The organism is Polaromonas sp. DSP2-3-2b2, from assembly GCF_049895905.1.
Taxonomy (GTDB): domain Bacteria; phylum Pseudomonadota; class Gammaproteobacteria; order Burkholderiales; family Burkholderiaceae_C; genus Polaromonas.
This window is the reverse complement of record NZ_JAFCTH010000004.1, coordinates 115,344-169,697: the sequence shown is the minus strand read 5'-3', so window position 1 is coordinate 169,697 and position 54,354 is coordinate 115,344. Positions and strand designations below refer to the sequence as shown.

Annotated in this window: 58 protein-coding genes (2 of these 58 running past the window's edge); 35 read left to right on the top strand and 23 right to left on the bottom strand. The window is 64.5% G+C overall.

All coding sequences use genetic code 11. From position 1 onward, the window contains the following. Positions 1–1,896: the 5' portion of a DNA topoisomerase IV subunit B gene (locus tag ACP7AD_RS05910; RefSeq protein WP_426145492.1), read on the bottom strand. It extends 84 nt beyond the left edge of the window; only the first 1,896 of its 1,980 coding nucleotides appear in the window; it begins with the start codon at positions 1,894–1,896; its stop codon lies off the left edge, out of view. A gap of 158 nt (positions 1,897–2,054) precedes the next feature. Between ACP7AD_RS05910 and ACP7AD_RS05905 the strand changes: the two genes are divergently transcribed. The 5 genes from ACP7AD_RS05905 to ACP7AD_RS05885 all read left to right on the top strand — a co-directional run bounded on the left by ACP7AD_RS05905 (position 2,055) and on the right by ACP7AD_RS05885 (position 7,078). After that, positions 2,055–3,296, top strand: a complete 1,242-nt coding sequence (locus tag ACP7AD_RS05905; RefSeq protein ID WP_426145491.1) for an MFS transporter — start codon at positions 2,055–2,057, stop codon at positions 3,294–3,296. A 191-nt stretch (positions 3,297–3,487) separates the two neighbouring features. After that, entirely contained in the window at positions 3,488–4,117 is a 630-nt protein-coding gene (locus ACP7AD_RS05900; RefSeq protein WP_426145489.1) for a class I SAM-dependent methyltransferase, read from the top strand. Between the two features lie 92 nt (positions 4,118–4,209). After that, positions 4,210–5,094: a 4-hydroxy-tetrahydrodipicolinate synthase gene (gene dapA, locus ACP7AD_RS05895; protein WP_426145487.1), complete on the top strand. Its 885-nt coding sequence runs from the start codon at positions 4,210–4,212 to the stop codon at positions 5,092–5,094. Between the two features lie 18 nt (positions 5,095–5,112). Continuing rightward, positions 5,113–6,267, top strand: a complete 1,155-nt coding sequence (bamC, locus tag ACP7AD_RS05890) for an outer membrane protein assembly factor BamC (protein WP_426145485.1) — start codon at positions 5,113–5,115, stop codon at positions 6,265–6,267. Positions 6,268–6,304: 37 nt separating this feature from the next. Beyond that, positions 6,305–7,078: an MBL fold metallo-hydrolase gene (locus ACP7AD_RS05885; protein WP_426145483.1), complete on the top strand. Its 774-nt coding sequence runs from the start codon at positions 6,305–6,307 to the stop codon at positions 7,076–7,078. A 52-nt stretch (positions 7,079–7,130) separates the two neighbouring features. On the opposite strand, the gene ACP7AD_RS05880 is transcribed toward ACP7AD_RS05885, so the two are convergent. From ACP7AD_RS05880 to ACP7AD_RS05870, 3 genes are all read right to left on the bottom strand, one after another. Beyond that, complete coding sequence (locus ACP7AD_RS05880; RefSeq protein WP_426145482.1) at positions 7,131–7,400, bottom strand: hypothetical protein; 270 nt, start codon at positions 7,398–7,400, stop codon at positions 7,131–7,133. Between the two features lie 215 nt (positions 7,401–7,615). Then, positions 7,616–8,128, bottom strand: coding sequence for a hypothetical protein (locus tag ACP7AD_RS05875; protein ID WP_426145480.1), 513 nt, complete (start codon positions 8,126–8,128; stop codon positions 7,616–7,618). 37 nt (positions 8,129–8,165) lie between these two features. Then, positions 8,166–9,395, bottom strand: a complete 1,230-nt coding sequence (locus tag ACP7AD_RS05870) for a JmjC domain-containing protein (RefSeq protein ID WP_426145479.1) — start codon at positions 9,393–9,395, stop codon at positions 8,166–8,168. Between the two features lie 14 nt (positions 9,396–9,409). Between ACP7AD_RS05870 and ACP7AD_RS05865 the strand changes: the two genes are divergently transcribed. Continuing rightward, a complete protein-coding gene (locus tag ACP7AD_RS05865) occupies positions 9,410–9,934 on the top strand; it encodes an FKBP-type peptidyl-prolyl cis-trans isomerase (protein ID WP_426145477.1) in 525 nt (174 codons plus the stop codon). A gap of 84 nt (positions 9,935–10,018) precedes the next feature. Here ACP7AD_RS05865 and ACP7AD_RS05860 read toward each other — a convergent pair whose 3' ends face one another. The 4 genes from ACP7AD_RS05860 to coaBC form a co-directional block, all read right to left on the bottom strand. Then, positions 10,019–10,585: a glycine zipper 2TM domain-containing protein gene (locus tag ACP7AD_RS05860; RefSeq protein WP_426145475.1), complete on the bottom strand. Its 567-nt coding sequence runs from the start codon at positions 10,583–10,585 to the stop codon at positions 10,019–10,021. A 209-nt stretch (positions 10,586–10,794) separates the two neighbouring features. After that, positions 10,795–11,241 (bottom strand): dUTP diphosphatase, encoded by a 447-nt coding sequence (dut, locus tag ACP7AD_RS05855; RefSeq protein ID WP_426145473.1) that lies wholly within the window; start codon positions 11,239–11,241, stop codon positions 10,795–10,797. Then, positions 11,238–11,645: a hypothetical protein gene (locus ACP7AD_RS05850; RefSeq protein WP_426145471.1), complete on the bottom strand. Its 408-nt coding sequence runs from the start codon at positions 11,643–11,645 to the stop codon at positions 11,238–11,240. Before ACP7AD_RS05850 ends, dut begins: the two co-directional genes overlap by 4 nt. Next, complete coding sequence (gene coaBC, locus ACP7AD_RS05845; protein ID WP_426145469.1) at positions 11,642–12,922, bottom strand: bifunctional phosphopantothenoylcysteine decarboxylase/phosphopantothenate--cysteine ligase CoaBC; 1,281 nt, start codon at positions 12,920–12,922, stop codon at positions 11,642–11,644. The genes ACP7AD_RS05850 and coaBC overlap by 4 nt, the downstream gene beginning before the upstream one ends. Before the next feature lie 192 nt (positions 12,923–13,114). On the opposite strand from coaBC, the gene ACP7AD_RS05840 reads away from it, so the two are divergent. The 4 genes from ACP7AD_RS05840 (at position 13,115) to ACP7AD_RS05825 (ending at position 17,060) form a co-directional block, all read left to right on the top strand. Next, entirely contained in the window at positions 13,115–14,809 is a 1,695-nt protein-coding gene (locus ACP7AD_RS05840) for a CTP synthase (protein ID WP_426145467.1), read from the top strand. Between the two features lie 61 nt (positions 14,810–14,870). Then, positions 14,871–16,154 (top strand): phosphopyruvate hydratase, encoded by a 1,284-nt coding sequence (eno, locus tag ACP7AD_RS05835; RefSeq protein WP_426145465.1) that lies wholly within the window; start codon positions 14,871–14,873, stop codon positions 16,152–16,154. A gap of 15 nt (positions 16,155–16,169) precedes the next feature. Then, the gene (locus tag ACP7AD_RS05830) at positions 16,170–16,448 is read left to right on the top strand and encodes a septum formation initiator family protein (protein WP_426145464.1); all 279 of its coding nucleotides are present in this window, start codon (positions 16,170–16,172) and stop codon (positions 16,446–16,448) included. 66 nt (positions 16,449–16,514) lie between these two features. Next, positions 16,515–17,060, top strand: a complete 546-nt coding sequence (locus tag ACP7AD_RS05825) for a hypothetical protein (RefSeq protein WP_426145462.1) — start codon at positions 16,515–16,517, stop codon at positions 17,058–17,060. On the opposite strand, the gene ACP7AD_RS05820 is transcribed toward ACP7AD_RS05825, so the two are convergent. Continuing rightward, complete coding sequence (locus ACP7AD_RS05820) at positions 17,046–18,014, bottom strand: Hsp33 family molecular chaperone HslO (protein ID WP_426145460.1); 969 nt, start codon at positions 18,012–18,014, stop codon at positions 17,046–17,048. The two genes, ACP7AD_RS05825 and ACP7AD_RS05820, sit on opposite strands and share 15 nt — an antisense overlap. A 58-nt stretch (positions 18,015–18,072) precedes the next feature. Continuing rightward, positions 18,073–18,597: a gamma carbonic anhydrase family protein gene (locus ACP7AD_RS05815; protein WP_426145458.1), complete on the bottom strand. Its 525-nt coding sequence runs from the start codon at positions 18,595–18,597 to the stop codon at positions 18,073–18,075. A gap of 124 nt (positions 18,598–18,721) precedes the next feature. Here ACP7AD_RS05815 and ACP7AD_RS05810 point away from each other — a divergent pair, with 124 nt between their 5' ends. The 3 genes from ACP7AD_RS05810 (at position 18,722) to ACP7AD_RS05800 (ending at position 21,287) form a co-directional block, all read left to right on the top strand. After that, positions 18,722–19,543 carry a ferritin-like domain-containing protein gene (locus ACP7AD_RS05810; RefSeq protein ID WP_426145456.1) on the top strand — a complete coding sequence of 274 codons (822 nt, stop codon included), beginning with the start codon at positions 18,722–18,724 and terminating at the stop codon, positions 19,541–19,543. A 119-nt stretch (positions 19,544–19,662) separates the two neighbouring features. Further along, positions 19,663–19,908, top strand: coding sequence for a hypothetical protein (locus tag ACP7AD_RS05805; RefSeq protein WP_426145455.1), 246 nt, complete (start codon positions 19,663–19,665; stop codon positions 19,906–19,908). A gap of 113 nt (positions 19,909–20,021) precedes the next feature. Further along, positions 20,022–21,287, top strand: a complete 1,266-nt coding sequence (locus ACP7AD_RS05800; RefSeq protein ID WP_426145453.1) for a class I SAM-dependent methyltransferase — start codon at positions 20,022–20,024, stop codon at positions 21,285–21,287. A 39-nt stretch (positions 21,288–21,326) separates the two neighbouring features. Here the strand turns inward: ACP7AD_RS05800 and xerD are convergent, their stop codons facing one another. Together xerD and ACP7AD_RS05790 are read right to left on the bottom strand one after the other, a co-directional pair. Continuing rightward, the gene (gene xerD / locus ACP7AD_RS05795) at positions 21,327–22,229 is read right to left on the bottom strand and encodes a site-specific tyrosine recombinase XerD (RefSeq protein ID WP_426145522.1); all 903 of its coding nucleotides are present in this window, start codon (positions 22,227–22,229) and stop codon (positions 21,327–21,329) included. An 82-nt stretch (positions 22,230–22,311) separates the two neighbouring features. Continuing rightward, positions 22,312–23,283, bottom strand: a complete 972-nt coding sequence (locus ACP7AD_RS05790) for a tripartite tricarboxylate transporter substrate binding protein BugE (RefSeq protein ID WP_426145451.1) — start codon at positions 23,281–23,283, stop codon at positions 22,312–22,314. 102 nt (positions 23,284–23,385) lie between these two features. Between ACP7AD_RS05790 and ACP7AD_RS05785 the strand changes: the two genes are divergently transcribed. After that, complete coding sequence (locus tag ACP7AD_RS05785; RefSeq protein ID WP_426145521.1) at positions 23,386–24,303, top strand: AEC family transporter; 918 nt, start codon at positions 23,386–23,388, stop codon at positions 24,301–24,303. Positions 24,304–25,192: 889 nt separating this feature from the next. Here the strand turns inward: ACP7AD_RS05785 and queG are convergent. Further along, positions 25,193–26,296, bottom strand: coding sequence for a tRNA epoxyqueuosine(34) reductase QueG (queG, locus tag ACP7AD_RS05780; RefSeq protein ID WP_426145449.1), 1,104 nt, complete (start codon positions 26,294–26,296; stop codon positions 25,193–25,195). Between queG and tsaE the strand changes: the two genes are divergently transcribed. From tsaE to ACP7AD_RS05765, 3 genes are all read left to right on the top strand, one after another. Then, a complete protein-coding gene (tsaE, locus tag ACP7AD_RS05775; protein WP_426145446.1) occupies positions 26,267–26,785 on the top strand; it encodes a tRNA (adenosine(37)-N6)-threonylcarbamoyltransferase complex ATPase subunit type 1 TsaE in 519 nt (172 codons plus the stop codon). The two genes, queG and tsaE, sit on opposite strands and share 30 nt — an antisense overlap. Further along, entirely contained in the window at positions 26,782–28,278 is a 1,497-nt protein-coding gene (locus ACP7AD_RS05770) for an N-acetylmuramoyl-L-alanine amidase (protein ID WP_426145445.1), read from the top strand. Before tsaE ends, ACP7AD_RS05770 begins: the two co-directional genes overlap by 4 nt. Positions 28,279–28,445: 167 nt before the next feature. Further along, positions 28,446–28,658, top strand: coding sequence for a glycine zipper 2TM domain-containing protein (locus tag ACP7AD_RS05765; RefSeq protein WP_029523924.1), 213 nt, complete (start codon positions 28,446–28,448; stop codon positions 28,656–28,658). Positions 28,659–28,814: 156 nt separating this feature from the next. Here the strand turns inward: ACP7AD_RS05765 and ACP7AD_RS05760 are convergent, their stop codons facing one another. Both ACP7AD_RS05760 and ACP7AD_RS05755 read right to left on the bottom strand, forming a co-directional pair. Further along, entirely contained in the window at positions 28,815–30,680 is a 1,866-nt protein-coding gene (locus ACP7AD_RS05760) for an AMP-dependent synthetase/ligase (protein WP_426145443.1), read from the bottom strand. Between the two features lie 79 nt (positions 30,681–30,759). Beyond that, positions 30,760–31,419 (bottom strand): DedA family protein, encoded by a 660-nt coding sequence (locus ACP7AD_RS05755; protein WP_426145441.1) that lies wholly within the window; start codon positions 31,417–31,419, stop codon positions 30,760–30,762. 149 nt (positions 31,420–31,568) lie between these two features. Between ACP7AD_RS05755 and mutL the strand changes: the two genes are divergently transcribed. Further along, positions 31,569–33,482: a DNA mismatch repair endonuclease MutL gene (gene mutL, locus ACP7AD_RS05750; RefSeq protein ID WP_426145439.1), complete on the top strand. Its 1,914-nt coding sequence runs from the start codon at positions 31,569–31,571 to the stop codon at positions 33,480–33,482. Positions 33,483–33,505: 23 nt separating this feature from the next. Here the strand turns inward: mutL and ACP7AD_RS05745 are convergent, their stop codons facing one another. After that, positions 33,506–33,952 carry a DUF3429 domain-containing protein gene (locus ACP7AD_RS05745; RefSeq protein WP_426145437.1) on the bottom strand — a complete coding sequence of 149 codons (447 nt, stop codon included), beginning with the start codon at positions 33,950–33,952 and terminating at the stop codon, positions 33,506–33,508. Positions 33,953–34,144: 192 nt separating this feature from the next. On the opposite strand from ACP7AD_RS05745, the gene ACP7AD_RS05740 reads away from it, so the two are divergent. From ACP7AD_RS05740 to ACP7AD_RS05725, 4 genes are read left to right on the top strand one after another with little or no spacing between them, the layout of a single operon-like run. Beyond that, positions 34,145–35,032: an alpha/beta hydrolase gene (locus ACP7AD_RS05740; protein ID WP_426145435.1), complete on the top strand. Its 888-nt coding sequence runs from the start codon at positions 34,145–34,147 to the stop codon at positions 35,030–35,032. Between the two features lie 33 nt (positions 35,033–35,065). Beyond that, positions 35,066–36,106, top strand: coding sequence for a tRNA (adenosine(37)-N6)-dimethylallyltransferase MiaA (gene miaA / locus ACP7AD_RS05735; protein WP_426145434.1), 1,041 nt, complete (start codon positions 35,066–35,068; stop codon positions 36,104–36,106). Continuing rightward, positions 36,103–36,750 carry an ABC transporter ATP-binding protein gene (locus tag ACP7AD_RS05730; RefSeq protein WP_426145432.1) on the top strand — a complete coding sequence of 216 codons (648 nt, stop codon included), beginning with the start codon at positions 36,103–36,105 and terminating at the stop codon, positions 36,748–36,750. Before miaA ends, ACP7AD_RS05730 begins: the two co-directional genes overlap by 4 nt. A gap of 21 nt (positions 36,751–36,771) precedes the next feature. Then, positions 36,772–39,348, top strand: coding sequence for an FtsX-like permease family protein (locus tag ACP7AD_RS05725; RefSeq protein ID WP_426145519.1), 2,577 nt, complete (start codon positions 36,772–36,774; stop codon positions 39,346–39,348). A 91-nt stretch (positions 39,349–39,439) separates the two neighbouring features. Here ACP7AD_RS05725 and ACP7AD_RS05720 read toward each other — a convergent pair whose 3' ends face one another. The 4 genes from ACP7AD_RS05720 to ACP7AD_RS05705 all read right to left on the bottom strand — a co-directional run bounded on the left by ACP7AD_RS05720 (position 39,440) and on the right by ACP7AD_RS05705 (position 42,189). After that, positions 39,440–39,676 carry a hypothetical protein gene (locus ACP7AD_RS05720; protein WP_426145431.1) on the bottom strand — a complete coding sequence of 79 codons (237 nt, stop codon included), beginning with the start codon at positions 39,674–39,676 and terminating at the stop codon, positions 39,440–39,442. Positions 39,677–39,833: 157 nt separating this feature from the next. Then, on the bottom strand, positions 39,834–40,217 hold the full coding sequence (locus tag ACP7AD_RS05715; RefSeq protein ID WP_426145430.1) for a DUF2784 domain-containing protein: 384 nt from the start codon (positions 40,215–40,217) through the stop codon (positions 39,834–39,836). A 58-nt stretch (positions 40,218–40,275) separates the two neighbouring features. Then, positions 40,276–40,869 (bottom strand): CDP-diacylglycerol--serine O-phosphatidyltransferase, encoded by a 594-nt coding sequence (gene pssA, locus ACP7AD_RS05710; protein WP_426166035.1) that lies wholly within the window; start codon positions 40,867–40,869, stop codon positions 40,276–40,278. 822 nt (positions 40,870–41,691) lie between these two features. After that, positions 41,692–42,189 carry a Fur family transcriptional regulator gene (locus ACP7AD_RS05705; protein ID WP_426145426.1) on the bottom strand — a complete coding sequence of 166 codons (498 nt, stop codon included), beginning with the start codon at positions 42,187–42,189 and terminating at the stop codon, positions 41,692–41,694. Positions 42,190–42,311: 122 nt separating this feature from the next. Between ACP7AD_RS05705 and ACP7AD_RS05700 the strand changes: the two genes are divergently transcribed. The 6 genes from ACP7AD_RS05700 (at position 42,312) to ACP7AD_RS05675 (ending at position 46,171) form a co-directional block, all read left to right on the top strand. Then, positions 42,312–42,470 (top strand): hypothetical protein, encoded by a 159-nt coding sequence (locus ACP7AD_RS05700; RefSeq protein WP_198026736.1) that lies wholly within the window; start codon positions 42,312–42,314, stop codon positions 42,468–42,470. Further along, complete coding sequence (locus tag ACP7AD_RS05695) at positions 42,464–43,261, top strand: metal ABC transporter ATP-binding protein (RefSeq protein WP_426145424.1); 798 nt, start codon at positions 42,464–42,466, stop codon at positions 43,259–43,261. Before ACP7AD_RS05700 ends, ACP7AD_RS05695 begins: the two co-directional genes overlap by 7 nt. Then, complete coding sequence (locus tag ACP7AD_RS05690; protein ID WP_426145517.1) at positions 43,261–44,145, top strand: metal ABC transporter permease; 885 nt, start codon at positions 43,261–43,263, stop codon at positions 44,143–44,145. Before ACP7AD_RS05695 ends, ACP7AD_RS05690 begins: the two co-directional genes overlap by 1 nt. 68 nt (positions 44,146–44,213) lie before the next feature. Then, positions 44,214–45,137: a metal ABC transporter substrate-binding protein gene (locus ACP7AD_RS05685; RefSeq protein WP_426145422.1), complete on the top strand. Its 924-nt coding sequence runs from the start codon at positions 44,214–44,216 to the stop codon at positions 45,135–45,137. Between the two features lie 176 nt (positions 45,138–45,313). Then, the gene (locus tag ACP7AD_RS05680) at positions 45,314–45,766 is read left to right on the top strand and encodes a CBS domain-containing protein (protein WP_426145421.1); all 453 of its coding nucleotides are present in this window, start codon (positions 45,314–45,316) and stop codon (positions 45,764–45,766) included. Positions 45,767–45,829: 63 nt separating this feature from the next. Beyond that, entirely contained in the window at positions 45,830–46,171 is a 342-nt protein-coding gene (locus ACP7AD_RS05675) for a c-type cytochrome (RefSeq protein ID WP_426145419.1), read from the top strand. 169 nt (positions 46,172–46,340) lie between these two features. Here ACP7AD_RS05675 and msrA read toward each other — a convergent pair whose 3' ends face one another. Both msrA and ACP7AD_RS05665 read right to left on the bottom strand, forming a co-directional pair. Then, positions 46,341–46,880 (bottom strand): peptide-methionine (S)-S-oxide reductase MsrA, encoded by a 540-nt coding sequence (gene msrA / locus ACP7AD_RS05670; RefSeq protein WP_426145418.1) that lies wholly within the window; start codon positions 46,878–46,880, stop codon positions 46,341–46,343. Between the two features lie 32 nt (positions 46,881–46,912). After that, positions 46,913–47,806, bottom strand: a complete 894-nt coding sequence (locus ACP7AD_RS05665) for a LysR family transcriptional regulator (protein ID WP_426145417.1) — start codon at positions 47,804–47,806, stop codon at positions 46,913–46,915. Between the two features lie 157 nt (positions 47,807–47,963). Here ACP7AD_RS05665 and ACP7AD_RS05660 point away from each other — a divergent pair, with 157 nt between their 5' ends. The 7 genes from ACP7AD_RS05660 to ACP7AD_RS05630 all read left to right on the top strand — a co-directional run bounded on the left by ACP7AD_RS05660 (position 47,964) and on the right by ACP7AD_RS05630 (position 53,882). Next, positions 47,964–49,160, top strand: coding sequence for an acyl-CoA dehydrogenase (locus tag ACP7AD_RS05660; RefSeq protein WP_426145415.1), 1,197 nt, complete (start codon positions 47,964–47,966; stop codon positions 49,158–49,160). 61 nt (positions 49,161–49,221) lie between these two features. After that, positions 49,222–50,001 carry a YdcF family protein gene (locus tag ACP7AD_RS05655; protein ID WP_426145413.1) on the top strand — a complete coding sequence of 260 codons (780 nt, stop codon included), beginning with the start codon at positions 49,222–49,224 and terminating at the stop codon, positions 49,999–50,001. Positions 50,002–50,081: 80 nt separating this feature from the next. Beyond that, positions 50,082–50,762, top strand: a complete 681-nt coding sequence (locus ACP7AD_RS05650; protein ID WP_426145412.1) for a TetR/AcrR family transcriptional regulator — start codon at positions 50,082–50,084, stop codon at positions 50,760–50,762. Between the two features lie 142 nt (positions 50,763–50,904). Continuing rightward, positions 50,905–51,594: a protein-L-isoaspartate O-methyltransferase family protein gene (locus ACP7AD_RS05645; protein WP_426145410.1), complete on the top strand. Its 690-nt coding sequence runs from the start codon at positions 50,905–50,907 to the stop codon at positions 51,592–51,594. Between the two features lie 29 nt (positions 51,595–51,623). Further along, positions 51,624–51,989 carry a rhodanese-like domain-containing protein gene (locus ACP7AD_RS05640; protein WP_426145408.1) on the top strand — a complete coding sequence of 122 codons (366 nt, stop codon included), beginning with the start codon at positions 51,624–51,626 and terminating at the stop codon, positions 51,987–51,989. A 105-nt stretch (positions 51,990–52,094) separates the two neighbouring features. Then, entirely contained in the window at positions 52,095–53,453 is a 1,359-nt protein-coding gene (locus ACP7AD_RS05635; protein ID WP_426145406.1) for a TolC family outer membrane protein, read from the top strand. A 132-nt stretch (positions 53,454–53,585) separates the two neighbouring features. Next, positions 53,586–53,882 (top strand): hypothetical protein, encoded by a 297-nt coding sequence (locus ACP7AD_RS05630; RefSeq protein ID WP_426145405.1) that lies wholly within the window; start codon positions 53,586–53,588, stop codon positions 53,880–53,882. Between the two features lie 57 nt (positions 53,883–53,939). On the opposite strand, the gene ACP7AD_RS05625 is transcribed toward ACP7AD_RS05630, so the two are convergent. Continuing rightward, on the bottom strand, positions 53,940–54,354 hold the 3' portion of the coding sequence (locus ACP7AD_RS05625) for a 3-deoxy-D-manno-octulosonic acid transferase (RefSeq protein WP_426145403.1). The gene runs 932 nt beyond the window's last position; only the last 415 of its 1,347 coding nucleotides appear in the window; its start codon lies beyond the right edge, outside the window — the gene reads right to left on this strand; its stop codon occupies positions 53,940–53,942.

Sequence of the window (54,354 nt, the reverse complement as noted above, 5' to 3'; positions counted from 1 at the left end):
GATCAGGCTTTCGGTCTGCAAGAAATCCTGGTTACCCAGCTGCACCGGCAACAGGCGCCGGGTGTCGGGGTTGAGCGTGGTGTCCCAGAGCTGCTCGGCACTCATTTCGCCCAGGCCTTTGAAGCGGCTGATGCTCCAGGCGTTTTCACGCACGCCGTCCTTGCGCAGCTTGTCCAGAATGGCGGTCAGCTCACCCGCGTCCAGCGCATACACCTTGGACGCCGGCTTCTTGCCGCGCGCCGGCGCATCAACGCGGAACAAAGGCGGGCGGGCGACATACACATGGCCGGCGTCGATCAGTTTAGGGAAATGGCGGAAAAACAGCGTCAGCAGCAGCACCTGGATGTGCGAGCCGTCCACGTCCGCATCGCTAAGGATACAGACCTTGCCGTAGCGCAGGCCGCTCAGGTCCGGCGTGTCGTTCGGCCCGTGCGGATCAACACCAATGGCGACGGCAATGTCGTGAATTTCGGTGTTGGCGAACAGCCGGTCACGGTCTACTTCCCAGGTGTTCAGCACCTTTCCGCGCAGCGGCAACACGGCCTGGCTTTCCTTGTCGCGGCCCATCTTGGCGCTTCCGCCGGCCGAGTCGCCCTCGACCAGGAACACCTCGTTGTGCGCCAGGTCCTTGCTTTCGCAGTCGGTCAGCTTGCCAGGCAGCACGGCCACGCCCGAGCCCTTGCGTTTTTCGACCTTCTGGCCGGCCTTCTGGCGGGTTTGGGCAGCCTTGATGGCAAGCTCGGCCAGTTTCTTGCCGTAATCAACGTGCTGGTTCAGCCATAACTCCAGCGACGGGCGCACGAAGCTGGACACCAGCCGCACCGCGTCGCGCGAATTGAGCCGTTCCTTGATCTGGCCCTGGAACTGCGGATCGAGCACCTTCGCGCTCAGCACGTAGCTGGCTCTGGCAAACACGTCTTCGGGCAGCAATTTCACGCCCTTGGGCAGCAGCGAATGCAGTTCGATGAAGCTCTTCACCGCCGTGAACAGGCCGTCGCGCAGCCCGCTTTCGTGCGTGCCGCCGGCGCTGGTCGGGATCAGGTTGACATAGCTTTCGCGGACCGGCGCACCGTCCTCGGTGAAGGCTACGGCCCAGCTGGCGCCCTCGCCTTCGGCAAAGGTTTCGTGCTGTGCATCGGCAAAGCCTTCGTTTTCGAACATCGGAATCACCAGGTCGGCGCTGAGCGTCTGCATCAGGTAGTCGCGCAGGCCGCCCTTGAAGACCCAGGTCTGCACGTCCTTCGTTTTCTCGTTCGTCAGCGTCACCGTCACGCCGGGCATCAGCACCGCCTTGCTGCGCAGCAGGTGCGTCAGCTCGGCCATCGGCAGCGCCGGCGACTCGAAGTATTTGGCGTCGGGCCAGGCGCGCACCGTGGTGCCGGTCTTGCGGTCGCCGTTTTCGCTTTTGCGCACCACCAGCGGCTCGATCACGTCGCCACCCGAAAAAGCCAGGCTCGCCGCCTTGCCTTCGCGATACGACGTGACTTCGAGCCGGGTGGACAGCGCATTGGTCACGCTCACGCCGACGCCGTGCAGGCCGCCCGAAAAGCTGTAGGCGCCGCCCTTGCCCTTGTCGAATTTGCCGCCGGCATGCAGCCGGGTAAAAACCAGCTCGACCACCGGCGCTTTTTCTTCCGGGTGCAGGCCGAACGGAATGCCGCGCCCGTCGTCCTCGATCGTCACCGAGCCGTCGATGTGCAGCGTGACCTTGATCTTCTTGCCGTGCCCGGCGAGTGCCTCGTCGGCGGCGTTGTCGAGCACTTCCTGGATGATGTGCAGCGGGTTGTCGGTGCGGGTGTACATGCCCGGGCGCTGCTTGACGGGCTCCAGGCCCTTCAAAACGCGGATCGAACTTTCGGAATATGCAGGGGAAGCGGTGATGTTTTTATCGGCCATGGCAGTTCAAGTGTTGCCTGAATTGTAGACCGTGGCAGCCAAGTAAACTGTACAAACATACAGCCTTCAAGGCCAGCCATTTCCTCAAGCAAATGATTGGCGAATCACCTTTTGCGCAGGCGACTGCCTTTGGAGAACATTTTCGTTAAAGTCCGTACATGACTTCCAGCGCCCTTTCGTCCCCCCCAAAACTGTCGATGTTCCAGGTCCTGGCCTGTGGCGCGGCCATTGTCACGCTGTCGATGGGCATCCGGCATGGCTTTGGCTTGTGGCTGCAGCCCATCACGCAGGCGCAAGGCTGGACGCGCGAAACCTTTGCCTTTGCGATTGCGGTGCAGAACCTGTCCTGGGGCGTCTTCGGGATTTTTGCCGGCATGGTGGCCGACCGTTTCGGCGCGTTCCGGGTGATCGCCGGCGGCGCCGTGCTCTATGCGCTGGGCCTGGTCGGCATGGCGCTGTCACCGACCGGCCTGCTGTTCACGCTGACGGCTGGCGTGCTGATTGGCGCGGCGCAGGCGGGAACGACGTATGCGGTGATCTACGGCGTGATCGGCCGGAACATTTCGGCCGACAAGCGCTCATGGGCCATGGGCGTGGCGGCGGCGGCGGGGTCCTTCGGCCAGTTCCTGATGGTGCCGACCGAAGGTTTCCTAATCAGCACGCTGGGCTGGCAGACCGCGCTCCTGGTGCTGGGCGGCGCCGTGCTGCTGATCGTGCCGATGGCGCTAGGCCTGCGAGAAAAAAGCTTTGCCGGCGGCGCTCCGGTCAAGCGCGACCAGAGCATCGGCCAGGCGCTGCGCGAGGCGCTCAAGTACCCGAGCTTTCAGATGCTGATGGCGGGCTACTTTGTCTGCGGCTTTCAGGTCGTCTTCATTGGCGTGCACATGCCCAGCTACCTCAAGGACAAGGGCCTGTCGCCGCAGGTGGCCGGCTACGCGCTGGCGCTGATCGGCCTGTTCAACGTGTTCGGCACCTACGCGGCGGGAGTGCTGGGCCAGCGCATCGCCAAGCGGAAGATTCTTGCGACGATCTATTTCTCGCGCGCGGTCGTGATTGCCGTGTTTCTGGCTGCGCCGCTGAGCCCGGCCAGCGTTTACATCTTTTCCAGCCTGATGGGCCTGCTGTGGCTGTCAACGATTCCGCCGACCAACGCGGTGGTGGCGCAGATCTTCGGCATCCAGCACATGTCCATGCTCAGCGGCTTCATCTTCTTCAGCCACCAGATCGGCTCGTTCATGGGCGTGTGGCTGGGCGGCTTCCTGTATGACCGCACCGGCAGCTACGACATCGTCTGGTACATCGCGATTGCGCTGGGCGTGCTGGCCGCGTTGGTGAACCTGCCGGTGCGCGAAACACCGATTCACCGCAGCAGCCCCGGCGGCTTGCCGCAGGGCGCCTGAGATGCTGCAGAAAACCCTGCTGTGGAGCCTTGCCACCCTGGCATCGCTGGGCGTGTTTTCCCTGTACATGCGGCCCGAGTTCCTGGTCACGCTGGCCGACCAGGTCTGGTCGTGCTTTTAGGTCCTCTTCTTCAAATTTCAAGCATTTTAGGCCTCCTGCGCAATCAGGACGTGCGTGGACAGCTATATAAATGATAGTAAATAAACCTGCTTTTGACGGACATCATGCGGACGCGGCAGCGCCTTCAGCCTGGGTGCAGCGCTGGTCGCACCTGGTCAAGCCGGGCGGCGTGGTGCTCGACGTCGCCTGCGGACATGGCCGCCATGCGCGCTGGTTTCATGAACGAAATCACCCTTTGGCGCTGGTGGACCGGGCGCAGGCAGCTATTGATTCCATAGCAATTCCAGCCCCGGCCTGCGAAGCCGTGGTGGCCGACATTGAAAATGGGCCCTGGCCCTTCGCGGGCCGCCAGTTCGATGCGGTGGTGGTCACCAACTACCTGTGGCGACCGCTGATGCCGACGCTGCTGGACAGCCTGGCGCCTGGCGGCGTGCTGATTTACGAAACCTTTGCGCAAGGCAATGAAACTGTGGGCAAGCCCTCGCGGCCTGACTTTTTGCTGCGCCCCGGCGAGCTGCTGGACACCTGCCGCATGCTGCGCATCGTTGCCTTCGAAGACGGCTTTCTCGAAGAGCCCGAAGGAAAATCGCCGCGTTTCGTCCAGCGCATTGCTGCCGTCCGTGAAGCGGCGAGTGCGGCGCGTTCAGGCGATGCGCTGCCGGTGACAGCGTCCGACCCGCCCAGATACACCCTGCGTTGAGCTCTGGGTAGAATGCGCATTTGGCTTTTTGGTCCGGCCTTCAACGCCTTGAAGCCTCTCCATCACTCCAGCCATGACGTTACAAGCACGACATGAACCCCATTACTGGCAGTATTGTTGCTCTGGCAACCCCCTTGCATGAAGACGGCAGCGTGGACTACGCCACGCTGCGCAAACTTGTTGACTGGCACATTGCAGAGGGCACCGACTGCATCGGCGTGGTCGGCACCACTGGCGAATCGCCCACGGTGAACGTCGAGGAGCATTGCGAGATCATCCGCGTTTCGGTCGAGCAGGCTGCCAAGCGGGTGCCGATCATGGCCGGCTGCGGCGCCAATTCCACCGCAGAAGCCATCGAACTCGCCAAATTCGCCAAACAGGTCGGCGCCGACTGCCAGCTGCAGGTGGTTCCCTATTACAACAAGCCGACGCAGCAGGGCCAGTTCCTGCACTTCAAGGCGATTGCCGAAGCCGTGGGCGACCTGCCGCTGGTGCTCTACAACGTGCCCGGACGAACCGTCGCCGACATGGCGCATGCCACGGTGCTGCGCCTGGCCGAAGTGCCCGGCATTGTCGGCATCAAGGAAGCCACCGGCAACATCGAGCGCGCCCAGTGGCTGATCAAGGAAGTGCCCCAGGGCTTTGCCGTGTATTCGGGCGACGACCCAACGGCCGTGGCCTTGATGCTCTGCGGCGGCCAGGGCAACATCAGCGTAACGGCCAATGTCGCGCCCCGGCTCATGCACGAGCTGTGCGTAGCGGCCCTTGCCGGCGATGTCAAGCGCGCCATGGAACTGCAGTTCGGCCTGATGCTGCTGCACCGCAACCTGTTCGTCGAAGCCAATCCGATCCCGGTCAAATGGGCCATGGCCCGTATGGGACTGTGTGGCCCCACGCTGCGCCTGCCCATGACGCCGCTTGAACCCGCCAACGAAGCCGCCGTCGAAAACGCCTTGCGCGCTTGCGGCCTGATCTGATTTTTAAGGGAACCCCACGTGAAGACATTGCCGAAATCCATCCAGCGCCCTGCCCTGCGCAAAGCCCGCAGCGCGGCCGCCCTTTCCGCACTGGTGGCCGCCAGCCTGCTGGCAGGCTGCTCCACGCTCCGGGATACCATGGAAGGCGAGCGCGTCGATTACAAATCGAGCGGCACCAAGGGCCCTTCGCTCGATGTGCCGCCCGACCTGACCCAGCTCAGCCGTGACACCCGCTACGTGGTGCCCGGCACGGCCGTCAGTGCCAGCAGCTACCAAGCTGCGCAGCCGGCGCAGACCGTCACCACGGCGGCCGCTGCGGTCGGCGATGTGCGCATCGAGCGCGCCGGCAACCAGCGCTGGCTGGTGGTCAACCGCCCGGCCGACAAGCTCTGGACGCCGGTGCGCGATTTCTGGCTGGAAAGCGGATTCCTCTTGGCGCAGGACCAGGAAAACCTCGGCATCATGGAAACCGACTACGCCGAAAACCGCGCCAAGTTGCCGCAGGACTTCATCCGCAATGCCCTGGGCAAGGTTTTCGACAGCCTGTACTCCACCGGCGAGCGCGACAAGTTCCGCACCCGCCTGGAACGCCGGCCTGACGGCGGAACCGAGATCTACATCAGCCACCGCGGCATGGAAGAAGTCGTGACTGGCGCCAAAGCCGGCAACACCAGCGGCGACGGCACGGTCTGGCAGCCCCGCGCGACCGATCCCGAACTCGAAGCCGAGTTCCTGCGCCGCCTGATGGTCAAGCTGGGCGTGACGCAGGAGCAGTCCAAGGCACTGATTGCCGCAGGCGCCACGGCGCAGACATCGCGCTTAGCCATGGTCAACAACCTGCCCGTGGTGCAGATCGACGAAGGCTTCGAGCGCGCTTGGCGGCGGGTCGGCCTGGCGCTGGACCGCACCGGTTTTACCGTTGAAGACCGCGACCGCAGCCAGGGCACCTACTTCGTGCGTTATGTCGAGCCGACCGCCAACAAGGGCGAACCGGGCTTTTTCAGCAAGCTCTTCAGCGGTTCGGCTGCGGCCGTCATGCCGCTGAAATACCGCATATCGGTTAAGAGCGAAGGTGAAAAGAGCACGGTTTCGGTCCTCAATGCCCAGGGAACGCCCGAATCGTCGGCTAATGCCCAGCGCATTGTCCAGGTGATTGCCGACGACCTGAAGTAAGCACCGAAGCGGCGGACCAGCCAACAGTTGATCGGCAGTGTTGCGATTCAGGAGCCTGGGCAGTGGTAGCGGCGGCAATGCTACCTTGGTGGAAGCCGGTGGCCTGTTGCCCTTTCGCCTGCTGGTGGACTGCGGCCTGGGCATCCGGCAACTCGGGGTGCGCCTGGCCCAGGCCGGGTTGCTACCTGAAGAAATCGATGCGATCTTTATCACCCATGAGCATGGCGACCACATCGGCTGCGCGCATGCGCTGGCGCTGCGCCACCGGATTCCGGTCTGGATGAGCCAAGGAACGCATTCGGCCATCGGTTCGCCTGACTTTGACGGCTTGCTGCATACTGCGCGGGACGGCAAGGCCATCGAACTGGGCGGCCTGCGGCTCATGCCGTTCACCGTTCCGCACGACGCCCGGGAGCCGCTGCAGCTCAGTTGCACTGACGGCTCGGCCAAGCTGGGGATTCTGACCGATCTGGGCCATGCAACGCCGCATGTGATGGCGCATCTGCAGGCTTGCCATGCCTTGCTGCTGGAATCCAACCACGATACCGATCTGCTGGACCAGTCGGCGTATCCACCTTTCCTGAAACGGCGGGTGGGCGGAGACTATGGCCATTTGTCAAATACAGCGGCCGCCGCCATTGCGAGTGCTGTGACCCATGGCGGCCTGAAGCATCTGGTGGCTGCGCACCTGAGCGCCAAAAACAACCGTCCTGGGCTGGTCCAGGACGTGCTCTCCAACGCCCTGGGCTGCCAGCCCGGTGACATCGTGGTGGCCGGACCGGCCAGCGGCACACCCTGGCTGGCACTTTGAAAATGCCATGAAAAAAGCCGCCCGAAGGCGGCTTTTTTGAAATCAGGAAGTCTTACTTCGCAGCGGATGCGGCAGCACCGGCGGAAGTGGCAGCGCTGGTGGCAGCAGAAGCTGCATCGGCAGCGGCGCTCACAGCGGCATTGGCCGAATCGGCAGCGGCGGAAGCGGCGCCGGTGGCGGCTGTAGCTGCGGCGGAAGCAGAAGGAGACTCTGCAGGAACGACAACGACTGAAGGAGCAGGTGCAACGACTTCTTCTTTTTTACCGCAGGCGGCCAGGGCAAGGGCGACAACGATGGCGGCCAGTACGAGGGATTTGTTCATTTTTACGATCCTTGATGATATTTAAGAAAACAATTTCCGGAAATTGTCAAAACCCAAGCTCAAACAAAAAATTTGAGTGATGTCCTGACCTGTGAGGAAAGGACTCGAGCTCTTTCTACCCAGCCTCAAATTATATGCTGCCACGCACAAGCATGAAAACCCTTAATCGCTTGAAATAAGTTGTATGACACCGGTCTGCAACCGTAAAACCACACTTACAGTCCGAGAACGGTCGCGGGGAATCCAGCCGAACTGCTTGACAGATGCTCGCTGAGGCGCTCTTTCAAGGCAATGCGCCGGACAAGGTCGGCACCGGCAACGCCTGTGCAGCGCGGGCTGTCCAGCCGCTCAAACACCCACGCCGGACTCCAGAAAGCGCTGGGCAGGCAGCCTCTTGAAGCCGCGCCACTCTTGCGGCACTCGACGACATGCGCCCAGGTGCGCCGCCAGGTGACGAAGCGCGCATGCTGCCGCAAAACGGCATCGTAATGCTCGGCCAGAAGCGTGAGCTTGCGGCCGCCTCCCGCCCAGTCATTGAGCGCCTGCGCCACTGCGCGCTCGCCCAGTGGCCAGTCGCCGAAGTCCGGATCGCACCAGATCATTTCACGCCAGCCCTGCGCCGCAGCTGCAGCCATGGCCTGGCGAACCAGACCGGCGAATTCGCTGCGGCCGCTGAAACGGCCGCCCAGCAGCATCGAAGGCGCAGCGCCTGCCTGTCCGGGTGTCATGTTGCTTGCTCCTTGCGTTCAGCGAAAGCCCAAACCGTCAAGCCTTGCCTGACAGCGCGGGCTCGTTTTGCCGGAGCCAGCCCGCTTCGTGCCAGTCGCCCAGCAAGGCAATCGCGCTTTTTCCCGCCTTGCGCAAATCGCGCGCCTCCAAGTGGCGCTGGTTGGCCAGGCGCTGCATCAGGGCGGCATCGGCGCCTTTGGCCCGGTAGCTTTCGCCGTTGATGAAGATGTGGTCGCTGTCATACATCATGCGGGTTCGCCCATCGAGCGCAATGCCTGTCTGGCCGGCCTTGGCGGCTTCGCCATCCCAGGCCTGTTCGGGTTCGTCAAACCAGATGCCCGGCTTGGGCTCGGACATGGATTCCCCCAGGGCGCACCCCAGCGCCAGCGGGTCTTTCAGCGCTTCAAGCACCGCCTGCCGGGCAAAAGCCGCCAGACCGGCCGGCATGGCGGCCGGCATTTCGGTGGCGGGCTGCGCGGGGTCGCGGTACATGCGCTTGGGAACGGCGCGCGCACCTTCGCTTTCTTCTTCACATGATTCGGCGGCATCCTCGCCCATTTCAGCCAGCCGGTGCAGCAGGTCGGAGGTCAGTTCGCCCTGCACCGGGCAGCGAAAGCCAATCGAATACGTCATGCAGTCAGCAGGTTTTCCATCCGGCCCGACACTGGCCTCGGCAATGCCGTCATGTGCATAGCGCGGCGGCAGGTAAAGCATGTCGCCGGCTTCCAGCACGAATTCCTCGTCGGCTTCGAAATTCTGCAAAATTTTCAGCGGCACGCCCGGCTGCAGTGAAAAGTCTTTCTGCTTGCCGATTTTCCAACGTCGGCGACCGCTGGCCTGGAATAAAAACACGTCGTAGCTGTCAAAATGTGGCCCGACGCCGCCGCCTGGCGTGGCAAACGAGATCATCAGGTCATCCATGCGCGCATCGGGAACAAAACGGAATTGCTGCAGCAGCGCGTGGCCGGCAGGCTCATGCAGATCAATGCCCTGAACCAGCAAAGTCCAGCCTTCCTGGCCCAATGGCGGCAGGCTTCGGGCGGCAAACGGCCCTTTCTTCAGTGTCCAGCCCTTGTCCTGCTGGACAATCAGGCGCGACTCGACCTCTTCCCGGGAAGCGAGCTTGGCCAGGGCCGCGCGACTGAGAAAAGGCTGGAAACCGGGAATTGCCTGGCGAACCAACAAGGGCTTTTTTTGCCAGTGGCGGCGCATGAACTGGGCGGGGGTAAAACCGGCGAGAAGGGAGAGGGGCAAATTGACATCCATGGGACAATTGTCCGATGAAAATCACCCCGCAATGCGTCGTTGCCCTGACCTGGACGCTGAAAGATACTTTGGGCGATGTGCTGGACGAACTTGACGAGCCGGTCGAGTTTTTGCTCGGCGGCAAGGACCTGCTGGCCAGCATCGAGGAAGCGCTGCTCGGCCATGCGGCCGGCGACACGCTGGAGTTGCACCTGGAGCCTGAAAACGCCTTTGGCGACTACGATGAAAACCTGGTGTTCCTTGAGCCGCGCAGCATTTTCCCGGCTGAACTGGAAGAAGGCATGACGTTTGACGGCGCGGCCATGCCAAGCGGCGCCACCGCGCAGATTCCGCCCGAGCACATCTACACCGTGACCGACATCTACCCCGAGCATGTGGTGCTGGACGGCAATCATCCGCTGGGCGGCATTGCCATCCGGCTGGCGCTCAAGGTCGAGTCGGTGCGCGAAGCCACAGAGCTGGAAGTCGGCCAGGGCTCGCTGGGCACCGGTTTCTTCAAGCTGGAGTCCACGGCGGCCGGCAACGACACGCTGCACTGAAAACGGCCGCGAACATCCGCCCATGAAAAAAGCGGCGCCGCAGATCAAACTGCGGCGCCGCTTTTTTCTCAAGCTGCCTGCGGATCAATAGCGGAACAGCTGGTTGTTCTGGATCCTGACGCGGTCACCGATGCGCAATTCGCCAGTGGCCGGCACGTCGTAGGCGCGCGCGCCGCCATTGTCAAGCTGGACCGTGACCCGGTAGGTCTGGCTGACGTTGGCAGTGCGGTTGTTGTTCTGGATCGCATTGCCGGCCACGGCACCGCCGACGGCTCCCGCTATCGTGGCAATGTCACGGCCGGTGCCGCCGCCAATCTGGCGGCCCACCACCGCGCCTGCAACACCGCCCAGCACAGCGCCGATGCCGGGTCCCTGCGCCTGCTGCTGGTTCTGGAACACTTCGATGTTGTTGACGCGGCCGTATTCCACGTAATTGCCCTGCTGGTTCTGGGCGGGGTACTGGGTTTGCGCCGGATATTGCGATTGCGTCGGGTATTGGTTGGGATACTGGCTCGGGTACGGGCTCTGGCCTGGATACGCTGGCGCCGGGTACGACGACTGGTTGTCCATGGGCACGGTACCGCAGGCAGCGAGACCGGCCAAAATAAGCACTGAAGCGGTCACTGAGACAAAGCGGGAAATACGGCGCATGAAATTCTCCTGGATGAAGTCATTGAGATTGCGTCCTGACTGAGCTTTTCTTTTTAATTCAGCCAAGGGTAAAGGAATCTGAAGCCCTGATTTGAAAGGCAGGCCACCGGCTTTTAGGTCAGGTCCAAAGCTCAGCGTGCGTAGGATGGCGCAAGCAATACGCGTAGGACAGACCTCACGCATCCCATGGGCCTGGCACGAATGCGTGCTCAGGCTTTCCCTGTCGAGCCGTAACCGCCCTCGCCGCGTTCGGTGGCGACAAATTCGCTGACCACCCTGAATTGCGCCTGAACCACCGGAACGATCACCAGTTGGGCAATGCGCTCCATCGGCTCGATGGTGAAGGGCACGTCACTGCGGTTCCAGGCGCTGACCATGAGCTGGCCCTGGTAGTCACTGTCGATCAGCCCGACCAGGTTGCCCAGCACGATGCCGTGCTTGTGGCCCAGCCCCGAGCGCGGCAGGATCATCGCGGCATAGCCGGGGTTGTGCAGGTAGATGGCCATGCCGGTGGGAATCAGTTGCCAGGCGTTGGCGCCCAGCATCAGGGGCGCGTCCAGGCAGGCGCGCAGGTCCAGGCCGGCGCTGCCAGGCGTGGCGTAGGCGGGCAGCTTGTCCTGAAGGCGCGGGTCGAGGATCTTGAGGTCGATGTTCATGGCTTGTTTTTGGGAAGGGTTGACGGGATTTTTCGGGCTTCTTTGGCTGCGCGCCTTGCCAAGGCGCCCAGTTCCAGAATGAAGGCGCCCGGCGGTCTGGACCTTAGGTTGTAAATCGCCCAGGCGGCATACACCGCGAGCAAGGGAATGAACAAAAACCCGGCGCCCGGGACGAACCGGGCCAGGATTTGCGTGCCGACCCACAGACCGACGGCCCATTTGACGTGCCGCAGAAAAGGAATGCGCGCCACCGATTGCAATCCCGCCTGCCCTAAGGGCGCAGTTGCAACCGCAATCGGCGCGCCAGCCGCCACCCCGTCCCTTGCTACCGCCTGCGCGGCCGTCAGGCGTTCCACATAGCGCACAAAGTCACCGTCGGGCGGGGTATTCGAAGGCTGCATCATGAGGACGTGGCTTTCTGCCCGGCGGGCGCATGGGTTTGCATCCGGCCGGCTATTTCGCCGACCAGCCGGCGCGCCAGCGACAGCTTGGACGCCCGGGGCAGCGCATGGCTGCCCTGCGCGTCGATCAGCAGCAGGGCATTGTGGTCCTGGCCGAAGGTGTCGGGGCCGATGTTGCCGACCAGCAGCGGCACCTGCTTGCGCAGCCGCTTGGCCTGCGCATTTTCCAGCAGGTCATGGCTTTCCGCCGCAAAGCCGACGCAAAACAGCCGGCCCGCCTGCGCAGCCGGCGACTGGGCGACGCTGGCCAGGATGTCGGTGTTTTCGGCGAAGGCCAGCTGCGGCGCCCGGCCGGAGCCGTCCTTCTTGATTTTCTGCGCCGACGGGTCGGCCGGCCGCCAATCGGCCACGGCCGCCGTTGCTATGAAAATACTAGCTGACCGCGCCCGTCCAGCAACCGCAGAGAGCATATTTGATGCTGATTTCACGTCGATGCGCGTGACGCCGCGCGGCGTGGCCAGTCCGACCGGCCCGGCGACCAGCGTGACCTCGGCGCCGGCTTCGCGCGCGGCGCGTGCAATGGCAAAGCCCATCTTGCCGCTCGACAGGTTGGTGATGCCGCGCACCGGGTCAATCGCTTCATACGTCGGTCCAGCGGTGACCAGCACGCGCTGGCCGCGCAGCACCTTGGGCGTAAAAAAGGCAATGATGTCTTCGAGCAACTCGCCGGGCTCCAGCATGCGGCCATCGCCGGTTTCGCCGCAGGCCTGGAAACCCGTGCCGACGCCAAGCACCGTGGCGCCATCCTGCGCCAGTTGCGCCAGGTTGCGCTGCGTGGCCGGATGCGCGTACATCTCGCGGTTCATCGCCGGCGCCACCAGCAGCGGCACCCGGTCCACCGGGCGTGCCAGGCACAGCAGGCTGAGCAGCTCATCGGCCCGGCCCTGGACCAGCCGGGCGATGAAGTCGGCGCTGCATGGCGCAATCAAGATCGCGTCGGCTTCGCGCGACAGGTTGATGTGCGCCATGCCGTTCGGCTCGCGGCCGTCCCACTGGCTCAAATACACCGGCCGGCTGCTCAGCGCCTGCATCGTGACCGGCGTGATGAACTGGGCGGCCGCCTCGGTCATGACCACCTGGACCGTGGCGCCGGCCTTGATCAGCAGCCGGCACAGTTCGGCCGACTTGTAGCAGGCAATGCCGCCCGACAGGCCGAGCACGATGTGTTTGCCCGCCAGGTCGGGGGCGTCGATGCCAGGCTCGTTTGCTAGATTTGTCATGGCTGGCAATGTATCAGCTAAGCACGGCGGGCCGGCGTTCCCTTGAACTTTGCATCAACCGGGAAGACCCGCCGGCGGCAGTTTCGACAAAACGGCCAGCGGTTTCTTCAGGGATGCCGCCGTCTGCGCCCGACAGCCAACCCCTATAATCTTTGTTTCCACCTCAGCGAACTTGCAGGTTCGCACTATGGCATGACCAAATTTGTCTTCGTCACCGGCGGTGTGGTGTCTTCCCTGGGCAAGGGAATCGCCTCAGCTTCCCTGGCTGCGATCCTTGAATCGCGCGGCCTCAAGGTCACCCTCATCAAGCTCGACCCCTACATCAACGTAGATCCGGGAACCATGTCCCCTTTCCAGCACGGCGAGGTGTTCGTGACCGAAGACGGCGCGGAAACCGACCTGGACCTGGGCCACTACGAGCGTTTCGTCGAAACGCGGATGCGCAAGGCCAATAACTTCACCACCGGCCAGATCTACCAGAGCGTTCTGGAAAAGGAACGCCGCGGCGACTACCTCGGCAAGACGGTGCAGGTGATTCCGCACATCACCAACGAAATCCAGGACTTCATCAAGCGCGGCGCGCGCTTGGGCACGCCGGACGCGGTGGATGTGGCGATTGTCGAGATCGGCGGCACGGTGGGCGATATCGAGTCCCTGCCCTTTTTGGAGGCGGTTCGCCAGATGAGCCTGCGCATGGGGCCGAACAACACCGCCTTCGTTCACCTGAGCTACGTGCCGTGGATTGCCGCCGCCGGCGAACTCAAGACCAAGCCGACGCAGCACACCGCCAAGCAGCTGCGCGAGATCGGCATCCAGGCCGACGTGCTGCTGTGCCGCGCCGACCGCCGCATCCCCAACGAGGAGCGCGAGAAAATCTCGCTGTTCTCCAACGTGCCGGAATGGGGCGTGATCTCGATGTGGGATGTGGACACCATCTACAAGGTGCCGCGCATGCTGCACGAGCAGGGGCTGGATGGCCTGATCTGCGACAAGCTGCGCCTGAACACGCCGCCGGCCAACCTCAAGCGCTGGGACGACCTGGTCTATGAAACCGAGCATCCGAAGTCTGAGGTCAGTATCGCCATGGTCGGCAAGTACGTGGAGCTGAGCGACAGCTACAAGTCGCTCAACGAAGCCCTGCGCCACGCCGGCATGAAAAACCATGCCAAGGTGCGCATCACCTACTTCGATTCGGAAACCTTGAGCCCCGACAGCGTGTCGTGCCTGGCAGCATTCGACGGCATCCTGGTGCCCGGCGGCTTCGGCATCCGTGGCGTCGAAGGCAAGATCTGCGCCGCCCGCTTTGCCCGCGAGAACAAGATTCCATACCTGGGCATCTGCCTGGGCATGCAGGTCGCCACCATCGAATTCGCGCGCCATGTCGCCGGGCTGAAGGACGCGAACAGCACCGAGTTCGACCCGGCCACAAAACATCCGGTGATTGCCTTGATCACCGAATGGAAGGACGCCGACGGCACCATCAAGACGCGCCACGCCAAGTCCGACCTGGGTGGCACGATGCGCCTGGGCGCGCAAAGCTCCGACGTGGCGCCGAACAGCCTGGCGCACCAGATCTACGGCGACGTGGTAACCGAACGCCACCGCCATCGCTATGAAGCCAATGTCAACTACCTCGATGCGCTGCGCAAGTCCGGCCTGGTCATTTCCGCGCTCACACAGCGCGAGCACCTGACCGAAATCGTCGAATTGCCGCAGGCGGTGCATCCCTGGTTCGTCGGCGTGCAGTTCCACCCCGAATTCAATTCGACGCCGTGGAATGGCCATCCGCTGTTTAACGCCTACATTGCCGCCACGCTGGAACACCGCAATGCGGCCAGCCTAGCCCAGACGGCGGACGCGGCCAAACCCCTCAAAGTGGTGGCATGACCAGGAAAAGCGGTTTTACTGAAAATAATTTTGGTTTGTAATTTTTGATTGAAAGAGAAAAATGAGCGCAATTGTTGACATCGTCGGCCGCGAGATTCTTGACAGCCGTGGCAACCCCACCGTCGAATGCGACGTGCTGCTGGAATCCGGCGTGATGGGCCGCGCGGCCGTGCCTTCGGGCGCCTCCACCGGATCGCGCGAAGCCATCGAACTTCGCGACGGCGACAAGTCGCGCTACCTGGGCAAGGGCGTGCTCAAGGCCGTCGGCCATATCAACAACGAAATCTCCGAAGCCGTGCTTGGCCTGGACGCGAGCGAGCAGGCTTTTCTCGACCGCACGCTGATCGAACTCGACGGCACCGAGAACAAGTCGCGCCTGGGCGCCAACGCCATGCTGGCCGTTTCCATGGCCGTGGCCAGAGCCGCCGCCGAGGAAGCCGGCCTGCCGCTGTACCGCTACTTTGGCGGCATGGCGGCGGTGCAAATGCCCGTGCCGATGATGAACGTCATCAACGGCGGCGAGCATGCCAACAACAACCTGGACATCCAGGAATTCATGATCATCCCGATCGGCGCACCGACCTTCCGCGAAGCCCTGCGCTACGGCGCCGAGGTATTCCACGCGCTGAAGAAAATCCTGCACGACAAGGGCATCAGCACCGCCGTCGGTGACGAAGGCGGCTTTGCGCCCAACGTGCCCAACCACGAAGCGGCGATCCAGATGATCCTGGAAGCCATCGACAAGGCCGGTTTTGTCGCCGGCGAGCAGATCGCGCTGGGCCTGGACTGCGCCGCCTCGGAGTTCTACAAGGACGGCAAGTACGAACTGTCCGGCGAAGGCCTTAGCCTGTCCGCGCAGGAATGGACCGACATGCTGGCGACCTGGGTCGATAAATACCCCATCATCAGCATCGAGGACGGCATGGCCGAAGGCGACTGGGACGGCTGGAAAATCCTCACCGACCGCTTGGGCAAGAACGTGCAGATCGTCGGCGACGACCTGTTCGTCACCAACACCAAGATCCTGAAGGAAGGCATCGACAAGGGCATCGCCAATTCGATCCTGATCAAGATCAACCAGATCGGCACGCTGACCGAGACCTTTGCCGCGATTGAAATGGCCAAGCGCGCCGGCTACACCGCCGTCATTTCCCACCGTTCGGGTGAAACCGAGGACTCGACGATTGCCGACATTGCCGTCGGCACCAACGCCGGCCAGATCAAGACCGGCTCGCTGTCGCGCTCGGACCGCATGGCCAAGTACAACCAGTTGCTGCGCATCGAGGAAGACCTGGGCGAAGTCGCTGTATATCCCGGCCGCGCCGCTTTTTACAACCTGCGCTAAGGCATTCGCCAGCCCATGGGCAAGCGCTTAGTGGTTCCTGCCGTGCTGGTCGTGCTGCTCGGACTGTTCCAGGCCCAGCTTTGGATGGGGCGGGGCAGCATTCCCAACGTGCGCGAGATGCAGCAGCGCCTGGAGGAGCAGCTGGCGAACAACAAGCTGCGCCAGGCCGGCAACGACCAGGTGGCCAGCGAGATCAAGGATCTGCAGGAAGGCCTGGAGATGGTCGAGGAAAAGGCGCGCAGCGAGCTCGGCATGGTCAAGCCCAATGAAATATTCGTGCAGTTCACCGATTAAGCCGCCTGCTCGCCGGCTGGCGCGCAACGCGCCCGTTCAAGTCGGGCTGCACCCGCATCGATCGCCATGCTGAACATTGCGCTGCTGGGCGCCTGCCCAGTCCAGCTGTCCGATTTCGCCGCTGCCCTCGACCCGGTCGCACACGCCATGGGTCGCCAAATCGTGCTGGTCACGGCTGGCGGGGCCGACGCCCTGCCCGCAGGCTTGCCCGGATTTGACCTGGTGTTGCTGGCAGGGCTTGAAGCGCCTTTTTCCGCGAATTCTCCCGCACCGTGCAAGGCGGGGCCTGACGCTGCGCCCGACCTGGAAACGACTGATCATTCGATTCGCAACGCGCTGGCGCTGGCTGCCGTTTCCTACCGGGTGCTGTACGGCACTGCCGACGAGCGACTCGCCCATGCGCTGCAGGCGGTGGAAAGCCTGCTGCCGGCAGCCGGCCGGCCCAGGCAGGCCAGCCGCCCGGGCAGCCTGAAAAACCCGCCCTGGGTCTGGATGTGCGAAAAATGCAGCGACCCGCAGTGCGAGCACCGGCTGCTGACCGCCTTGCTGGCCCAGCGTGACAGCGCGGCTTCCACGCCCGGCCAGCAGGCGCCTCCCTTATTGAACCGTTGACGTCGGCGGCGGCTGCTGGACCGGGTGCGTGAAAATCTGCGCCGCATCGACCGGATCGAATTCGTACTGCGCGCCGCAGAATTCACAGGCCACATCGACCTGGCCGCGTTCGGCAATGATGCTTTCAATCTCCGCCGTTCCCAGGCCGCGCAGCATGTTCCCCACGCGTTCGCGTGAGCAGTTGCAGGCAAAGCTCGGCGTGAGCGGCTCGAAGCGCGTGACAGGCTCTTCCCAGAACAGCCGGCGCAAGATCGTGTCGACATCCAGGGTCAGCAACTCCTCGCGCTTGAGCGTTCCGGCCAGCAGGGCGATGCGCTGGTAGTCCTCGTTCGCGCCAATCTGGTCTTCATTGGCCTGGCGGTCCAGCTGGCCTTCGAGGTTGCCCTGGCCCTTGACCGGCAGGCGCTGGATCAGCAGACCGGCGGCCACGTTGCCGTCTGCTGCCAGAATCAGCCGGGTGTCGAGCTGCTCGCTTTGCAGCATGTAGTGCTCCAGCACCTCGCTGAGTTTTTCGATTTTTTCATGCTGATCGCCAAACAGCGGCACCACGCCCTGATAAGGCTGCTGGCCCGGGAACTTGTCCTTGGGGTCGAGCGTGATGGCGCAGCGGCCTTCGTTCTTCACATTGACCAGCTGGCTCAGGGAACTGCCGGCCTCGACCGCGCCGGTCACGCTGGCGGTGGCGCGCAGGCTCAGGTCGGGCTGGACCTCGGCCACGGCCAGCTTGACTGGGCCGTCGCCAAAAATCTGCAGGATCAGTGCGCCGTTGAATTTGATGTTGCTCTGCATCAGCGCGCCGGCCGCCGTCATTTCACCCAGCAGTTGCATGACCTCGGGCGGGTAGCCGCCGGCGCTTTCCCGGCGCTTGAGGATTTCCTGCCAAGAGTCGGTCAGGCGCACGATCATGCCGCGCACTGGCAGGCCGTCGAAAATAAATTTGTGGAGTTCGGACATGGCTGGAAAATATAAAAGTGGCTGGCGGGCTTTGCCCAAAAAAAGCAAAACCGGGCGTTCAGCCCAGTTTCTTGAGGCCGGCTTTGTAACGCCGGGCATTATCCATATAGTGCTGCGCGCTCATTTTTAAACCCTCGATCTGCGCTTCGGACAATTGCCGCACCGCCTTGGCCGGGCTGCCCAGGATCATGCAGCCATCGGGGAACTCCTTGTTCTCGGTGACCAGCGCGCCGGCGCCGACCAGGCAGTTTTTGCCGATCCGGGCGCCATTGAGCACCACCGCCTGGATGCCGATCAGCGAGCCGTCGCCAATCGTGCAGCCGTGCAGCATGACCTGGTGGCCGATGGTGACGTTTTCGCCAATCACCAGCGGCATGCCTTCGTCGGCATGCAGCACGCTGTTGTCCTGGATGTTGGAGCCCCGGCCGACGCTGATGGCGGCGGTGTCGCCCCGGGCCACCACGCCGAACCAGACGCTGCTGCCCTTGGCCAGCGTCACATCGCCCATGACCTGCGCGCTGTCGGCCACCCAGGCCGATGCATGGATTGAAGGTTGCAGATCGTCCAGCTGGTAAAGGGCCATGGGGTTCCTTGGGAATACTTGGGAATAGCGGGTGGTGAAAACGGCTTTCGATTGTAGGCAGGCGCCGGGCGATGCGTTCCAGACAGGTTTCTGCCCCTCGTATTGCATCAACGACAATCCGCGCATGACCGTCACGCCACCCGCGCCCGAACTGCGCCAGCTCGCCCTGCAGGCGCTCCTGGAGCCTGATTCACAACAAAAAATGCTTCTCACGCAAGCGCTGCAAGCGCAAGCAGCTACACTTTTAATAGCAATTGACCAAACCATCACAGCACCCACCGGTGTGCCGGGTTGCCCGCCTCGGCCCGAATTGCGTACGCATCTGAACATGCCCCGGCGCTCGCCCTTCACGCCAGACGGGCTGGCCGCGCTGCTGCATGCGGTGACGCACATTGAATTCAACGCCATCAACCTGGCGCTTGATGCGGTCTGGCGCTTTGCCGGCATGCCGCGCGCCTATTACCTCGACTGGCTCCAAGTGGCGGCCGAGGAGGCCGAACATTTCAGCCTGCTGCGCGGCCACCTGCAAACCCTGGGCTACGACTATGGCGACTTCGCAGCGCACACCGGCCTGTGGGACATGACGCAAAAAACCGAGGTCGATGTGCTGGCGCGCATGGCGCTGGTGCCGCGCACGCTGGAGGCGCGCGGGCTGGACGCCACGCCGCCGATGCAGGCCAAGCTGCGCAAGGTCGGCACGCCGCAGGCCCTGCGCGCAGTCAGCATCCTGGACATCATCTTGCGCGATGAAATAGGGCATGTGGCCATCGGCAACCACTGGTACCGCGTCCTGTGCGCCCAGCGCGGACTGGAGCCGTTGGCCACCTATGCGCTGCTGGCGGCGCAATACGGCGCGCCACGACTGAAAGGGCCGCTGAACCTGCAGGCCAGGCGCCAGGCGGGCTTCAGCGATGCCGAACTGGACGAGTTGAATGCCAGCGCATGAGGGTGCCCGGCCCTAGTCCAAACGGCTCATTCGCCTTTTTACACAGCTGGACAGGACGGCGATATATTTAAAACTGTTGGTAGCAATCGATTGGGCGACTGAAAAACAGGAGACTCGCGATGATGATGAAGCAACTGATTCAAAAGGCAAAAATCAAATTTTTTGAACCCGATGAAGTCAGCGGACCCGCCGTCCGTCGCGTCGTCAGCGCGCCTGAGGGAAACATGTTGAACCGGCTGAGCGCCGAGCAGCAGCGCATCCAGCATCTCGAAAACCAGATACAGCAGCTGCGCGCCGACGTCGCCCGGTGGAAAAACTCGTCGCTGTGCCTTGCGCATGAAGTGCGCGACCTGCTGGCCGACTGAAGCGCGGGTTCACCCGCAGCTTCCCGCACGCCCAGCCGGCCCCGGGCATTTCAGGTGATGGCAGAGCGCTCTACAGAGCGCTAGACTTTTCGGACCCCCCCAAGGAGTCGCTCATGCCACAGTCCCTGGTTTCCGGTCCTTTGTCCGCCCTTTCCGGCCTGCCCAAAGAGATTGCCGTGCGATTGCCACAGGGCCAGCAGCTGGGGGCGGCGGACGCGCCGGTCAGGCTGTCGCTGTCCCGGTGGTCAAGCATTGCCCGCCTCAAGGCGGGGCAGATCGGCGCTCTGGCCGAAGAGTATGTCGAGGGCAAGCTGCAGTTCGAAGGCGCCATGCGCGATGTGATGGGCGCCATGCTCAAGCTGCTGCCCGACAAGCCGGTGCAAAGCGACACCCGCTGGTGGTCCCGCTTGACGACCCGGGCACGGTCGGCAGCGACGCACACGCGCGACAAGGACTCGGCGCAGATACAGTTTCATTACGATGTTTCAGATGCTTTCTACGGACTGTGGCTAGACCCGCTGCGCGTTTATTCATGCGCCTATTACCGCGACAGCAGCATGACGCTGGCGCAGGCGCAGCAAGCCAAGCTCGACCACATCTGCCGCAAGCTGATGCTCAAGCCGGGCGAGCGTTTCCTGGACATTGGCGCCGGCTGGGGCGCGCTGCTGCTGTGGGCCGCCGAGCATTACGGCGTCGATGCGACCGGCATCACGCTGTCGGCCAACCAGTATGCGCATGTTCGGCAACTGATCGCGGGCAAAGGCCTGGAGCGCCGGGTGCGCATCGAACTGCGCGACTACCGCGACCTGCCGCAAGCGCAGCCGTTCGACAAGATATCGTCAGTCGGCATGTTCGAGCATGTCGGCCAGGCCAATATGGCGGCCTACTTTGGCAAGATCATGCGTTTGCTGGCGCCCGGCGGCCTGGTCCTGAACCATGGCATCACCGCAGGCGACCTGCAGCACCGGCAGATGGGCGCCGGCATGGGCGACTTCATCGGAAAATATATTTTTCCGGGCGGCGAGTTGCTGCATGTCAGCGCCGTGCTCGGCCACTTGGCGAATGCCGGCCTGGAAATGGTCGACACCGAAAACCTGCGCCCCCACTACGGCCGCACGCTGTGGGACTGGTCCGATGCGCTGGAAGCGCACCTGGACGAAGCGCGCCAGGCGCTGGAAACCGAAACCAGCGCCGAACGCGCCGAAAAGATTCTGCGCGCCTACCGCCTGTACCTGGCGGGCAGCGCCATGAGCTTCGAGCAGGGCTGGATTGCGCTGCACCAGGTGCTGGCAACGCGGCCGGCAGCGGCTTTTCAGGGCGAGGCCCTCCGGGGCGCGATGTCGGCCTACCCCTTCAACCGAGAATTCATGTACGGCTGACGGTGCCGAAAGGCGGCACTGAAATCGGCGATGGACCGGTCAGCCGCGCGGATGATGCTCCGCATGAATCGCCTTCAGTCGTTCGCGCGCGACATGGGTGTAGATTGTGGTGGTCGAGATGTCGGCATGGCCGAGCAGCATCTGCACCGCTCGCAGGTCGGCGCCGTGGTTCAGCAAGTGCGTGGCAAAGGCATGGCGCAGCGTGTGCGGCGACAGCGGCGAATGGATGTCGGCCAGCCGCGCATACTTTTTCACCAGCATCCAGAACATCACCCGGCTCATGCCGTGGCCGTGGCTGGTGACGAACAGGTCGTCGGTCTGCTGGCCGCCCAGGATGGCCGGCCGCGCCTCGGCGATGTAGCGAACGATCCATTCGCGCGCCACTTGGCCAAACGGCACCAGCCGCTCGGTGCTGCCCTTGCCCAGCACCCGCAGCACGCCCTCGTTCAGACCGACGTGGAAAGTCTTGAGCCCGACCAGTTCACTCACGCGCAGGCCGCTGGCATACATCGTCTCCAGCATGGCGCGGTCGCGCAGCCCGAGCGACGTGCCGTCGTCGGGCGCCGACAGCAAAGCCTCGACCTGCGCCTCGGACATCACCTTGGGAACACGCAGCGCCTGCTTGGCCGACTCCAGCTTGAGCGTGGGATCAAGGGCCACCAGGTTTTCGCGCAGCGCCCAGCGAAAGTAGCGCTTGAACACCGTCAGGCAGCGGTTGGCCGAGGTGGCCTTAGTTACCGCATGGCGAAACCCGAAATAGGCTTTGATGTCGCTTTCCGCCGAATCGTCGAGCCTGCGCTGCTGCTGTTCCCTGGCATTGAGCCAGACCGCATACAGCGACAGGTCGCGCCGGTAGGCCGCCAGCGTGTTGCGCGACAGGCCGTCTTCGAGCCACAGGGCGTCGATGAACGCGTCGATCGCCGACTGGCTTTGCGGGTGCATGCCGGGCGCCGCAGCCATGAGCAAGGTGGGCGAGGCAGCCGACGCATCGTCAGCTTGCGGCGGTGGCGACGATGGCAGGGGCTTACTCAAGCTTGAGCTTCGAGGTTTCGACGACCTTTTTGTACACGTCGAATTCGGCCTTGATCTGGGCGGCGAACTGCTCGGGCGTGTTGGCGACGATCAGCGAGCCGGTGTCCTCGATGCGCTTGCGCACCGCCGGGTCTTCCAGCGCCTTTTTCACGCCGGCATTGACCTTGTCCACCACCTCCTGCGGCAGGCCTTTGGGACCGACCAGGCCATAGTAGGCCATGCGGTTGACCGGCTCCAGCCCGACTTCCTTGAACGTCGGCACATCGGGCAGCGCGGCCAGGCGCTGCGGCGCGGCCACGACGATGGGAATCAGGCGCTTTTGCTGCACGAACGGCAGGGTCGAAGGCAGGTTGTCGAAAATGATGGGCACCTGGCCGGCCACGGTGTCGTTCAGGGCCGGGCCTGAGCCGCGGTAGGGAATGTGCGTGATGAAGGTGCCGCTCAGGCTTTTGTACAGTTCCATCTGCAGGTGCGCAATGCCGCCGGTGCCTGACGATGAAAACGAGTACTTGCCGGGGTTTTTCTTCAGCTCGGCGACAAACTCCTGGTAGTTGCGCGCCGGAAAGCTCGGATGCACCGCGATGATGTTGGGCGTAGCGGCAATGTTGATGATCGGCGTGAAGTCCGTCAGCGGGTTATAGGGAATTTTCGGGTTGATGGCCGGGTTGGCCGCCGTGGTGGACACGGTGGCCATGCCCAGCGAATAACCGTCAGGCTGCGCGCGCGCGGTTTCGGTCGCGCCGATCACGCCGCCACCGCCGGCCTTGTTTTCAACGATCACCACCTGGCCCAGCGCCTTGCCCAGCGGATCGGCCATGACGCGGCCGATGATGTCGGTCGTGCCGCCCGGCGCGAACGGAATCTGCAGCTTGATGACCTTGTTCGGATAGCCCTGAGCCAGCACGGTGCCAGAGACTGCGCCTAAGGCAAGCGCGGAAAAAGCCAGCAGGTAGCGACGTTTCATGATCAATTCCTTGGGACAGTAAGAAACGTAAATCGTAAACGCTGCCGTGGGCGCGGTCACCTGTGGAATATACATAAGTGCTAACCCTGAGCCATTGCGGTTATTCTTCGCCCGGTGATCTACGCCCAGCTGCTTTTGCCCGACTTTTCGCTCATTTTGTGCGGCTTCCTGCTGTGCCGCCACACGCCGCTCAACCGCACGGTGTGGGGCCCGGTGGAAAGCCTGGTCTATTATTTTTTATTTCCGCTGCTGCTGTTCCAGTCCATCGTCAAAAGCCCGCTCGACCTGGCGGCGACATCCAATCTGATTGGCGCCGGCGTGACGCTGGGGCTGGCCGGCATCGCCATGGCCTACAGCCTGCCTTACCTGCCCGGCCTGCGCCGACACATTGACCTTCGCGAACATGCGGCCAGCGCCCAGGTGGCCTTTCGCTTTAACTCCTTTATCGGCCTGGCACTGGCCGAGCGGCTAGCGGGCAGCCAAGGGCTGCAGCTCATCGCCGTGCTGATCGGCGTGTGCGTGCCGCTGTTCAATGTGGCGGCGGTGTGGCCGATGGCCCGGCATGCGGGCAGCGGCTTTTTGCGTGAACTGGTGCGCAACCCGCTGATTCTGGCCACGGCTTCGGGCCTGGCGGCCAACCTGCTGGGTTTCAGCCTGCCCGCCTGGTCGGTGCCGACGCTGTCGCGCCTCGGAGCCTCGGCCATCGTGCTGGGCCTGATGGCTGCCGGCGCCGGCATGCAGTTCGGCCATCTGACGCAGGCTAAGACCCTGGCGGCGGCCGTGTTGTCGATCAAGCATTTCCTGATGCCCCTGGCGGCCCTTGGCCTGGCACGGGCCTTTGGCCTGGATGCCGTGCAAAGCAGCATTTTGCTGGCGTTTTCCGGCCTGCCGACGGCGTCGAGCGCCTATGTGCTGGCCGCGCGCATGGGCTACAACGGCGGCTATGTGGCTGGCCTGGTCACGCTGTCCACGCTGCTGGGCGTGGTGAGCCTTCCGTTCGCGCTGGGCCTGCTGCCCTGAGGCCGGCGGGCAGCAATCACCAATCGCTATTAATTTTGGGGCTTCTAACGTTTATGCAGCATGCGCAAATGGCATTTTTTAATGATAAAAACGGTGACTGCTAACTTATCCGGTTTGATCGCTGCGTCGTTTGTCGTTTGTCGTTTGTCGTTTGCCTTTGGCTTGGCGGCTTCTTCTGTGGTTTGAGGGGTGAGCGCCTTCCCGGCGGGGGGTAACTTTCTTTTCTGGCAAAAAAGAAAGTCACCAAAGAAAGTTGCCTTGGGAGCGGGTTAGAGCTGAACGCTCTGTCGGGCCATCGCTGCGCTGGGCCCTGGGTGCTTGATCTGAGGGCTGTTAGCGATGCCGGTGGCCGACTGGTTCGACCGCTCGTTCGCCAACAGCTTCACGCTCTGCTTGTTCTAGCTGACTGGCTTGCGCTGCGCGCGTCGCTGTCGGCTGCGCCATTTATTTGTGCCCTTACCCGCTGGGTGTGGAACCACGATGGCCCTTTTCACTGTCCGCTGTCATCCCTCCACAGCCTGCCTTAGCCGGGAAAAAAGGCAAGAAACCGCCAGCACTGTCTGAAGCACAAAAGAACCGATCAAGCAGAGCGTGAAGCTGTTGGCGAACGAGCGGTCGAACCAGCCAGTCACAGGCATTGGCTACTGGCTGCCGATCAAAGAACCAAGGGCCCAGCGCAGCGATGGTCCGACAGAGCGTTCAGCTCTAACCCGCTCCCGCCCCCAGGGCAACTTTCTTTGGTGACTTTCTTTTTTGCCAGAAAAGAAAGTTACCCCCCGCCGGGAAGGCGCTCACCCCTCAATCCACAGAAGAAACCACCCAAAGCCCAAGAACAAAAGCAGAGAACAGAGGGCAGAGAACGCAGCGATCAAACCGCTATTGAGCGGCCTCACTGGCCCAGCGCCCAGGCCACCTGCTCGCGCACCACCTCGCTCGGATGCTCGGCGCGGCCCTGCAAGCTGGCGCGCAGGCCGGCCTCGTCCGCCGGGTTTGTGATGCCGCCGCGCAAGGCATTGCCCATGGCCAGCGCGATGTTGCGCAGCCAGCGCGCGTGGCCGATGCGCCGGATCGGGCTGCCTTCGGTCAGGCGCAGGAAGTCGTCCTCGCTCCAGCCGAAGAGCAGGACCAGCTGCTGCCCGCTCAAACCCTGGCGTTCGTCGAAATCGCTCAAGCTGCTGCGCTGGGCGAACTTGTTCCACGGGCAGGCCAGCTGGCAGTCGTCGCAGCCGTAGATGCGGTTGCCCATCAAGTGGCGCAGTTCCAACGGAATCGGGCCAGCGTGCTCTATCGTCAGGTAAGAAATGCAACGCCGCGCATCGAGCTTGCCGGGTGCCACGATGGCCTGCGTCGGGCAGATGTCGATGCAGGCCTGGCAGCTGCCGCAATGGGGCGTGACCGGGGCGCTCGGCGGCAGTGCAATGTCGACGTAGATTTCGCCCAGGAAAAACATCGAACCCGCCGCGCGGTTGAGCACCAGCGTGTGCTTGCCGCGCCAGCCCTGGCCGCTGCGCGACGCCAGTTCGGCCTCCAGCACCGGCGCCGAGTCGGTGAAGGCGCGGTGGCCAAAGGGGCCGATCTGCTCGCCCATGCGTTCGGCGAGCTTTTGCAGCCGGGCGCGCAGCACCTTGTGGTAGTCGCGCCCCCGAGCATAGCTTGACACAATACCTTCGGCCGGTCGCTGCAGCCGGCTGAGCTCCATCGCTTGCCATTCGCCGGGCTGGCGGGGCGTGGAGGCCGGCAGATAATCCATGCGCGCGGTGATCACGCTGACCGTTCCCGGAACCAATTCAGCCGGTCGCGCTCTTTTAAGGCCATGCGCCGCCATGTAGTGCATGCTTCCATGAAAACCGGCAGCCAGCCAGGCCGATAATCCTGGTTCGGCTGACGACAAGTCAACATCCGCGATGCCGGTTTGCGAAAACCCCAGCTCGCGCGCCCAGGTTTGAATTTGAGAAACGAATTGATGACTGTTCCACTGATTGCAGGTCGGCATGCGCTGATTGTAAAAAACATCGCCTGGCCCGATGAGGCGGCCACGCAATCCTTTGCGCGGGCGCTGGCCGGCAAGCCGGCGATCAAGCGCGCGCTGGTCGAGCTGCACGGCGACCTGGGCGCCGGCAAGACGACGTTCGTGCGTCACCTGCTCGGCGCGCTCGGCGTGCAGGGGCGCATCAAAAGCCCCACCTATGCGGTGGTGGAAGCTTACACATTGGCTGCCCCACGCCTTGACTCGGGCCACAATCTGGAATTGTCAATCTGGCACTTTGACTTTTACCGTTTCAATGATCCGCATGAGTGGGAAGAAGCCGGGTTTCGCGACATTTTTGCCAGCCCCGGGCTCAAGCTGGTCGAATGGCCGGAAAAGGCGGGCGATCATCTGCCCTTGCCTGACCTGGTGATTGCCATCGAGATGCAGCTTGATGAATCGCGGCGCATCACCCTGACGGCCCATACCCCCACGGGGGCGGAGTTACTGGCATGAACAACAAGAAGTCTTCCAAGGGTCCAAGTCGCCGCCATGCGCTGCAGATGGGCGGCATCGTGCTGCTGCTGGGCACCCAGCACATCGCGCGCGGCGCCTCGATCATCGCGGTGCGCGTCTGGCCGTCGAAAGACTATACGCGCCTGACCATCGAGTCCGACACCGCGATCAAGGCGCGCCAGTTCTTCATTCCCGAGCCGCCCCGACTGGCCGTCGACATCGAGGGCATCGACCTGATCCCGGCGCTGCGCGAACTCGTCGCCAAGGTCAAGTCCGACGACCCGAACATTTCGGGCATTCGCGTCGGGCAGAACGCGCCCGGCGTGGTGCGGCTGGTCATGGACCTGAAAAAGCCGATGCTGCCGCAGGTCTTCAGCTTGACGCCTGTCGCTGCCTACCAGCACCGGCTGGTGTTCGACCTGTATCCGGCGCAGCCGGTGGACCCGCTCGAAGCCTTGATTGCCGAACGCCTGGCCGACCCGGTCAAGCCGGCCGCGCCTGTTACCACCGCGCCAGCGGCGCCGCCGGTCAATGCCGCCGGCCTGGCCCATGACCCGCTGGGCAGCCTGATGGCGCAGCAATCGGGCAAGGCCGCCTCCGCGCCTGCCCCTGCCGCGCCGCCCGCCAGCGTTGCGGCCAACGCCGGCCGGCCGGCCGCCCCCAGGCCGCCGGTGGTCGCGTCCTTGGAACCGCCGGCCATCAGGCTGCCACCTTCCCGGCCGCAGGCTGCCACCACGCCCTTTTCAAGGGGCGACACAGCGCCCGAGATTGAAAACAAGACCGACCGCCTGGTCATCGTCGCCCTCGACCCCGGTCATGGCGGCGAAGACCCCGGCGCTATCGGCCCGGGCGGCACGCGTGAAAAAGACGTGGTGCTGCAGATCGCGCACCGCCTGCGCGACCGCATCAACCAGCAGCCCAACATGCGCGCCTACCTCACGCGCGATGCCGACTTTTTCGTCCCGCTGCAGGTGCGGGTGCAAAAGGCGCGCAGCGTGAAGGCCGACCTGTTCATCAGCCTGCATGCCGACGCTTTCTTTACTGAAACACCTGCGGGCGCCAGCGTTTTTGCCCTGAGCGAAAAAGGCGCTTCGAGCAGCGCCGCCCGCTGGCTGGCCAATAAGGAAAATTCAGCCGACCTGGTCGGCGGCGTCAATGTCCAGGTCAAGGACGCGCAGGTGCAACGCGCCCTGTTCGACATGAGCACCACGGCGCAGATCAACGACAGCATGAAGCTGGGCAGCGCCATGCTCGGCGAGATCGGCAATGTCGGCAAGCTGCACAAGCCCCGCGTCGAGCAGGCCAGCTTCGCCGTGCTCAAGGCGCCTGACATTCCCAGCGTGCTGGTTGAAACCGCCTTCATCAGCAACCCGCTGGAAGAAGCCCGGCTGCGCAGCGACGGCTACCAGATTCAGCTGGCTGATGCGCTGATGCGCGGCATTTCGCGCTACTTTGCCAACAACCCGCCACTGGCGCGCAACCGCGCCCTGTAAAAACGGCTGACCTGGCAAGCGACCGGCCATATGACACAGGCCGGCGATTTTTTCCTACAGTCCGGCTTCAATACGTACGCTAGACTGAAACTACAGGCTGCGCCAAGATGCCCCGATGTGACGGGCTCTGGTGAATCAGTCTGGATCCAACAGAAAAGGTGAAAACCATGATCACGAAAATTTTGATGTCCGCCGCTGCCGCTTCCCTGATTGCCCTGACCGGTTGCGGAACCAACCCGACCAATGCGCAAATTGGCACCGGCGCCGGCGCAGTGCTGGGCGGCGTGGCCGGCAATGCCGTCTTTGGCGGCACGCTCGGAACCGTTGGCGGCGCCGCTGCCGGCGCCCTGATCGGCAACGAGGTCGGCAAGCGCAAATAAGCTTTCCGGCCTGAACGCCGCCCTAGGCGCTGCCGTGCGAGCGGCTTTCAGCCAGAGCGGCTGAAACAAAAAAGACGATTCCTGATTGATTTCAGCGAGCCGTCTTTTTTTTTGCGCCCACGCAGAACCGCCAGTCCGGTGGATGTCCATGAATATCTACGCGCGCACCTTCACCTGGTGCACTTCCGGGTGATACATTGCCTCGATCTCGCCCGCATAGCGCGCCATCAGGTTGTTGCGCTTGAGCTTGAGGGTGGGGGTCATCAGGGTGTTTTCTACCGTCCACGGCTCGCGCATCAGGAAGATCGCGCGGGGCATGGCGTAGCGGGCAAAGTCGCGGGTCTGGGCGGCCACGCGCACCAGCGCCTCCCGGTGGACGGCCGGCTGGTTCAGGCTGGCGTCAGCATCCATGCCAAGAGAAGCCGCCAGACGCTGCCATTCAACCGGGTTGACCACCGCCACGCAGGCGATGAAGGGCTGGTTCTCGCCGACCACCAGCACCTGCGCGAACAGCGGATCGACCGCAATCGCCAGTTCCAGATCGCCAGGCGGCACCTTTTCGCCGGTCGATGTCACGATGATTTCCTTGATCCGGCCCATGATGCGGATGCGGCCGTCCTGCATGTCGGCCTGGTCGCCGGTGGACAGCCAGCCGTCCGGCGTCATGACGCGGGCCGTGTCGTCGGCGCGCTTCCAGTAGCCTTGCATTACCGACGGGCCGCGCACCTGCAATTCGCGGTTGCCTGCGATGCGCACCTCGACACCCGGCAACGGGCGGCCGATCGTTGCCGGGTCGTTGTCATCGACGCCGTTGGCCGCCACCACCGGTGAGGTTTCCGTCATGCCGTAGCCCTGCAGCAGCGGCAAGCCCAGCCCCAGAAAGCAGCGCGCCACAGCATGCGACAGCGGCGCACCGCCACTCACCGCCACGCGCACCCGCCCGCCGAACTGCGCCCGCAGCTTGCCAGCTACCAGCCGGTCGAGCAAAGGCCACAGCAGCGGGTCCAGCACTGACCAGACGCTGCCTTCGCCGTCGGCCAGTTTAAGGCGCTGGGCCTTGCAAAAGCGCCGCCAGCCCACGGCCTGCGCGGCATGAAACAAGCGCGTTTTGAACACCGAGCCGGCCAGCGACTCCTGTAATTTGCCGAACACCCGCTCATAGATGCGTGGCACCGAGACCAGCACTGTCGGCCGAACCGTCTTGAGGTCTTCGGCCAGCAAGGCCACCGAACGCGCATAGGCCACGCAACTGCCGGTGGCCAGCGGCAGGTAATAACCGGCCGTGCGCTCGAAGGTGTGCGACAGCGGCAGGAAGGACAAAAATACATCATCCGACGTCGGCACCACGCGCGCCAATATGGCAAGCACGTTGGACACCACGTTCGCATGCGTCAGCATCACGCCCTTGGGCTTGCCGGTGGTTCCCGAGGTGTAGACGATGGCCGCCAGGTCGCCGGCATCGGGCGGCTGCACGGCATGCGGCAGGCCCTGCCCCGCCGCGAGCCAATCAGCCAGCGAAACCACCGGCACGCCAGCGCCGGCGGGACCAAGCGGCAAGGCATCAAGCGCCGTCACGACCACCTGCCTGAGCGCCGGCAGCGCCAGGCCGACGCCTTCGATGGCGCGCCACTGGGCCAGGCTGGACACCATTGCCACCGACGCCTCGCAGTCCGACAGGATGTAGGCAATGCTGCCAGGGTTGTCGATGGCATGCAGCGGCACCGGCACCAGGCTCAGTGACAGCGCGGCCTGGTCGATGCAAACAGCGTCCAGGCCGTTGGGCAGCAAAATGGCAATGCGCGCCTGCCGCTCCAGTCGCATCGCCGCCAGCGCACTAGCCCACTGCGCGATGCGCGCGCCGGCCTCGGCCCAGCGTGTCGTCTGCCATTGGCCGGCGGCCTCGTCAAATTCGCGGTAAGCCGCTCCCCCGGGGCTCTGCGCCAGCCGGAAAGCGAGCAGTTCGGGCAGGGTGCGCACGGCGCAAAGGAGCATCGTCATCGTCATCGTCATCGTCATCGTCATCGTTATTATTCAAAAAAGCGCAGCGCGGCCTGGCGGGCACGGCGCGCAAGGCCGTGCCCGCCAGAACGACGCGCAGGATTCAAGGCTGGACCGGCGAGCTGCCAGCCTGGCGCCGTGCCCGCCAGGCGCCAAAAAGCACGAGCAGTCCGGGCACCAGGATCATCGCCCAGATGATCTTGTCCAGGTTTGCCTTGACAAAAGGAACATTGCCAAACGCGTAGCCGACTGTGACGATGCCGCCGACCCACAAGGCCGCGCCGACGACATTGAACAGCGAGAACTTGCCACGGCTCATGTGCGAAATGCCGGCAACAAAAGGCGCGAAGGTGCGCAAAAAGGGCATGAAGCGCGCGGCGATGATGGTCACGCCGCCATAGCGCTCGTAAAACGCATGCGCCTGGTTGAACGCCCGCTTGTTGAAAAAGCGCGAGTCTTCCCACTGGAACACCTTGGGCCCGATGTAGCGGCCAATCGAGTAGTTGCACTGGTCGCCCAGCACCGCCGCCACAAACAGCAGGCCCACGGCCAGCGGATAGCTCATCAGGCCGACGCCGCACATCGCGCCGACCACGAACAGCAGCGAATCACCGGGCAAAAACGGCATCACGACCACGCCGGTCTCGACAAAGATGATCAAAAAGAGCAGCGCATAGACCCACAAGCCATAGCTGGCCACGAAGGTTTCCAGGTGCTTGTCGACATGAAGGATGAAATCGATGAGAAAGGCGGCTAGTTCCATGGTCGTGATTTTGACAGGTCCGCCACGGCTTTTTGCCGCTGTCCTGATCAGCCGCGCGGAAAACCGCCCGCGCGGCATGCGCCTTCAGCAAAGCCATGCCCTGCAGCCAAGGGGGGCCAACGGGCTGCTGCGCCTAAAATCGGCGCCTCATGACGCCTCAAGACCCGGCCGCGCGCCGCCCCATCCGCGACCTTCCCGATGAACTGATCAGCCAGATTGCCGCCGGCGAGGTGGTGGAGCGCCCGGCGTCAGTGGTGCGCGAATTGCTCGACAACGCGCTCGATGCCGGCGCCACGCAGGTCACGGTGCGCCTGTCGGCAGGCGGCGTGCGGCTGATTGGGGTCGAGGACGACGGCCAGGGCATTGCCAGAGAGGAACTGCCGGTGGCGCTGCGCCGCCATGCGACCAGCAAGATCGCGTCGCTGCAGGACCTGGAGGCCGTCGGCACCATGGGTTTTCGGGGCGAGGCGCTGGCCGCGATCAACTCGATCGCCGACATGAGCCTGATCTCGCGCACGCTGGACACCGAGCACGCCTGGCAGTTGGACGGCCGCACCGGCGAGCTGAAGCCGGCGCCCCGCGCGCGCGGCACCAGCGTCGAGGTGCGCGAGCTGTTCTACGCCACGCCGGCGCGGCGCAAGTTTTTGAAAACCGATGCCACCGAACTGGCGCACTGCATCGAAGCCGTTCGCCGCCATGCCCTGGTGCGACCCGATGTCGGCTTTGCCATCTGGCACGAAGGCAAGCTGGTCGAGCAGTGGCGCGCCTGCACCGGCGCATTGGCCAGCGAGCACAGCCTGGCGCACCACGAGCAGCGGCTGGCCGATGTGCTGGGCGCCGAATTCGTCGAGCAGTCGGTGGCGGTGCATTACGAAAGCAGCGCGCTGCGGGCCGATGGCCAGCCCGCCGTGCGCGTCTGGGGCCGGGCCGGCATTCCCGACGCTGCCCGCTCGCGCGCCGACCAGCAGTTTGCCTATGTCAACGGCCGCTTCGTGCGCGACAAGGTGCTGGCCCATGCCGCCCGCAGCGCCTACGAGGATGTGCTGCACGGCCACCGCCAGCCGGTGTATGCGCTGTATGTCGAGATCGACCCAGCGCGGGTCGATATGAATGTGCATCCGACCAAGATCGAGGTGCGCTTTCGCGACAGCCGCGAGGTGCACCAGGCGGTGCGCCATGGCGTGCAGGATGCGCTGGCAGCGCCCCGCGCCGGTGCGGCGCCCGCCGAGGCATCGCATCAGCCTTCGCTGAACCAAAATTTAATGCCAAAACAGGCTTTTGCGCAGCAGGGGTGGGCGCAACCAGCTATTAAATTCGGAGCAAACCAGACAAACCGCGTTTCGGACTTTGAAGCCTTGTGGCCGGTGTCGCCCGGCACGGCACGGCCCGCTGCACCCGAGCGTGCCGCGCCCGGAGCGCCAGCCGCCAGTGAAACCCAGCCGTCCGGCCCGCCGCTAGAACCCGCCCTGCCCCACGGCGACTGGCCGCTGGGCCGCGCCCTGGCGCAGTTGCAGGGCGTCTACATCCTGGCCGAAAACGCCCAAGGCCTGGTCATCGTGGACATGCATGCAGCCCACGAGCGCATCGTCTATGAACGGCTGAAAAGCCAGTTCGACAGCGCGCGCATCGCCAGCCAGCCGCTCTTGATTCCCGCGACGTTTGCCGCCACGCCGCACGAAGTGGCGACAGCCGAAGCCTGCATCGACACGCTAGCCCTGCTGGGCCTGGAAATCACGCCGTTTTCGCCCAAAACGCTGGCGGTGCGCGCCGTTCCGACCAGCCTGGCGGCCGGTGACGCGGTGGAACTGGCTAGAAGCGTGCTGGCCGAACTGGCGCAGGTGGAGGCCAGCACCGTGGTCGAGCGGGCGCACCACGAACTGCTCGGCACCATGGCCTGCCACGGCGCGGTGCGCGCCAACCGGCGGCTGACCGTCGATGAAATGAATGCACTTCTGCGCCAGATGGAAGCGACCGAGCGCTCCGACCAGTGCAACCACGGCCGGCCGACCTGGCGCCAGGTCAGCCTGAAGGAACTCGACAGCCTGTTTTTGCGCGGACGCTGAAGTCCTCAACCCGCCAAGTTGGCTTAACGCGCCACCCAGGCGCCGGCCAGGCAACTCAAGGTGGCCACGCTGGTGAGTTGCAGGCGAAGGCCCAGCCAGCCCGACAGCCCGGCGCTGGCATACAGCGTTCGGTCCACCGCATAGCAGGCCGCCAGCAGCGCGGCCAGCAGCCCCAGCCCCAGATTGACCGGCAACAGCAGGGCCACCCACGCCAGCAGGCTGGGCGAAACGCCCCAGCCCAGGCGCACGCTGACGGGCTGCACGCCCCGCATCGCCAGCCCCCAGTGAATGCCACCCAGAAAAGTGGCGATCAGCGCGCCGTAGGCCACCAGCGCCGTTGCCGCCCAGGCGCGAAGGCCGGGCGCTTCCAGTCCAGCCAGCGCAGCGGCGCCCGCGATGAAAGGCAGCAAGCCGGCCAGGCCCAAGACGCGGGCGGCAGTGGAAGGGGTGGCAAAACCGGTGATCATCATGGCTGAAGTGTAGGACAGCGGCTCCCTGGCAGCCGGTTGTTGAACAGGCCTCCCAAGCGCTGCGGGCAAGCCGCTGGATGCGATTGCAGACTGCTTCTGACCTTGCCGCCGGCAGCCGGCTTTACCGGAACTTCGTCAGTTTCAGTTTCACAGGCCAGAACTTTTTGTTTCAAGGCGGGTCAGTTCAAGTCAATGAAACACTGGCCCCTCATTTCCTCCCTCGCATTGGCATTGGCCGTTCTGGCCGGATGCACCACCCTCGACGAAAAACAGCGCGGCTGGATCTTTCAGCCCAGCGACCGCAGCTGGGGCGCCAGCGCGTCGCTGAGGCAGGACATGAAGGACGTCTGGATCGACTTTGATTCAGCCGCCACGGGCCAGCCGGTCAAGCTGCACGGGCTGTGGCTGCCGGCAGGCAACGGGCAGCGCGGCTGGAACGGCGCCAAGGCGCCCTTGATGCTGTACCTGCACGGCGCCCGCTGGAACGTCGAAGGCTCGGCGCCGCGCATCCGCCGCATGCAGGAGCTGGGCTTTTCGGTGCTGGCGGTCGATTACCGGGGTTTCGGCAAAAGCTCGCCCGGCCTGCCCTCGGAAAACATGGCCGCCGAAGACGCCAGAGCCGCCTGGGACTGGCTGGGCGCGCGGCAACCCGGCCAGCCGCGCTACATCTTTGGCCATTCGCTGGGCGGCGCGGTCGCCATCGAACTGGCTTCGCAGGTGGACAGCGAGGCCGGCACCATTGTCGAAGGCACCTTCACCTCGATCGCCGATGTGGTCGGCACCATGAAATGGGGCTGGCTGCCGCTGCGCCTGCTGATCACCCAGCCTTTCGAATCGGTGGACAAGGTGACCCGCCTGGGCTCGCCGCTGCTGGTGGTGCATGGCTCGGACGACCGCTTGATCCAGCCGGCGCTGGGCCGCAGGCTGTATGAAGCGGCGCAGCAACCCAAGGCTTTTGTGCTGGTGGAAGGCGGCTCGCACCACAACACCAACGCATTGGGCCAGGCGCAGTACCGCGTGGCGCTGGCCGGCTTGTTTGGCGCGCGTCCCGGCAGCGCTGAAATGCTCGCCGTGCACTGATGGGCCCGGCGCCTTTCTGGTAGCCTAGCCCGCATGTCTGTTTCTTTTGAGTCGGCGCGCACCGCGCCCCCCCCGAGCCTGCGCTGCATCGCGCTGGCTGGCCCCACCGCATCGGGCAAGACGGCGGCCGCGCTGGCGATTGCCCGGCACTACGCCGACACCTGCCCGGTCGAGATCATCAGCGTCGATTCGGCGCTGGTCTATCGCGGCATGGACATCGGCACGGCCAAGCCCAGCATGGACGAGCTGGCCGCCGTGCCGCACCACCTGATCGACATCCGCGACCCGCTCAACGCCTACAGCGCCGCCGAGTTCGTGCACGACGCCCGGCGGCTGATTGCGGAGATCAGCGCGCGCGGCCATCTGCCGCTGCTGGTCGGCGGCACCATGCTGTACTTCAAGGCGCTGTTTGACGGACTGGACGACATGCCGCCCGCCGACCAGGCGGTGCGCGCCGTGCTGGCGCTGGAAGCGGCTGACAAAGGCTGGCCATCGCTGCATGCCGAGCTGGCGCGGGTGGACCCGCTCACGGCGGATCGGCTGGCGCCGAACGATTCGCAGCGCATCTCGCGGGCGCTCGAAGTGTTCCGGGTGTCGGGCCAGCCGCTGTCTTTCTTTCACCAAAGAAACGCTGCTAAAAACATAGCTGACAACGCAGGCGGGATAAGCGGAACTGCACTTATTTCCCTGGAACCGGCGGATCGCGCCTGGCTGCACGCGCGCATTGCCCGGCGTTTCGATGCCATGCTGGCTTCGGGCTTTGTCGAGGAAGTCAGGGCGCTGCGCGCGCGCGGCGACCTGACGGCCGACCTGCCGGCCATGCGCTGCGTCGGCTACCGCCAGGCCTGGGAAATACTGGACGCGCACGAGGCGCGCGGACTGGACGGCAGCCTTTCTGCCCTCGAATGGACCGAGTTGCGCGACAAGGGCATTTTTGCCACGCGCCAGCTGGCCAAGCGGCAGATCACCTGGCTGCGGTCGATGCCGCAGCGCCGCGTCGTCGCCTGCGATGACCCCACGGCGCTCGAACAGGTGCTTGCGCTGGTCAAGGTCGAAGCCAGGGCCTTCGCATGAGCTTGCGCATCAACAATCTCTGCAAGCGCTACGGCGACACGGCCGTGTTCAGCCAGGTCACCCTTGACGTGGCGCCCGGCGAATTCGTCGCCATCGTCGGCGAGTCGGGCGTGGGCAAGTCCACGCTGCTCAACTGCATGGCCGGGCTCGACAGCTGGGACGAAGGCACGGTCAGCCTGGGCGGCGCCGACCTGGGGCAAATGAGCGACGACCAGCGCGCCCTGCTGCGCCGCCGCCAGGTCGGCTTTGTGTTCCAGGCCTTTCATGTGCTGCCGCACCTGGACGTGGCGCAGAACGTCGCCCTGCCGCTGCTGCTGCTGGGCGAGCCCGACGACGCGCGCGTCGAGGCGCTGCTCCAAGCCGTCGGCCTGGGTGGACTGGGCCAGCGCCTGCCGCAGCAGCTGAGCGGCGGGCAACTGCAGCGCGTGGCGATTGCCCGGGCGCTGGTGCATCGGCCCGGCCTGCTGCTGGCCGACGAGCCGACCGGCAACCTCGACCCGGCCACCGCCGCCAAGGTGATGGACGCGCTGATCGCCCAGACCCGCGAACATGGCGCGGCCATGGTGCTGGTGACGCATTCGGTCGCCGCCGCCGCGCGCGCCGACCGGGTGCTGCACCTGAGCAGTACCGGCATCTCGGCCTGAGGCATGGCAAGCACCCAGCCCATGCGCGCCCTGCTGCAAACCTTTTCCTGGCAGGAGCTGCGCCACCACCCGTGGCGCAGCGTGGCCGCCGTCGTCGCGGTGATGCTGGGCGTGGCGCTGGCGTTTTCCGTGCACCTGATCAATGCCTCGGCGCTCAGCGAGTTCTCGCAGGCGGTGCGCGCGGTCAACGGCCAGCCGGACCTGGAACTGCGGGCCGTGCAGGGCAGCTTTGACGAGGCGCTGTATGCCCAGGTGGCCAACCATCCGCAGGTGACCATGGCCAGCCCGGTGCTAGAGCTGTCAACTTATGCGCTCGATGAAAACGGCGACCGGTCCAAACGCCAGCCCTTGCGCATCATCGGCATCGATGCGCTGGCCGTGGCGTCGGTGGCGCCCAGTCTGATGCCGGTGCCCGCGAAGGACGCCGACCGGATGGCGCTGTTCGCGCCCGCCACGGTGTTTCTGAACCCTGCAGCGCGCCGGGTCTTCGCCAGCGACCGGCTGCAGCTGCAGGACGGCCTGCAGCTGCGCGGCGTCAGCGTGGCGGGCAGCGTGAACGCCGGCGGCGGGCCGCTGGCGGTGATGGACATTGGCGCGGCGCAGGAGCTGTTTGGCCGCAGCGGCCAGCTGTCGCGCATCGACGTGCGGCTCAGGGCGGGCGCCGACACCCGCCGCTTCATCGACAGCCTGCAGCTGCCGGCCGGCATCACCGCCACCGCGCCCGGCGACGCCGCCGAGCGCGTCAGCAACCTGTCGCGCGCCTACCGCGTCAACCTCACGGTGCTGGCGCTGGTGGCGCTGTTCACCGGCGCTTTTTTGGTGTTTTCGGTGCTGTCGCTCAGCGTGGCCAAGCGGGCGCAGCAGTTTGCGCTGCTCGGCGTGCTCGGACTGACCGGCCGCGAGCGCCTGCAGCTGGTGCTGATCGAGTCGCTGGCGCTGGGCATCGTCGGCAGCCTGGCCGGCATCGCGCTGGGCGGCGGACTGGCGGCGCTGGCGCTGCGCCTGCTGGGTGGCGACTTGGGCGGCGGCTATTTTTCCGGCGTGGCGCCGACGCTGCAGTGGAGCAGCGGCGCCGCGCTGGGCTACGGCGCGCTGGGCGTGGCGGCGGCCGGCGTGGGTGGCTGGTGGCCTGCACGGGCGGCGCAAAAGCTGCCGCCGGCGCAAACCCTTAAGGGTCTGGGCCTGGCGCCTGCTTCGGGTGCAGGCCGCTGGCTGAGCATTTTCCTGATCGCGGCCGGCTCCCTGCTGGCCATGCTGCCGCCGGTGTTCGGCATTCCGCTGGCGGCTTATGTTTCGGTGGCGCTGCTGCTGATCGGCGGCATCACCGCGCTGCCCTGGCTGATCACGCTGCTGTACGACCGGCTCAGCCCGTGGGTGGCGCATCGCCTGCTGCCGCTGCTGGCGGTCGAGCGCGCGCGCCGGGTGCGCGAAAGCGCGGCCGTGGCGGTCAGCGGCGTGGTCGCGTCGCTCAGCCTGGCCGTGGCGCTGACGGTGATGGTGGCGAGTTTTCGCGGCTCGGTCACCCACTGGCTGGACACGGTGCTGCCGGCCGACCTGTACGTGCGCTCCACGCTGAGCGCCTCGGCCAGCGACACCGCTTATTTTTCGCCCGGGTTTGTCACGGCGCTCGGCGGCCTGCCCGGCGTGGCGCGGGTCAGCACGCTGCGCAACCTGCCGCTGCTGCTCGATGCTGCCAAGCCAGCGGTCACGCTGATCTCGCGGCCCATCGACAACCCGGCCACCGACCTGCCGCTGGTCGGCGCGGCGCTCGCGGTGCCCAGCGGGCAGATCGGCATTTACGTCAGTGAGGCGATGGTGGACCTGTACGGCGCCACACCCGGCACGGTGTTTGCGCCGCTTTCACAGGCTTTTAGTGCTTTTGCGCAAGCGGGACGAGCGCAAGCAGCTACGGATTTAATAGCAAACCAGCAATTCTTCGTCGCCGGCGTGTGGCGCGACTATGCAAGGCAGTTTGGCGCCATCACCATAGCCCAGCGCGACTTTGAACGCCTGAGCGGCGACATGCGGGTCAACGACCTGGCGCTGTGGATCGACGGTGCCGTGCCAGACGCCGAGGTGCAGCTGTCGATTCGCGGCCTGGCCGACCGCCAGTCAGGCGGCAGCGGCGCCTTGCTGGAAATGGCATCAAGCAGCCAGATCCGCGCCATTTCCCTGAAGATTTTCGACCGCAGCTTTGCCGTGACCTACTGGCTGCAGGGCGTGGCGATTGCCATTGGCCTGTTCGGCGTAGCGGCCAGCTTCAGCGCGCAGGTGCTGGCGCGGCGCAAGGAGTTCGGCCTGCTCGCGCACCTGGGCCTGACGCGGCGGCAGATCCTGAGCGTGGTGGCGGGCGAAGGCGCTGCCTGGACGGTGATTGGCGCGCTGGCCGGACTGGCGCTGGGCCTGGCGGTGTCCACCGTGCTGGTGTTTGTCGTCAATCCGCAAAGCTTTCACTGGACCATGGACTTGCAGGTGCCGTGGGGGCGGCTGGTGCTGCTGTGCACTGCAGTGGTGCTGGCCGGCACGCTGACCGCTTGGCTGGCCGGACGCGCGGCCGCCGGCAGGGACGCGGTGTTGGCGGTGAAGGAAGACTGGTAAGGCAAATTGGCCAGCCCGGCGGATGGTGCGCCGGGCCGCCAATTCTCAATGGTTGCAGGCGATCTGCCTGCTGCGCAAGCAGGACGCAGGCTTAGATTCCCAGGAGCTTCTTGGCGTCGCCCAAGGCCTTTTCAGACTCTGCATGCTTGCCCGCCTTGTGGAATGCCTCGCCATCGGCGCGCAGCTTTTTGACTTTCTCCATGTCAGTGGCCGCAACCGATGGGCTGGTTGCAAGCTTGGCGTCGATTTCTTTCATGTGCATGGGGCAGCTGCTGGCAAAGGCCAGTGACGAGGCGGCCATGGCCATTACGGTGATGATTTTTTTCATGGGAATCTCCGGTAAATATCAAAAAATATTGACGAGAAATATTATCAAATTGGAGCGGAGGAAGCGCACTGCTGGCTGCGATAACCCTCACAGCCAAAGCCATGATTTCGCCCTGCTGCGGTTGCGCAAGACGCTGAGGGCAGTACACAAGCATTTTTCAAACACCCGGTTTCTTGATGCTTGAGTGCTGGCGAAAGGCCAGCCATGAATAGATGGCGATGTTGATGCCGGCCACCACGGCGGCCAGAACCCACTGGATGTCACGCGTCAGGCCTGGCGGATAGATCAGGGCCAGCAGATAGTGTTCGACAAAGCTCTCGGCATAACCCGATTGGCCGGCGCTGAGGCGAAAACTGTTTTCCACAGACGTCAGCGGGCAGAGGCCACCCGTCAGCTCCACATAAACAGCCCAGGCCACGGTAGGCAGATGAATCAGCGGCAGCCAGCGCCACCTGAAGGCCAGCAATCCGCCGAAGACGGCAAACCCGATGAAGGCCAGGTGAAGCAGCAAGACGAAGTCGGCGGCCAGGCGAAAGTGCATCGCGGTTCACCGGCCGATTGGCGCTTACTGCCAGGAAAAATCCGCCAGAAGCCCCAGCTCAGAGCTTGGGAAAGCGGATGCGGCTGACCATCAGCGAGCCGGACAGCGCGAACAGCAGCACCAGCGGATGCAGCGTGAAGCCGCCGAACTCCACCTGCCCAAACCACAGCGAACCCTGCACCGCGCCTTGCCAGGCGGCCACCAGCATCACCATGACCAATACCAGCGATGTCGGAATAGGCGTTCCCTCGAAATACTTGACCTTGTCGCCGTCGCCGGTCAGCGACTCGGCCGTGACGTTGTAGCGTGCCAGCCGGGAAACGCCGCAGGCGACGAAACCGGCCAGGATGATGCGGTCGTAGAGCCCTTGCATGCCGCAGCCGTAGGCAATCACCGCCGGGGCGACGCCGAAGGAGATGATGTCGGCCAGCGAGTCGAGTTCCCGGCCCATGGCCGAGGTTTTCTGCCGCCAGCGGGCAACGCGCCCGTCCAGCACATCGAAAATCAGCGCGGCCACGACCAGCCAGCAGGCAAAGTAGATGTGCCGGACGTCGTTCACCTGGAGGTAGGTCATCATAGAAAACAAGGCCCCGATGCCGCAGATGGCATTGGCCAGCGTGAACCAGTCGGCCAGGTGAAATTCCCGGATCATGGCGAAAGGCTTGTTTATTTTTGGCAGGTTCATGGAAGAAAGCGTACCTGAGTTTTGAAAAAATGAAATCGTCCATCAGGACGGATGCACTGATGATGATGGTGTTTTCAGCGCCGCCGCCCGGCCCGGCGGCCGGACTCATTCAAAAATCAGCAAGCTGACCCAGCAGGCCGTCGCGGCCACGGCCAGCGCACACCGCACACCACACGCAGCGGGGAAAGCCGGAACCTGCCCCCTTCACCCGCCCGTGCAAGCTCCGGCCACGGAACTGGCTTTGCCAAGCCGCAGGCGGGGCGGCCCCCTCGGGGGGCAGCGAACCACATGCAGCAGGGAAAGCCGGAACCTGCCCCCTTCACCCGCCCGTGCAAGCTCCGGCCACGGAACTGGCTTTGCCAGGCCGCAGGCGGGGCGGCCCCCTCGGGGGGCAGCGAACCACATGCAGCAGGGAAAGCCGGAACCTGCCCCCTTCACCCGCCCGTGCAAGCTCCGGCCGCGGAACTGGCTTTGCCAGGCCGCAGGCGGGGCGACCCCCTCGGGGGGCAGCGAACCACATGCAGCAGGGAAAGCCGGAACCTGCCCCCTTCACCCGCCCGTGCAAGCTCCGGCCGCGGAACTGGCTTTGCCAGGCCGCAGGCGGGGCGACCCCCTCGGGGGGCAGCGAACCACATGCAGCAGGGAAAGCCGGAACCTGCCCCCTTCACCCGCCCGTGCAAGCTCCGGCCGCGGAACTGGCTTTGCCAGGCCGCAGGCGGGGCGGCCCCCTCGGGGGGCAGCGAACCACACGCAGTGGGGAGCGTGGGGGCCTAACTTCCATCATGTCGTTCACTCTGGCCCGCTGGTAGCACAGTCGGCGCAAACGCCGCGCACGGCAAAGTCCAGGCTCATGCCCTGGTAGCCCAGGGCCGTGAGCGCCTCGATGGCGGTCTGCGCCGCCCGATCCAGGTCCAGCGCATTGCCCTTCAAGGCGCTCCCCAGAGGGCTGTCGCGGTGGCAGCTCTGGCATTGGAAGTGCGGCATGGCCTGCACGCTGGCCGGCATCGCCTGGTAGCGGCGTACCCGGCTGGCATCGACACGGCACAGCAGCAGGCCGACCTGCGTCAGCCGGTCGATCAGCCGGTACAGCGTGACACGGTCCAGCACCAAAGGGCCTTCGCCGCTGAGTGCCGTCTGCAGCTGCGCGTGGGTATAGCTGGTGTCGGGATGCGCCAGCAGCCAGCCCAGCACCAGCCGCGCCGCCGCCGTGCGCCGCAGGCCGTGGGCCGACAGCAGCGCGTCGATAGGGTCGAGCCGGGCGGATTCGGGAGACTGGAAAGAGGCCATAGATGGATGTTCACTCGCTTGTAATTCGCTTTTAATGCAATTCAGTTGCGTTACAATCTACCGCAATCTAGTTGCATTATTACCGCAACCTGCGGCTCGCCCGCCTTCATTTCTGGAAAGCCATGACTTCGCAAACAGTTTCCGCGCACCGCTCCACCCCTTCCCGCGCCGCCAGCGTGCTGGCCTGGCCGGCCTGGCTGCGGGTGCTGGCCGTGCTGCCCGCCGTGGCGCTGCTGTGGCTGGCGGTGGCCTGGGCGCAGGTGGAAGTCGCCCCGTGGTAGCGGCCGGCCCGGTGGTGTCGCTGCGCGACCTCACGGTCAGCTACCGCAGCCATCCGGCGCTGCACCACATCAGCGGCTGCTTTGCACCGGGCTCGCTGACCGCCGTGGTCGGGCCCAATGGCTCGGGCAAAAGCACGCTGCTCAAAAGCATCGTCGGCCTGCTGCCGATTGAAGGCGGGCGCTCCGGCGGCGCGCTGACGGTGCTGCCGCCGCGCGAACGCATCGCCTACCTGCCGCAGGTGGCCGACATCGACCGCAGCTTTCCCATCGACGTGCGCGACTGCGCGCTGCTGGGCTGCTGGGGCAGCACCGGCGCGTGGGGCGCCGTCACCCGGCGCATGCTGGAGCGCGTCGATGCCGCGCTCCAGGCTGTCGGGCTGGAGGGCTTTGAGCGCCGCACCATCGGCAGCCTGTCGAGCGGACAATTGCAACGGGTCATGTTTGCCCGCATGCTGGTGCAGGACGCCGAGCTGATCCTGCTCGACGAGCCCTTTAACGCGGTCGATGCCAAAACCACCGCTGCCCTGCTGGCGCTGGTGCGGCAGTGGCACCAGCAGCGGCGCACGGTGGTCGCCGTGCTGCATGACGATCACCTGGTGCGCGAGTATTTCCCCAGCACGCTGCTGCTGGCGCGCGAACTGGTCGGCTGGGGCGCCACCGGCGAGGTGCTGACCGAGCCAAATCTGCGACGCGCCCGCGCCATGGCCGAAGCCTGGGACGAGAACGCCGATCTTTGCGGCGCCGACACGCTGGACGCGCGCAAGGTGGCTGCACCGAAAGCGGCCGCATGATGGCCGCCTTGGCCGCCTGGCTGTGGGACACGGCGATTTCCCCGTTCGCCGAATTCGCCTTCATGCGCCGCGCGCTCGTCGCCACGCTGGCGCTGTCGCTCAGCGCCGCGCCGCTGGGCGTGTTTCTGACGCTGCGGCGCATGAGCCTGCTGGGCGACGCGCTCAGCCACGCGGTGCTGCCGGGTGTGGCCATCGGCTTCATGCTGAGCGGCCTGTCGCTGACCGCCATGGCCATGGGCGGCGTGGCGGCGGGCATGGCGGTGGCGGCCCTTGCCGGGCTGGTCACGCGCTTCACCGTGCTCAAGGAAGACGCCAGCCTGGCCGCGATTTACCTGGTGGCGCTGGCGCTGGGCGTGACGCTGATCTCGGGCCACGGCACCCAGCTGGACCTGCTGCACATTTTGTTTGGCAGCGCGCTGGGCGTGGACCGCGAGGGCTTGCTGATGGTGGCCGGCGTTTCCTCGGTCAGCGTGCTGCTGCTGGCCGCGATGTACCGGGGCCTGGTGCTGGAAAGTTTTGATCCGGTGTTCCTGGGCGCTGCGGGGCGGCGCGGCTGGCTCTGGCAGCAGGGTTTCTTGATGCTGGTCGTGATCAACCTGGTGGCGGGTTTCCAGACCTTGGGCACGCTGATGGCGGTCGGGCTGATGATGCTGCCCGCCGTGTCAAGCCGGCTCTGGCACGACACGCTGCCCGCGCAGCTGGTCAACGCCAGCGTGCAGGCGATGCTGGCCAGCAGCACCGGGCTGCTGCTGTCCTACCACCTCGACGCGCCTTCGGGCCCGACCATCATTGGTTGCGCTGGCGCGCTGTACTTCATGTCGCTGCTGGTGGCGCCGGGCGGCTGGCTGCCGCGCGTGTGGGCCAGCCGGCACCGTGTGGCGTGAGGCGTGAGGCGTGAGGCGTGAGGCGTGAGGTCTCCGTTCATTTTTTCTCTTTTTTCAAAGGTCACCCCATGAACCGTGTATTTCGCAAACTCCTGCTAGCCGGCATTGCCAGCGCCGCCCTACTGTCGGGCGCCAGCTTTGCCGCCGAGCCGATCCCGGTCGTGGCCAGCTTCAGCATTCTGGGCGACCTGGTGCGCGTGGTCGGCGGCGACCGGGTCAGCGTCTCCACGCTGGTCGGACCTGACCAGGATGCCCATGCGTTCACCCCCAAACCGGCCGATGCCAGGGCCATTGTGCAAAGCCGGCTGCTGGTCACCAATGGCCTGGGCTTTGAGCCCTGGGCGCAAAAGCTCGCCAAATCAGCCGGCTACAAGGGCGAGACCGTGGTGGCATCGAAAGGCGTGAAGCCACTCTTGATGGCTGAAGAAAAAGGCCATAAAGACAAAGGCCGTCAGCATGACGAGGCCGACCCCCACGCCTGGCAAAACCCGAACAACGTCGTGCTGTACGCACGCAACATCGTCGCGGGTCTGTCCAAGGTTGACCCGGCAGGCGCTGCCATCTACCAGGCCAACGCCAGCGCCTACGTCAAGGAGCTGCAGACGCTGGACGCCTGGGCCAAGGTGCAGTTCGCAGTGATTCCTGCCGACAAGCGCAAGGTGATCACCTCGCACGATGCGTTTGGCTACTTTGCGGTGCAGTACCAGATAAAATTTTTAGCCCCTCAAGGCGTATCGACCGACGCCGAGCCCAGCGCCAAAGAAGTGGCGCAGCTCATCAAACAAATCCAGCGCGAAAAGATCAAGGCCGTGTTCGTCGAAAACATGAGCAATCCCCGGCTGCTGGCCCAGCTTAGCAAGGACGCGGGCGTGAGCGTCGGGCCTGCGCTGTATGTGGATGCGCTGTCAGCCACAAGCGGACCGGCGGACAGCTACCTCAAGCTGATGCGCCACAACGTCACGCAACTGGCGGCGGGAATGCGCGGCAACTGATACCGCTTCATGGGCCATGGACAGGCAGGCATCCGCCTTTTGTTTGCGCCACCTCAAGTCAGGCCGCGCAAGCCTGCCTAAAGTGGTGGCTTGAAGACAGCAGGAATTTCCGCCCGTCAAAACGTCCAGACGCCGCCCGAGTCCAGGCCAGGCGTCTGACCCAAAGGAGAGTTCACATGCCTACCCGCTTGAGAGACTTTGCGACGGTCATGGTGGCCGTCGCGGAACCCGAAACCACCGCGCTGGCGGCCGCCCAGCTGATGCGAAAGCACCATGTGGGCGCGCTGATCGTGGTCGATGCACTGGAAAAGGTCAGGCCGCTGGGCATCGTCACCGACCGGGACCTGGTGCTGGCGCTGATGGCCGAAGGGCTGGACCCGGCGATATTCACCGCCGGCGACATCATGTCGGCCCCACTGGTCACGGCCAGCCCCGAGATGGACGCCATGGACGCCGTGCGGCTGATGCGCAGCAACCGCCTGCGCCGCCTGGTGATCACCGATGACGAGGGCCGGCTGGTCGGCATCGTCACCATGGAGGACATACTCGAAATGCTGACGCGCGAACTGGCCGATCTTGCCGCCGGCGTGATAGGCGCCAGGGACCGGGAGTTCGAGCAGCGCGCCTGATTGACAAGCACAGGCGGCCAGCCGCTGCCTGCCACCTCGGCAATAGAAATAGGAAACCCTCGCATGGCCAAAAAGCCTTTTTTCCTTGTCCTGCTGGCCTGCCTGACAAGCTGGGCGCCTGCACAAGCCCAGGCGCCGTCCGAGCCTTCGCGCGGCGAGTTGCTGTATTCGACGCATTGCCTCGCCTGCCACAGCACCCAGCTTCATTGGCGGGACAAGCAGGCCGCGCAGAGCTGGACCGGCCTCAAGACGCAAGTGCGTCGCTGGCAAACCACCACCGGCCTGAGCTGGAGCGAGGACGACATCACGGAAGTCGCCACCTACCTCAATGCCCGGTTCTACCAATTCCCACTGCCGCAGGCCGACCGGATTTCAGCAAAAAATGAACGCCAGCCGCTGAAATAAAAAAACCGCTGAAAGCACCGAACATGCGTCAGCACTGAAAAGCTCTCGCTGCATGGCGTCAGCCCTGCGCTGGGTTTTCGTGCATCCAACAGGCTTTTTGCGCAATGAGCGCGGGCACGGACAGCTATTTATTCAATAGCATGTCAAGTCTGGCGCCGCGTCCGGTTTTTCAGTCTTTCACCCGCGACGCAAACGTCTTGCGAAATTTCTCGACCTTCGGTCCGACCACGAAGGCGCAGTAGCCGCCGTTCGGGTTGTTCTCGAAGTAATCCTGGTGATAGTTTTCGGCCGGCCAGTAATTCGCCAGCGGCAGCACTTCGGTCACGATGGGCTTGCCAAAGGTCTTGTCCTGGCTGGCTTCGCGGATGAAGTCGTCGGCCACCGCTTTCTGTTCGGGCGTCTCAAAATAGATGCCGCTGCGGTACTGCGTGCCGGCGTCGTTGCCCTGGCGGTTCAGGCTGGTCGGGTCGTGGATGACGAAAAAGATTTCCAATATCTCGCGCAGGGTGATCTGCGCCGGGTCATAGGTCAGCTTCACAACCTCGTTGCAGCCGGTGCGGCCGGTGCAGACATCTTCATAGCTGGGCCGCGCCGCCTGGCCGTTGCTGTAGCCCGACTCCACGTCAAGCACGCCGCGCACCTTGACGTAAACCGCCTCGGTACACCAGAAGCAGCCGCCGCCCAGGGTGATGGTTTGTGATTCGCTCATGAGAATGGTTTCCTTTTTGCTGACCGGCCACTTTAGCCGCTTGGCTGCGCACTTGCATCGCGCACGGCTTTCACGAAGGATGCCAGCGCGGGATTGTCGCGGGCGGTTTTCCACAGGCAATGCGTGTCATAGGGCGTGGTGGCGCGGTCCAGCGGCATGAACACCGTGCCCGCCATGGCCGACTGGCTGAGCGCCGCCGGCACCAAGGCCACGCCCATGCCCTGCGACACCAGCGACACCACGCTCAGCCAGTGGCGCAGCTCAAAACGAATCTCGGGGTGAAAGCCAGCATCAGTGCAAATACCGAGGATGCGCTCATGGTAATCAGGCGACACCGCGCGCGACACCACGGCAAACGGCTCGCCCTGCAGCGCCGTGAGCGACAGCGTCGCCTGCTGCGCCAGCCGGTGGCCGGCCGGCAGACAGCCGACCAGCGCCTGACTGGACACCAGGATTTGCGACAACTCGGGCGGCACGCGGGTGGTGTGGACAAAACCGATGTCGAGCCGGTCATGCGCCAGTTCGATCAGCTGCTCGCTCGAACTGAGTTCCTTGAGCATCAGCCGCAGCAGCGGATGCTGCGCCTGAAAACGCTCCAAAATGCCGGGCAGGCCGCTGTAGAGCATAGTGCCGGCAAAGCCGATCGCCAGGCTGCCGGCCATGCCCTGCCCCACGTCCCGCGCATGGTTGGCCGCCTGCGCCGCCTGGTCGAGTAGCGCCCGCGCGGCCGGAACAAAAGCCAGGCCGGCGGCGGTCAGCGCGACAGATTTGCTGCTGCGCGTGAACAGCCGGGCGCCAACCGACGCTTCGAGTTGCTGGATGTTCAGCGACAGCGGCGGCTGCGAAATGGACAGCCGGCGCGCAGCCCGGCCAAAGTGCAGCTCTTCAGCCAGAGTCAAAAAATAGCGCAGGTGTCGGAATTCCATAGATACAAATAATATATCGTTGCATTGCTAATTGATATTGGACAAGTATTCATGATGGCCTAACAATGCAGGCGCGAGGCAGGCAGAAAATCATTCCCCCTACACTTTGCCCACGCCCCTTTATCCACCCGCCCCACCGACCTTCAAGGACCGCACCATGAAAACCAAATTCAACTGGGAAGACCCGTTTTTTCTGTCCGAGCAGCTCACCGACGACGAGCGCGCGGTGCAGGAGGCGGCCAACGCCTTCTGCCAGGAAAAGCTCCAGCCGCGCGTGCTGATGGCCGCGCGCCACGAAAAGTTCGACCGCGAGATCATGAACGAAGCCGGCGCCATGGGCTTTCTGGGCTCGACGATTGAAGGCTACGGCTGCGCCGGCCTGAACTACGTCAGCTACGGGCTGGTGGCGCGCGAGGTCGAGCGCGTCGACAGCGGCTACCGCAGCGCCATCAGCGTGCAGTCGTCGCTGGTCATGCACCCGATCAACGCCTACGGCAACGAAGCGCAAAAGCAGAAGTACCTGCCAAAATTAGCCACCGGCGAATGGGTCGGCTGCTTCGGCCTGACCGAACCGAACCACGGCTCCGACCCGGCCAGCATGCTGACGCGCGCCAAGCCGGTCGATGGCGGCTTCATCCTGAATGGCGCCAAGATGTGGATCACCAACAGCCCGATCGCCGACGTGTTCGTGGTCTGGGCCAAGCTTGAAGACGAAGACGGCAAGGTCGGCGGCCAGGAAGCAATCCATGGCTTCGTGCTCGAAAAGGGCATGAAGGGCCTGAGCGCCCCGAAGATCGAAGGCAAGATGAGCCTGCGCGCCAGCATCACCGGCGAGATTGTCATGGATGGCGTGTTTGTGCCCGCTGAAAACCTGCTGCCCAATGTGAGCGGCCTCAAAGGCCCGTTCGGCTGCCTGAACAAAGCGCGCTACGGCATCGCCTGGGGTGCACTCGGCGCGGCCGAAGACTGCTGGTTCCGTGCCCGCAACTACACCATGGACCGCATCCAGTTTGGCCGTCCGCTGGCGCAGACCCAGCTGATCCAAAAGAAGCTCGCCGACATGCAAACCGAAATCACGCTCGGCCTGCAGGCTTGTTTGCGCGTCGGCCGGCTGATGGACGAAGACCGGGCCGTGCCCGAGATGATCTCGCTGATCAAGCGCAATTCCTGCGGCAAGTCGCTCGACATTGCCCGCATGGCGCGCGACATGCACGGCGGCAACGGCATCCATGACGAATACCACGTGATCCGCCACATGATCAACCTGGAAACCGTCAACACCTATGAAGGCACGCATGACGTGCATGCATTGATCCTGGGCCGCGCGCAGACCGGCCTGCAGGCATTTTATTGATCATTCAGGCATCTAGCGCAGGTACAGCGGGCACATCCAGCTATTATTTTTATAGTAATTGATGGAACTGGGCGCGCTCAAACCGCTGCTGACCAGCCTGCTGATGCCGCCGCTGGCGCCGCTGCTGCTGGCGCTGCTGGGCGTGCTGCTGGCTTTCAGGAAAAAGCGCGGCGGCTTGGCGCTGGTCGCGCTGTCGCTGCTGGCGCTGTGGGGGCTCAGCTGCCACGGCACGGCGGTGTGGCTGGCGCGCCATGCGCTGCCGCAATTTGCACCGGCTTCCGTCGCCCAGCTGCAAGCCCGAAAAGTCCAGGCCATCGTCGTGCTCGGCGGCGGCCTGCTGCCTGAAGCGCCCGAATACGGCGGCACGGCCCAACCATCCCCTTCCACAGCGGCCCGGCTGCGCTATGGCATCTGGCTGGCGCGCCAGTCCGGCCTGCCGCTCGCCTTTACCGGCGGCGCAGGCTGGGCGGCCGATGGCATGCAGCAGGCGTCGGAGGCCGACGTCGCCGCGCGCGTGGCGCAGCAGGACTTTGGCTTTGCGCTGCGCTGGAGCGAAGCCGTGTCGCGCGACACTTCAAGCAATGCGCGCCTGCTCGCGCCCGTGCTGATGCGCGAAGGCGTGCAGCGCATTGCGCTGGTCACCGATGCCTGGCACATGCCGCGCTCGGTGGCCGCTTTTCAGCGCGCCGGCTTTGTCGTGACGCCCGCGCCGATGGCGTTCACGCTGCCCTTCGAAAGCCGGTTGCTGCAATGGCTGCCTTCCGCGCAAGGACTGCTGGCTTCGCGGCAGGTGCTGCGCGAATGCCTGGGCCTGGCGGTCGGCCGGTTCACGCCGATGTAATGGCCAGGCCTTGCGGTTGACGGCGCAAAGGCGAAAAGCTATATTACTAACCAGTCAGTCAGTAATATACAAACGATCCTTTGCCCACCGACACCCTACCCACCCTTGGCGCCAAACGCGAGCGCCGCAAGGAAGCCCGGCCGGGCGAGTTGCTCGATGCCGCGCTGGACCTGTTTGTTGAAAAAGGCTTCGCCGCCACCCGCGTGGAAGAAGTCGCGGCGCGCGCCGGCGTGTCCAAGGGCACACTGTTCCTCTACTTTCCCAGCAAGGACGAGCTGTTCAAGGCGGTGGTGCGCGAAAACATCGCGGGCCGGCTGGTCGAGTGGAACAGCGACTTCGAAGCGTTCAAGGGCAGCAGCCGCGACATGCTGAGCTACTGCATGCACAGCTGGTGGGACCGGGTGGGCGCGACCCGGGCCTCCGGCCTGACCAAGCTGATGATGAGCGAGGCCGCCAACTTCCCGGACATTGCCGCTTTTTACCAGCACGAAGTCGTCCAGCCCGGCCATTCGCTGATCCGCCGCATCCTGCAGCGCGGCATCGACCGTGGCGAATTCCGCCCCATGGACCTGGACTATGCGGTGTACAGCGTGGTCGCGCCGATGGTCTTCATGATCCTGTCGCGGCATTCGACGGGCGTTTGCATGCCCAACGATTTGGCGCTCGATCCTAAAAAATACATCGCGTCGCAGCTGGGCATTCTTCTGGACGGCATGCGCGCCGCGCCAAGCGATGCGCGCCAGGGCGACCCGAAAGCCTGAGCCATGAAGCGCAGTTTGCAGGGCCATCCGTCGCCGCCAGCGCGCAATCCGCGTCAGGATGGCAAAGCGCGCGCCGTCTAAAATCAGCGCCTGCACTGCACGCCGTCTACTTTTAATACCACCGCCCCACAACAGGTCCGCCATGAACTACGAACAAGCCCGCTTCAACATGATCGAGCAGCAAATCCGCCCCTGGGAAGTGCTGGACAGCCAGGTCCTTTCCCTGCTCGCGCTGGTCCGCCGCGAGGACTTCGTGCCGCCGGCCTGCAAGGCGCTGGCCTTCGTGGACATGGAAATTCCGCTGCCGCCGCAGCACAACCCCAGCCAGTGCATGCTCGCGCCCCGGGTCGAAGCCCGGCTGCTGCAGGACCTGGCCGTGCAAAAGCATGAAAAGGTGCTGGAAATCGGCTCCGGCTCGGGCTACATGGCCGCGCTGCTTGCGCACCGCGCGCAGCAGGTCATCACCCTGGAGATCGAACCGGCGCTGGTTGAAATGGCCCGCCGCAACCTGCAAAAGGCCGGCATCTACAACGCCGAGGTTCGCCTGGCCGACGGCGCAGCCAACCTGGCCGAGGCCGTGTCCGAGAACGGCGCGCTGCGCGGCCCGTTCGACGTGATCGTGCTCAGCGGCTCGGTGGCCGAAGTGCCGCCGGCGCTGCTGGATCTGCTCAAGGTCGGCGGCCGGCTCAGCGCCATCGTCGGGAACGAGCCGATGATGCGCGCCACGCTCATCACCCGCGTCGGCAAAGACTCGTTTCGCACCACCCAGGCGTGGGACACGGTCGCGCCCCGGTTGCTCAACTTCCGCGAACCGTCGAAATTCACGTTCTGAGCTCCTAAACCCACCGCAAGGCCAGCCGAATGATTCCTCAACTCCATCCCGCCGACTTTGCCGCCTGGCGCGACCGTGCCGCCGCCGGCCTGGCGCCGACCGTCCTTCCGGTGGTGCTTGATGTGCGCGAACCCTGGGAAGTGCAAACCGCATCGGTCCGGGAAGACGGCTTCAGCTTGCTGGCCCTGCCCATGCGCGAGATGCCGGCCCGCCTGGCCGAACTGAAGGACACGCTCGGCGCCGACCATCCGGTTGCCTGCCTGTGCCACCACGGCATGCGCAGCCTGCAGGTGGCCAACTATTTGGCACAAGGCGGTTTTGCCGAAGTCGTCAACCTGCAAGGCGGCATCGACGCCTGGACGCAACAGGTCGATCCGTCGGTTCCGCGCTACTAGCCGGCCGTGGTCCGAAGCGGTGAACCCGCCCGGGCCGCCCTGCGTGCGTGGGCCACGCGCTAGCCGGTTTAATTTTTGATGCATTCAACTTCAAGCAAGACCTCTATGAACCTGCTCCCCAAACTGTCCCTCTCCAGCCTGCCGATGCTGCCCGTTTCGGTCGCATTCGCGCTGGCAAGCCTGGCGCCGCTGGCGCGGGCGCAGAGCCTGGTCGAGTTGTATGAATCAGCGCGCGCCTTTGACGCCACGTACCAGTCGGCCAAGCTGCAATACGACGCCAACCTGGCGCGCGCCGACCAGGCCAGGGCCGGCATTTTGCCGACCGCCGGCCTGTCGGCGGGCGCCTCGCGGGTCAATGTTGACAGCACCCTATCCCCGGCGGGCGGCAGCACCAGCTTCAACACCCGCAGCGCCACGCTGAGCGCCAGCCAGCCCTTGTACCGGCCGGGCAACTGGGCCAATTACGAGCAGGGTTTCCGGCAGGTCGATCTGGCTAGAGCCCAGCTGGAAGCCGCCTCGCAGGACCTGATCGTTCGCACCAGCCAGGCTTACTTTGACGTGCTGGCCGCGCAGGACACGCTGGCTTTTGTGCGCGCACAAAAGGAAGCGGTGAACGAGCAGCTGGCGTTTGCCAAGCGCAATTTCGAGGTCGGCACCTCGACCATCACCGACACCCGCGAAGCCCAGGCGCGCTTTGACCTGGTGAGCGCCCAGGAAATCGCCGCCGAAAACGACCTGCGCGTGCGCAAGATCGCGCTCGACCAGCTGGTGGGCATCACCGAATCGCAGCCCCGGCCGTTGGCCTTTCCGGTGAATCTTCCCGACATCAGGCCGGCGGAAATCAGCACCTGGGTCAGCCAGTCCGAGCTGGTGAATCCCGCGATTCGCCAGGCCCGCAGCAATGCCGAAATTGCCGATCTGGAAGTCAAAAAAGCCGAAGCCGGCCACCAGCCGACGCTGGACGCGACCGCCAGCTACAACGTCACCAAAAACCCGTCGAATACCACCGCGCAAGCCGGCATTTCCTCGCGCGCCAACACCGGCAGCGTCGGCCTGCTGCTCAATGTGCCGCTGTTCGCCGGTTTCTCGACGCAAAACCGCATTCGCGAAACGCTGGCGCTGCGCGACAAGGCACTGAGCGACCTGGAAGGCGCGCGCCGCAGCGTGTCGCAGAACGTGCGCACCGCCTATTTCGGCGTGCAATCGGGCCAGGGCCAGGTCCGCGCGCTGGAAGCCGCCGAGCTGTCGAGCCAGAGCGCGCTCGACGCCAACCGCCTGGGCTACCAGGTCGGCGTGCGCATCAACATCGACGTGCTCAACGCGCAAAGCCAGCTGTTCCAGACCAAGCGCGACCTGGCGCAGGCGCGCTACAACGTGCTGCTCGGCGGGCTGCGGCTGCGCCAGGCCAGCGGAACGCTGACGCCTGAAGATTTGCAGCAGGTCAATGGGCTGCTGGCACGCTGAACCGGTATAAAAAACTGCGGGGAAACTGATGCTGATGCTGCTGCTGAAATCTGCCAATGACAAAGTTTGAGGGCAAGGCGTAGCTTTCGCCATGGCCAAGGCGGGTGTATATCTTTTTGTACAGGGTGACGGGTGACTCAAGAAAACAACCCGGGCTTCATGGTCAGCCGATGGCGCGGCGAAACCGCACTGGCCGTGCTGTACTGGAAGGACATTGTGGTCGTCGGCAGCGTCATCAATCTGGTGACCGGCTTTGCCGCGTTGATGCTGGCGGCGCAGGGCGTTCACCTGGCAATTGCGGTGGCGGTGCATTTCGCCCTGTTGCCTTACAACGCTTTTTTGGTCGTGGCCTTGTGGCGCACCCCCCGATGCAGCCGGGCCATGGCCTGGACTTCCGCACTGTGGCTGGTCGTCATGACGGTGGTTTAAGGCAAGGGCGCCAGCAGGCGCGGCCGTGCGGCCAGTTGACTGGTTTTTTTAATCTGTTCACCCTGGCTGCAAATATTCCCGCAACGCCTGCACCGTCCGCGCTGTCGCCCCCTGGTTCCTTGCCGAAAACGCCAGGCCGGCTGCGACCGCTTTCGCCAGCGCAGCCGGATCTTCAGCCAGCACCAGTCCGGCACGCACCGCTTCTTCCATGTCCGCCACGCGCCGCGCCGCGCCCTCGGCCTCGGCCAGCGCCGCCGCTTCGGTGAAATTGAAAGTGTGCGGCCCCATCACGACCGGGCAGCCGCAGGCGGCGGCCTCGATCAGGTTTTGCCCGCCCAGCGGCGCAAAGCTGCCGCCCAGCAGGGCCGCATCGCTCAGGCCGTAATACAGCGCCATCTCGCCCAGCGAATCGCCGAGCCAGACATCGGCGTTCATCGCCTCAGCGCTGTCGGCCGGGCTGCCGGTCCATTGC

Bases quoted from the DNA above. Each gene is read 5' to 3' on its own strand.
- ACP7AD_RS05905 (WP_426145491.1), top strand. From the start codon at position 2,055: ATGACTTCCAGCGCCCTTTCGTCCCCCCCAAAACTGTCGATGTTCCAG.
- ACP7AD_RS05900 (WP_426145489.1), top strand. From the start codon at position 3,488: ATGATAGTAAATAAACCTGCTTTTGACGGACATCATGCGGACGCGGCA.
- dapA (WP_426145487.1), top strand. From the start codon at position 4,210: ATGAACCCCATTACTGGCAGTATTGTTGCTCTGGCAACCCCCTTGCAT.
- ACP7AD_RS05880 (WP_426145482.1), bottom strand. From the start codon at position 7,400: ATGAACAAATCCCTCGTACTGGCCGCCATCGTTGTCGCCCTTGCCCTG.
- ACP7AD_RS05875 (WP_426145480.1), bottom strand. From the start codon at position 8,128: ATGACACCCGGACAGGCAGGCGCTGCGCCTTCGATGCTGCTGGGCGGC.
- ACP7AD_RS05870 (WP_426145479.1), bottom strand. From the start codon at position 9,395: ATGGATGTCAATTTGCCCCTCTCCCTTCTCGCCGGTTTTACCCCCGCC.
- ACP7AD_RS05865 (WP_426145477.1), top strand. From the start codon at position 9,410: ATGAAAATCACCCCGCAATGCGTCGTTGCCCTGACCTGGACGCTGAAA.
- ACP7AD_RS05860 (WP_426145475.1), bottom strand. From the start codon at position 10,585: ATGCGCCGTATTTCCCGCTTTGTCTCAGTGACCGCTTCAGTGCTTATT.
- dut (WP_426145473.1), bottom strand. From the start codon at position 11,241: ATGAACATCGACCTCAAGATCCTCGACCCGCGCCTTCAGGACAAGCTG.
- ACP7AD_RS05850 (WP_426145471.1), bottom strand. From the start codon at position 11,645: ATGATGCAGCCTTCGAATACCCCGCCCGACGGTGACTTTGTGCGCTAT.
- coaBC (WP_426145469.1), bottom strand. From the start codon at position 12,922: ATGACAAATCTAGCAAACGAGCCTGGCATCGACGCCCCCGACCTGGCG.
- ACP7AD_RS05840 (WP_426145467.1), top strand. From the start codon at position 13,115: ATGACCAAATTTGTCTTCGTCACCGGCGGTGTGGTGTCTTCCCTGGGC.
- eno (WP_426145465.1), top strand. From the start codon at position 14,871: ATGAGCGCAATTGTTGACATCGTCGGCCGCGAGATTCTTGACAGCCGT.
- ACP7AD_RS05830 (WP_426145464.1), top strand. From the start codon at position 16,170: ATGGGCAAGCGCTTAGTGGTTCCTGCCGTGCTGGTCGTGCTGCTCGGA.
- ACP7AD_RS05825 (WP_426145462.1), top strand. From the start codon at position 16,515: ATGCTGAACATTGCGCTGCTGGGCGCCTGCCCAGTCCAGCTGTCCGAT.
- ACP7AD_RS05820 (WP_426145460.1), bottom strand. From the start codon at position 18,014: ATGTCCGAACTCCACAAATTTATTTTCGACGGCCTGCCAGTGCGCGGC.
- ACP7AD_RS05815 (WP_426145458.1), bottom strand. From the start codon at position 18,597: ATGGCCCTTTACCAGCTGGACGATCTGCAACCTTCAATCCATGCATCG.
- ACP7AD_RS05810 (WP_426145456.1), top strand. From the start codon at position 18,722: ATGACCGTCACGCCACCCGCGCCCGAACTGCGCCAGCTCGCCCTGCAG.
- ACP7AD_RS05805 (WP_426145455.1), top strand. From the start codon at position 19,663: ATGATGATGAAGCAACTGATTCAAAAGGCAAAAATCAAATTTTTTGAA.
- ACP7AD_RS05800 (WP_426145453.1), top strand. From the start codon at position 20,022: ATGCCACAGTCCCTGGTTTCCGGTCCTTTGTCCGCCCTTTCCGGCCTG.
- xerD (WP_426145522.1), bottom strand. From the start codon at position 22,229: ATGCACCCGCAAAGCCAGTCGGCGATCGACGCGTTCATCGACGCCCTG.
- ACP7AD_RS05790 (WP_426145451.1), bottom strand. From the start codon at position 23,283: ATGAAACGTCGCTACCTGCTGGCTTTTTCCGCGCTTGCCTTAGGCGCA.
- tsaE (WP_426145446.1), top strand. From the start codon at position 26,267: ATGACTGTTCCACTGATTGCAGGTCGGCATGCGCTGATTGTAAAAAAC.
- queG (WP_426145449.1), bottom strand. From the start codon at position 26,296: ATGCCGACCTGCAATCAGTGGAACAGTCATCAATTCGTTTCTCAAATT.
- ACP7AD_RS05770 (WP_426145445.1), top strand. From the start codon at position 26,782: ATGAACAACAAGAAGTCTTCCAAGGGTCCAAGTCGCCGCCATGCGCTG.
- ACP7AD_RS05765 (WP_029523924.1), top strand. From the start codon at position 28,446: ATGATCACGAAAATTTTGATGTCCGCCGCTGCCGCTTCCCTGATTGCC.
- ACP7AD_RS05760 (WP_426145443.1), bottom strand. From the start codon at position 30,680: ATGACGATGACGATGACGATGACGATGACGATGCTCCTTTGCGCCGTG.
- ACP7AD_RS05755 (WP_426145441.1), bottom strand. From the start codon at position 31,419: ATGGAACTAGCCGCCTTTCTCATCGATTTCATCCTTCATGTCGACAAG.
- mutL (WP_426145439.1), top strand. From the start codon at position 31,569: ATGACGCCTCAAGACCCGGCCGCGCGCCGCCCCATCCGCGACCTTCCC.
- ACP7AD_RS05745 (WP_426145437.1), bottom strand. From the start codon at position 33,952: ATGATGATCACCGGTTTTGCCACCCCTTCCACTGCCGCCCGCGTCTTG.
- ACP7AD_RS05740 (WP_426145435.1), top strand. From the start codon at position 34,145: ATGAAACACTGGCCCCTCATTTCCTCCCTCGCATTGGCATTGGCCGTT.
- miaA (WP_426145434.1), top strand. From the start codon at position 35,066: ATGTCTGTTTCTTTTGAGTCGGCGCGCACCGCGCCCCCCCCGAGCCTG.
- ACP7AD_RS05730 (WP_426145432.1), top strand. From the start codon at position 36,103: ATGAGCTTGCGCATCAACAATCTCTGCAAGCGCTACGGCGACACGGCC.
- ACP7AD_RS05725 (WP_426145519.1), top strand. From the start codon at position 36,772: ATGCGCGCCCTGCTGCAAACCTTTTCCTGGCAGGAGCTGCGCCACCAC.
- ACP7AD_RS05720 (WP_426145431.1), bottom strand. From the start codon at position 39,676: ATGAAAAAAATCATCACCGTAATGGCCATGGCCGCCTCGTCACTGGCC.
- ACP7AD_RS05715 (WP_426145430.1), bottom strand. From the start codon at position 40,217: ATGCACTTTCGCCTGGCCGCCGACTTCGTCTTGCTGCTTCACCTGGCC.
- pssA (WP_426166035.1), bottom strand. From the start codon at position 40,869: ATGATCCGGGAATTTCACCTGGCCGACTGGTTCACGCTGGCCAATGCC.
- ACP7AD_RS05705 (WP_426145426.1), bottom strand. From the start codon at position 42,189: ATGGCCTCTTTCCAGTCTCCCGAATCCGCCCGGCTCGACCCTATCGAC.
- ACP7AD_RS05700 (WP_198026736.1), top strand. From the start codon at position 42,312: ATGACTTCGCAAACAGTTTCCGCGCACCGCTCCACCCCTTCCCGCGCC.
- ACP7AD_RS05690 (WP_426145517.1), top strand. From the start codon at position 43,261: ATGGCCGCCTTGGCCGCCTGGCTGTGGGACACGGCGATTTCCCCGTTC.
- ACP7AD_RS05685 (WP_426145422.1), top strand. From the start codon at position 44,214: ATGAACCGTGTATTTCGCAAACTCCTGCTAGCCGGCATTGCCAGCGCC.
- ACP7AD_RS05680 (WP_426145421.1), top strand. From the start codon at position 45,314: ATGCCTACCCGCTTGAGAGACTTTGCGACGGTCATGGTGGCCGTCGCG.
- ACP7AD_RS05675 (WP_426145419.1), top strand. From the start codon at position 45,830: ATGGCCAAAAAGCCTTTTTTCCTTGTCCTGCTGGCCTGCCTGACAAGC.
- msrA (WP_426145418.1), bottom strand. From the start codon at position 46,880: ATGAGCGAATCACAAACCATCACCCTGGGCGGCGGCTGCTTCTGGTGT.
- ACP7AD_RS05665 (WP_426145417.1), bottom strand. From the start codon at position 47,806: ATGGAATTCCGACACCTGCGCTATTTTTTGACTCTGGCTGAAGAGCTG.
- ACP7AD_RS05660 (WP_426145415.1), top strand. From the start codon at position 47,964: ATGAAAACCAAATTCAACTGGGAAGACCCGTTTTTTCTGTCCGAGCAG.
- ACP7AD_RS05655 (WP_426145413.1), top strand. From the start codon at position 49,222: ATGGAACTGGGCGCGCTCAAACCGCTGCTGACCAGCCTGCTGATGCCG.
- ACP7AD_RS05645 (WP_426145410.1), top strand. From the start codon at position 50,905: ATGAACTACGAACAAGCCCGCTTCAACATGATCGAGCAGCAAATCCGC.
- ACP7AD_RS05640 (WP_426145408.1), top strand. From the start codon at position 51,624: ATGATTCCTCAACTCCATCCCGCCGACTTTGCCGCCTGGCGCGACCGT.
- ACP7AD_RS05635 (WP_426145406.1), top strand. From the start codon at position 52,095: ATGAACCTGCTCCCCAAACTGTCCCTCTCCAGCCTGCCGATGCTGCCC.